This is a genomic window from Cerasicoccus arenae (assembly GCF_014651635.1).
GTDB lineage: Bacteria > Verrucomicrobiota > Verrucomicrobiia > Opitutales > Cerasicoccaceae > Cerasicoccus > Cerasicoccus arenae.
In genome coordinates, this window is sequence record NZ_BMXG01000012.1 from 57672 (window position 1) to 114732 (window position 57061).

Genomic DNA, 57061 nt, shown 5'->3' on the forward strand with positions numbered 1-57061 from the left:
ATCGGAAAGTTCTGAACCATAACCTTAATAAATTCCCGAAGGATTTTTTGGTCTTCTATAACAACTATACGTTTCATACAGGTTATAATGTAAACGAACAACTGTATGGATTCAATGTATAGTCATCCCTATTTGCCTGTTGAATGCCGTCTAATATTGGGGGGTTTTTAGCCTTAAGTTTTCAAGACTAGTGTGTATGATTGAGTTTGTTGATTGAGAACACACTATTTTCCGAAATTCTATACACTTTCAGTATAATGTGCACTGATTCAGTATTAATCCAAGTTTTTGAATGTCCAGACACGGGCTTAATGAAGCCTCTGGCATTGTCTTGAGCTTTAACTTCTCTTGTGACGTCGCCAGATGAATACTCCCAGTGTGGCAAAGCCAGCGAGGGCTATGTAGGTGGAAGGTTCGGGGATGGGCGCAGCCGAAGCCGTGATGATGGCGCTGTCGCCAGCCCAACTCACGTTAATGACTCCTGGGGTGATGCCCATGCTTGAGAGCGTGTAGCCGTTGAAGACCGCAATATTATTAATGCCGCTAGCAATCTGAGGAGAGCCGTTGGGGATTGAGATCACATTGTTGTCCAAGCTGACAAAGAACGGGTGACTAATGGAAAAAAAGTCAGGAGTAATTGCGCCCGTGATCCCAGCAAAGGTATTATCGAAGGTGATCGGATAGCCGTCAGCGTTGGGGCCAGGTGTTTTCCAGCCATAGGCACCGCCACCGCCCACAGGCATAACAACCGCGTTATTGCCTAAACCGACACCAGAACCGGGGCTAAGCGCACTGAAGTCATAGCTGCCCGTAGCGGTCATCGTGAGGTTAGTCCCATTATCCGTAATATTGATGACGAGGACTGCCATTGCGTTATTGGAGGTAATCGCGAAGGCGAGGAGTAGCAATTGTGAATACTTACGCATGAGAATGCTATGGGTGAAATGTCAATAGCGTGGCTTGTCAAATCCAATGCCGTTCGGCGTGCGTGATTACCGTTTACCTGCGAGTGACGGGTTCCAATGGTTTATGCCATTTGACGGGTCGTAGGTTTCGCTTGGTGCCACCCATTCGACGTGTCCATCGCAATAGGCGATGCCCGCCTGCTCGCCATTACGTGCGTCCAGGTCGTGTTCAGCGTCGGTACGACTTACCCAGTAGTGCGCCATGAAATGGTCACTGGTTTCCAGCTTATTGGTGGCAAAGATGACCGTGGATTCTGGGAATGGGACATTGAAATTTTTGTTCCAACGCGTTGGTTTTCCTTCGTAATCGTCATGTTCGCCCAGTTGCAGGTACACGTTGAATCCATAGCTGAAGCGGTTTGCATGCGTTCCGTCGTTTTGTTCGACGACATCCAGTGGATCGCGCAGCATCTGCTCATGATAGCGGGCAAAGGCTGGATTGGATGCACTGGTAATGGGCTCGTTCCATAGGTAAGGGGACAGCGCCAACCACCATTGGGGCGATTTGCGGTCATAGGCATGCGTACTGCGGGGCCATTCACCTTGATGGTCGGCAGTATGGAGGATGGCGGCTTGGCCGAGATTACGAAGCCGTGAGGTGGAGCTTGCCAGTTTGCCCTGTTGCCGGACATGCCCAACGACTGGAATCAGGATTGTCGCAAGTATGCCGATAATGGCGATTACCGTTAGCAGCTCAACCAGCGTGAAGGCCGCCCTGGAATTTTTCCGAGGGCGGCTCATTAAACAGGTGGGCTGAATCATCCGATTTTGCGCTTACGTTGACGAACAAACGCTATGCATGCGCCCGCGACGCCGGCCATTAAGGCATAGGTGGATGGCTCTGGCACCGCAGTAAAGTTCAGGGTGAAGGGAGCTGCGTCGTAGGTGATGTCCATGATCCCACTGGCGTCCCCAATATACACTGAGCCACTGATTGAGTAGTCCCCTGCAAGAGACGTGGCAAATACCGGGTGCGTCATCGAGTTGGGGAATTCCCACAAGGTACTTGAACCATCAGTTCCGAAAATCGGAGTGAAGGTCTCCGGTGTTTCGCGATAAAAATATGCTTCCAAGTTATCGCTGGTGGCATTGAGATCGATCCAGAAAAAACGGTCAACCGGGGCTGGATCAAGGGTGGATACAAACCCGAAACGCCGAGTCCATGCTTGGCCTTCCTGACTAGGATCAAGCGTGGTGTACCAAGGTGCGGTTGGGCTAAAGCTGTCTCCTGGAGAAAGAATGCTGAGAGGCGTCATCTGTGGCACGCCAGAATCCACATGAACGTCGAGCTCGCCGAGGAATTCGTTGTATTCGATATTGATGTGAACCATGGGCATGAACTGCCCGACGCTGGAAAGCTCTGCGGCACTTGCATTGGCAGCGCACAGAAGGAGAAATGTGCTGGTTTGAAGAAGAAACTTAGAGGTGTACATAGTTAGATTGGATTGTATTTTAATAGCAAACAGCAGTCACACGCCGATTGCGTGTGAAGCCAGATAGACAATTAACCAATCTAAACTTGGGGGGGGGGCGTTTCTGGAGTCCAGGCGCGTAGGCCGGGGATTGCTTCTTCTCGAGGGAGCGCTAGCAGCGTTTCTGTCGGAATGGGTAGGCCAGGGGCCTGACTCAGTAAAATCAGTTTGCCTTCGCTGTTACTGGGGAGGGCGGACCAGTCAGTGGGAAATTCGTCTGAGGTGGGCAATTCGCCACAGAATTCCACATCGCCCAGAGCGTGATCAAGCGCCTCGGTAAGTGTCATGAATTCGCTGTAACGCTGAAAGAGGTCCACGCTGCGCGCCGCCTGTTGGCTGACCAATGGCCACATGCCCGCCAGATTGACCAACAGGACGAGGAGGACAATCGCGGTAATACGGAGCCGGTTGGCGTTGCGGAGAAACATCGGCAGTGAGATCAATTATCAAGAGACTTATTGTCAATGTTGAACGAAACCCGGCTGAGGTTTGTCCAAATTGGGCAATCAACTAGCTATAACCCCCTATTTTTGGCACTCTCCTTTGAGCTAGCCTTACGTCGGATTATTCTATTACATCCACCGAAAATTTCAACACACGATGGATCAACTTCACGCCTATTGGCGCATGGCCTATATCGAAGCTCCCAAACCAGAAAATGGGGGCGGGAATCCGTTTACCCGTATTCCGGCGAGTGATGATGATCGTGCAAACCATCTGATCTGGCGTGGAGAGCACACATTCATTGTAATGAATAAATTTCCATACAATGCTGGGCATTTACTCGTGGCACCCTATCGAGAGGTCCCCACGTTGGCGGAGCTGACGGCGACTGAGCGCGCGGACTTGATGGAGACGATTGTCCTAGGGCAGCATATTTTAACCGATGCGATCCAACCGGATGGGTTCAATGTCGGCTTTAATTTTGGCGGCGCGGCTGGGGCGGGCATTCCGCAACACCTCCATTGCCACATTGTCCCTCGCTGGAACGGCGACACAAACTTCATGCCCGTTTTGGGCGAAACCAAAGTCCTGCCCGAGAGCATGGACACCATGTGGCAGCGTCTGCGTTCTTTTGCACCAGCGCACGCCTGATCTCTCGAGTACGCATTTCATGGCAACTGAAAAACTGCAATTCCCCAGCCCGCGTCACCTCAGCTCGCTTTATTGCGCTAAGAATGACAACCTGAGCTGGGCGGAGAAAGTATTCGACGTAAACATCGTCACCCGCGAGGCTTGGCTTGACTTGGAGGGCGCGGAGAAAAGCGTGGTGGCTGCTGTCGACTTCTTTAATACGCTGGACGCTGCGCGTAATCAGGGCATCAATCTGACCAACAACGACTTCTCGCACATATTGGAGGCATTTGAGCGAGGTGAGGGCCAAGATGTCATGGAGGTCTTTAACGACCCATTGGTCATCCGGCTGCGCAAGGCGAGCATCATCCCCAAGACGATCAACCAGAAGCGCTACCTGCAATTCATCCAAAAGAACGACGTCGTTTTCGGCATCGGTCCAGCAGGCACGGGTAAGACCTACTTGGCCATGGCGGCGGCGCTCTACGCACTGCAGGAGGGCGAGGTGAAGCGCATCATCATCACCCGACCAGCGGTGGAAGCCGGAGAAGCCTTGGGCTTTCTGCCAGGTGAGCTTGAACAGAAACTGGACCCCTATTTACGCCCGATTTATGACGCGATGTATGACATGATGGGCAAGGAGGACTCCGCTAAAATGCGTGAAAAGGGCCTCATTGAAATTGCTCCGCTTGCCTACATGCGTGGCCGTACGCTTTCCCATGCCTATGTGATTCTGGATGAAGCGCAGAACACCACCCATGAGCAAATGATGATGTTCCTGACGCGTCTGGGAGAAGGGTCGAAAATGATCGTTACGGGTGACATTACTCAGGTGGACCTTCCTCGCTCCAAGATGTCAGGCCTCAAACAGGCCGTGCAAATCCTCGCCAACATCAAGGGCATTAAGCTCTTTTACTTCGACGCAATGGACGTCGTCCGTCATCCGCTCGTGAGCCGAATCATCCAGGCCTACGAAAAATGCAACCTTGAGAAACAGAACGACCGGCGTTAAACTGCCAGCCTCTGCAGAAAGGAATACACATGCCCATTCTGCCCAAGAAAAAGTCGAAAAAACAGCAAACCGCGGATGCGCGCCGGAAACGGCGCGATGCGGAGCCGCAGAAAGCGGCGACCTTCTTTGAGACGAGTCAGGCAGTGTCATTTGGCATTTTCTTGCTGATGGCCTTCCTGATCATTGTCATTTGCTTTTTGGGGCAATCCCCCGCTGGTCCGCCAATTACACCTAAGCAGGTTGCCAAAGTGCGCATCGTGGCGGACTTCCCGTTTAGCTTCGAGAGTAAGCTGGAGACCGAGCGTGCACGCCAACAGCGCCGTCAACGCGTACTCCCGCGTTACCGCCTCGATCAAAAGCCTTTCCAAGAGTTTAGCACTGCGATTGACGGGCTAAACTCCGCTTTGGAAACCGAACTGATGCCGGAGTTGGCCAACCTGCCGCGCAATGAATGGCCTCCGGTCATTGACCAGTTCACCGCCACCTACGGAGCGGAAACCGGCCTAACGGTTAGTGCTGACGATCTTGCCATTTTGCTGGATAAAACAACGCCTGAGGAGCGTGCTTCTTTACTCCGAGAAGGCTCACTGGCCCTGCGTGACGTTATGCACGACGGTGTATTCGAGCAACCAGCCAGTGCTACGACTAGTATGGACGGTTCGCTGCTTGTTCCGATGGTGGTTATCGGTGGCCGAGGCGATAACATTCAGTCTGAAGAAGAGGCGGCCCGCCTGCTTAACATTAATTTGGCGGGTCTTGGGGACGACTTGAGCCTTTCCCGTGCGCTTTACCGGATATTCCAGAAAGGCCTCAAGCCCAACCTCGAATATGATGTGGAAACGACGGAGTCCATCAAGGAGCAGGCCGCCGCTGGCGTGGAGCCGGTTCATGTGGTTTTCCTGCAGGGGCAGGTCATCGTGGAACCGGGCAATATCGTATCATTGGAGCAAGTGGAAGCGGTCGCAGCCTACCGAGAACAGTTGACTAAAAGTGCGGAAATTGTCTGGGGCTTCAACGCCACGCTGGTGCACCGTTCAGTCATGACGATCGTGCTCATGCTGTGCGGAATCTTGTTCATGCAGACGGTCTTTTCGCTTAACGGGCGTTCGAACCGTCGCTTCGGGCTGATTGCGACAGTGCTGATCATCAATTTACTGCTCTTGCGAGTCATCCAGCAATTCGGTGAAACGTCGTTCTTTGGCGGTAATAGCAGTTTGTTGGCCATGTTGCCCTTTGCCGCGCCTGTGGCCTTGGGTGCCATCGTGATGGCGATCATGGTTGGCCCTCGTCCTGCGGCTTTGATTACGATTGCTGTCAGCGCGTTGCATTCGCTGATGTGGGGGGGGGCTATTGACAGTTTCCTCGTTTCCTTATTGGGCGGCATGGTGGCGATATATTTTGCGCGGGAAGTCCGTTTGCGGGGTAAGTTGATGCGTGCCAGCTTGGCTTCGGGCCTCGTCGTGGCCTTGGTCGCAGCCTTTCTGGGCTTTCTCAACGAACTCCCGCCGATAACGGTGGGCCAGCAGGTGTTAACTGCCATCGGTGCAGGCTTAGTCACCGGTGTGATTGTTATTGGTCTGTTGCCGATTATGGAGCACATCTTCAAATACACGACAGACATCACGCTACTGGAGTTGACGGATTTCAACCACCCGCTTCTACGCAAACTGCAGATGGATGCCCCCGGCACGTACCACCACTCGCTGATGGTCGCCAATTTGGCCGAACGTGCCGCGAACGAAGTTGGGGCTAATGCCTTGCTTTGCCGCGCAACCAGCCTCTATCACGATATTGGCAAGACGGTGAAGCCGGAGTATTTTACCGAGAATCAGCACGAGGGCTATAATCCGCACGATGAGCTAACGCCTGCGATGTCGGCGTTGATCATCAAAAGCCATGTTAAGGAAGGCGTTGACATGGCTAAACAGCATAAGCTCCCAGACATCTTCATTGACATTATCCGCCAGCATCATGGCACAACGCTGATCAAGTATTTTTACAGCAAGGCATGCAACCGCCAGCAGCAGACAGTCCTGCCGCTTCAGTCAGGTACCTCGAATCCGCCTTTTGAGCGCCCAGAAGACGTTGATGAAAGCACTTTTCGCTATGAAGGCCCCAAGCCGGAGTTTCTGGAAAGTGCGATCATCTTCTTTGCAGATGCCGTCGAAGCTGCTTCACGCAGCCTGAAGAAGGTCACCCCACAAAGCGTTGAGGAACTAGTCGATAGCATTTTCTCCGCGCGTCTGGATGATGGTCAATTGGACAATGCGCCGGTGACTGTGGCACAGATTCGAAAGGTCCGCGATAGCTTTTGCTTCACTCTGCTAAACATGCTGCACAGCCGCGTGCAGTATCCGAAGGATGACGTGGCGAAGAAGAAGCGGGGCCAATCCGCCTCGCCCGTTCCCATGCAGGAAACCCAGTCCGCCATTCATGCCCAGAATCCTTCAGGTAAACGCACAGCTGTATAGCCGTCTCGTCGTGGACGAGGCGCAACTGCGCCACTGCTTCACGCTACTAGATGGAATGGAGCACTATGGCGCGCCGACGGGAGAGCTCTCGCTCGTGTTTATGAGTGACACGGATTTGGCTCAATTGCACGCGGATTTCCTTGATGACCCAAGCCCGACGGACGTTATTACGTTCCCTGGCGACGAGGAAATGGATTTTGCCGGCGAAATCTGTGTGAGTGTGGATCGTGCTCGTGACGAGGCCCCCAAGCATGGCTTGAGCTTCTCGGAGGAACTGACGCTGTATCTCGTGCATGGTTGGTTGCATTTAGCTGGGTTGGACGACTTGGATGATGCTTCACGTGAGGAGATGCGATTTGCAGAAAGCCTTTGCGTCCAATTACTTCATGCGGAGAAGGCTATTCCGGAATTCGTGCTCCACTCATAATATGCGTGGTCTGAAAATGGCCATTACGATTGACTTAATAGGCCACTTATCGCGTAGTGGTGGGACTACTACGCTGCATGGGAAGGAAAATCCTCATAGTCGATGACGACACTGATTTTAATCAACTGCTGACAGATATCTTCAGCCAGGCGAGCTATGACGTCGACTCCTGTGAAGAGCCTGAACATGCGGTAACTCAGTTTCAGAATGAGAATTACGATTTAGTCGTTACGGACCAGAAAATGCCGGGCATGTCTGGCGAAGAACTCATCCGCACGCTCAAGAAGATCAAGCAGGACGTGCCGATTATCATGGTTTCCGGCTATTTGGACAACGACACAATCCGCAGCCTCATTCGAGAGGGGGTGGGTGGCGTTTTCCTTAAACCGCTCAATGTGTTTTCGTTGCTCAAGCGAACGGCGACGCTCATTGAAGAGCGTGAGGCTGGAATGCGACGAGAATCCGGGCAGGAGGACGGTGATGACGACGATGATAACTTCCACCATAACCTTCCGTTTAAGTTCGAAACCTTTCCGGCTAAGGATCGGCATTCACGCGAGTTTGCCCAAAAGCTTTACGGTCTGCGCGATTTTAAGACGAACCTTGTCATGGTTGCTCCGCGTGGCACGGATTTGGAGGCGATCACCGATGACCTGAGCCATTTCGATTCTGGATGCAAAGACCTCTATCTGCTGCTTGATCGTTCCCGCATTGACCGGGAATCCATGATGAAGATCATTGTGCAGTCGACACAGAAAGGTTGGGAGCGCGTTACTTTTGTCATTGCTGGGGCCGAAACCATTACTCGCGAGCAGTATTCACTGATTATGCGAATCGGACGCAAGAAGGACCCCTTTGACACGATTCCCTTCCCGATGCGGTTTATTTTTTGTGTCAGCCGTGACTTAGATTTACTCTACGATGAGCGCGTGGTCGACGATGCCGTTTATATGTTTATGGGCACTACGGAGATCGCCGTGCCACAGCTTTCAGACGTGCCGGATGATATTGGCGAACTGGGAAACCGTTATCTAGAAATAGAAGCCAAGGCGCACGGTTTGAGCAAAGTGCCCAAGCTAGAGCTAACCGCAAAGACTTATCTACGCGAACAGAAGTGGGCAGGCAATGCCGCAGAACTTCACCGCTTCATGCGCATGGCAGTACACTTGGATAAAGCCACTCTGAGCATGGAAGACTTGGAGCGGGTCGAGCAAAAACTGTCTTCTGCGGTGGGTGGAGCTCGTAGCCTGCTACAAGGCTTGCAACTCTACCGCGATGAATACGTGAAGGCGGTGACGATTCTGCTGGGGGATCAGTCTGCCGCCAGTCATGCATTGAAGGTTGACGAGGAATTTATGGAGCGGATTCTTAGTTAACGCTAATTTTAGCTTATTTAATCGTTGTCGATTATGGAAAAACTGACGCTGGAACCTACCCTACACATTCGTTTTACGAATGATTTTACAGCGGTTAAAATAGATGGAGATCTCGACGATCCCAGCAGCTTTGGCCTCACACTGATGACTGCGTTACGTTCCCTGAACTCGGGGGCAGAAGGGTTATCATTGGGCGAGGTCAAAAGCATCCGAGGCCACGATTCAAGTGAAGGCTTTCAGCTTACTTTGGATGATGCTGGCCATAATTTTAAAAAGTATGAGCAGGTTACCCAATGGGCTGATTTTGATGGGACGACGGCTGATGGCGTATGCTATTATCCAGTGATTCCTGCAGCGGCAGATCTCACATCTTGGCTAGACCAACTGCCTAACGTTCGTTGGCGGGGCTTGCGTATTCAGGCTGATGACGACTGGAAACATTATTTTAGGGAACAAGAAGCTGACGAATCCGTTATTTCCGCTTTTAGCCTGTCGTTTTTGCAATTGGATCTCTTGATTCGTTCGCTGAGTTTACCACGCCAGCAATTGCAGATAAATTTTGCTGAAAATACGCTCTGGATCGCCGTTAACGACGACAGTGATTTTCTTCTAGTGCTGAGTAGCTCAAACATAAGTCATGGCACGCGCGCCACTTTGGAGCGCTGCCTGAGCTTTTTTACCTGGCCTTTGTAAGTGAATCTACGCACCTGCCGTAGGGTTGATGGCTGGGGTCATGGTAAACCATGCTTGAAAGCTCGTTTCCGATGCCTCATAAGCATGTATCACTTTGGCTCATTAAGCGCACATTAATTTAGTAACTATGGCACAGCGAATTCTCGTTCTTGATGACGAAGAAAACTACGCCGACATGCTACGTGCATTGTTGGAACAACATTCTTTTCTGGTAGACTCTGTGACGGACCCCGCCCGGGCGTTAGAGAAACTCCATGGCACTGGTTACGAATTGGTTATCTCTGATTTCAAAATGCCGGGCATGGATGGCGCGGATTTCCTAAGCAAATCTCGGGAAATGAATCCCGACTTGCCAGTGATTCTGGTTTCCGGACTGATGAATACCCCAGACCTCGTCAAGGTTGCCAACATGGGTGTGACGCTGGTTCTGGAGAAGCCGATCGACATCCAACTGTTCATTAATCACGTCAAACGCTTTGTCCAGCCAGCAACCAAAGATGAGTTTCGGGTGCACCGCCAAGGCAAGAGCGGAGAGGTCGCTGGTGCCTTGGCTTTTAAGCAAACTTACCCACGCACACTGCATTATTTGTGCGACCGTTCCCACGTCTTCCGTTATTTTTTGGAGCATGTTTGGGGCGCTGCGAATGAGCAGGATCATATATTTATTTCGGCTCCCCGTGGGAGTGAGGCCGATTTATTGTTACGCGAAGTTTCTCTATGGCGGAAATTTAGCGCCACCCGAATTCATTGGCTCGATCTTCGCCACCCGGATTGTGTCCGTATGAGTGCGGCTCTGAAGGAGAAAGCGGTGGACAGTAAAACCAGTGAGCTTGTTGGCGTCATTGGTTTCGCTGATTCATCATTGGCGGCGCAGGAGCAAGTGGTGGATTGTATTCGCGAATCCCCGGAGAATCTTGCCTTCCTTTATTTCATCGAGAGTGACCTGATTGACTCCGATACGCGTGTGATTGATCCGGAATTGCGTGAATTATTGGAGCAAAGTCTGTGTGTGATGCCCCCGTTGAACGCTCGTTTGGCAGACCTTGCTGCTTATGTGAAACGTTACTTGCCGCTGATCGCCGAGTCGCTCAAACGGCCGGGCCGATCGGAACTCGACCCCCAAGGAATTGCTTTGTTGCTTTCCTACACATGGCCTGGGAACTTTCGAGAACTGATTGATGTATTGCGCGTCGCTGTTGCTTTGCAGACTGAAGGTCCGGTAATGCAGCAAGATCTGGCGACTGCCCTGCAACGTGTTTCCAATCACAATTCTTCCTCTCCCCACGAATTGTTGCCATTAAGTGCTGCGATTCAGGAGCGGCAGCACTACATCGTCAGCAACGCAATGCGGGAGTCAGGGCAGGATATTGTGTCCACTCTTAACACGCTTGGCGTTGGCCCACAGGCGATCAATCCCGATACGGGCGCAGACAATCTGCCCCTGATCTATCCAGAACTGATTAACTGAAATCGTTATGCCTCTCGCACGTATCCAAGCATCAATTGTCCGTAATCTCTGCCAGTTTAACCGTATTACCAACGAGCAGGCGGAGCACATCATCAATACCGATGCCGAACTTTCAGGAGAGGAGGTAGAGGCGCTGCTCGCTCAGGATTACGGCATTAGCGAATTTCAGCTGCTCGCCGCCAAGAGTAAGGCCTTCGGTATGGCACCGTTTAACGCGTTTCATTTCGAGCCTAATGATCGTACTTTCGAAAAGTTGGACAAAGAATTCTGCGAAGAGCATGTGGTTCTGCCAGTTGGTTTTGTAGGTAATACATTTGTGGTCGCGGTCCACAACCCCTTTGACCTGACCGTTCTCAATTTGGTTCATGAGCATACTCGCCGCAAGGTGTCGCCACTACTGGGCATCAAGCGCGAAATCTTGGCAAAACTCAAGATTGGGGGCGACGAGCAGCCCGTTGTCGCGGAAGGTTTTGGTGATGTTGTTGACGCACTCGACATGGAGTACGACATCGACGAGGAAAAGCTAGAAGAAGGCGATGCCGAAGATTCCGCACCTATCATTCAATTAGCCAACCGGATCATTGAAGATGCCTATTATTCTGGTGGAAGTGACATACACATTGAGCCTTTTGAAAAAGACTGTCGCATTCGGGTACGCGTGGATGGTGTGTTGCAGGAAAAACTTTCCGTTTCGGCGAAGGTCTCGGGTGCCCTAATGGCGCGCCTTAAGATCATGAGCAATCTCGATATCGCGGAGAAGCGGTTGCCGCAAGATGGTCGTATTATTTTTAAGCATTTTACTCGAAAGCCGATTAACATCGATTTACGTGTATCCACTGCGCCGCTCAACCATGGCGAAGGCATTGTCATGCGTATTCTCGACAAATCTAAGTCGACGCTACCGTTGCCAGCATTGGGCTTTGAGCCGGAGAACCTTGAGCGCTATCGCGAATGCATTACCCGACCTTACGGGATGATTCTCCACTGCGGTCCCACCGGTTCAGGTAAATCGATGACGCTCTATTCGGCGCTCAATGAAATTAACGATCCAGGCATATGCATCCGCACGGCAGAGGACCCGATTGAGTACACTTTGCCTGGCCTCTGTCAGATGCAGATGCACCGCAAAATCGGGTTAACCTTCGCCACTGCGCTACGCGCCTTCTTGCGACAAGATCCGGACGTCATTCTCGTCGGGGAAATTCGCGACTCGGAAACAGCGGGTATCGCTGTGGAAGCAGCACTTACTGGACACATGCTCTTCAGTACGTTGCACACCAATGATGCGCCGGGGACAGTTGCGCGTTTGACTGAAATGGGGGTCGAGCCGTTCATGATTTCAGCGTCGATCGTCGCGGTCTGTGCGCAGCGTCTGATGCGCCGTGTCTGTAAAAGCTGCCGTCAGTCTTACGAGCCTGAATCGCGCGAATTTGAAATTCTCCGCAAGGCAATTCAATTTGAAGGAGGCGGCATCTTCCGCGCCAACCGCATTGGCTGTCCTGCCTGCTCGGGTAAGGGCTACAAGGGGCGAGTGGGCATTCACGAAATGATGACTACAAGCGAGGCACTCATTGAAGGCATTAACCAAGAAATGGAATCCGCAGAACTTAAGAAAATTGCGATGTTCAGTGGTATGTCGACGCTGCACATGGATTCGATGAAGAAGGTTCGCTCTGGATTGACTACAATGGAGGAGGCGATTTCCACTATTCCACCAGACATGGAGGACCTTGAGGCTCTTGCTGAAGAATTCGAATTACAGGCCAAGCTCAAAACCCGAAAGGATAAGGAGCGGAAAAAGGAAATTGAGGAGCTTAAGGCGGAGTCGCTTGCGCTGGAGGCTGAGGAAGCAGAAGCACTCGAGGCAGCTAAAACGAAATAGCCAACAACTGCTAGCTTAGTAAATTGCAAATGCTCAGTGCGCTGAGCATTTTTGCCTCGATGCTTTGAACGATGCGATTATTCCTCGCGAAAGGTGATCGGAATAAATTGTCGTGGTGGGGGGCGTGTACCCCTTTGGGGAGCTCAGTCTAGGTATTCTCTTTCCAGACCGCACGCGGTGGATGATTCTGACATGGCGTACAACGCTCAGCGGAGAATTCACGATCACGGTCTTTCAAATAGTCTCCAAGTTGTTCACGGAACTTCGGGAGCAGATCGGCATGAGAGCCTGAGCAATCATGGAGATCATCGGGATCTTCAAGCGTATTGAAGAGCTGCTCCTCGTGGGTCTTGGCGAACCAAATGTATTTCCATGGGCCTTCGACGATGAAGTTATGCGTGGCCACGCCAGTGCATTCGCCAAAAAGACGTTCGCGGGTATGGCAGGATTCACCGCGCAGGGCAGGTGCCAGCGATCGGCTGTTGAGTTCGTTGTTGTACTGTTCAGGCATCTCAACGCCGCAGAGGTCGAACACCGTTGCGGCAACGTCTTCCAAAGACACTAGTCCGTCAAATGAACCTGGCTTGAGGTCCATATTGCGCCAAGAGACAAAGAATGGAATGTGCGCCGAGGCTTCGTAGGGCAGCGATTTTCTCCAGAGATGGTGGTCACCGAGCATTTCGCCATGATCAGAAGTGAAGATAATGATCGTCGGTTCTGAGGCGCGGGGAGAGCCATAACCAAAGGCACGGTTTAGCAAATAATCAATCCGATGGTCGACGTGAGTGATCAGGCCATAGTAGCCACGAATGGCGTCGAAAATTTCTTGTTCACGGAATGGCCCCGTCGCGTTGATATTACGGGTGCCGGGTCGCCATTCCTTGTCCTTTGGTGTCCAGTCGGAGAACACCGGCTGACCGCCATGGTTCGCATACATGTCCCAATATGCTTGCGGCGGGACAAGTGGTGGGTGTGGTGCCCAGTAGCTTAGGTGAAGGAAGAACGGGCAACTTGGGTCGCGATATTCCGTTACAAAATCTACCGCCCGGTCGGTCAACCAACTGGTGTGGTGGTATTGCTCCGCCAAGTCCCAAGGGCGTGCGTTGCGGCCGTTGCCGTCTATGCCGATGTTGTTTGGCTGATCAGTGATTCCACGATACTTCAAGTCCTCGGCCCAATCGTTGACGCTCTGTAATTCAGTGTCAGATCGATCATTTGGGCTCTCGGTGCGGATCATGTGATCGTAGCCGTAGCGCTTGCGCTGAGGATAGAGGTGCAGTTTGCCAATGAGCTGCGTCTGGTAGCCATGTCGGCCCAGCAGGTCGGGGGAGGAAATTGGGGCATCCCACTCCAAACCGTCCTTATAACCATAGAGGCCGTGGGCTTGAGGGTGCAAACCGGAGAGTAGGCTGCGTCGCGCAGGAATGCACACTGGGCAGGTTGTGTAGGCTCGCGTGCAGTTCATCCCATCGGCCGCGAGCGAATCCAATGTAGGAGTGCGTAGTGTTGTGGAAGGCCGATTGAGTGCAAGGGCATCCCAGCGCTGCTGGTCTGTGGTAATCAGGAGGATGTTTGGTTTCTCTGCGGTTGCGGGCATGTGATTATTGCATGGTTGTCAGTTTATGATCGGGGGGGGCAAAGGAACATGTGCATGGCATTGTCGATAACCTTGGCAGGTATTTCAACGGAATTCATTCAATCAGTTGATTGACTCTAGTTGTTTTGACGAAACGAGCCTTCGGTCGCTAGCCGTGGTTGGTCGCATGAATATGTATGATATAGGGATGCCGAAGTTCTGTTTATGAAAACCAGAGGACCTTTGAACGCCAAGGTCGATGTTTTGGTTTGTAGACAAAAAAAGCCCCACTTCTAGGAAGAGGGGCTTTTTTTAATATTTGAATGAGATCAGGACTGATTGTCCTTTTTGTCATCATCCGACATTTTTTGAAGGTCTTTTTCGGTGATTTTCCGGAATTTCCCGCCCTTAAATGGCTTTTGCAACGATTCCATGATCGCTTGTTCCTTGTCACCAGTGGAATAGCCAACGACGTGCAACGGTGGTAATTGGGTTTTGTGAACTTCGCGGTAGATTTCCTTCACGCGATCCCCGATCATCTTAACGAGCTCAGCGGTGCTCATGTAATGTGAAAAGCTTGGGCTCCAGCCGACATCTTTTGGGGGATTTGGGGCGGAGAATCCGCCGGGCCAGCCGCCTTCACGGATTTCTGGAGGAAGTCCACGGCGTCGACGGTCTGCTTGGTAATCGGCGACTTTCTTTTTAAATTCTTTATAATCCTCTTGGTATTGCCTGTATTCTTTAGAATCCTTGTTTTTAGCAAACGCCTTTTGGTAATCGTGGTGGCGTTTTTGGAAGTTTTTCAAATCCTTCTCAGTTACTGCACGTCGAAGATTTGGGGTGCCGTCGGTAATCATGAAGATCGCATCTGCTCCACGTTCCGTCGCTGCGAGGATGGCCAAGTCCATACGTGAACTGCCTGCACCGATCTTTTGTTGCTCAGGGGTACGTTCTTGGAGTTCGAAGACGGCGTCTGGGTCGTCTTTGTCTCCGGATACGCGGACGAGATTATGGCGTAATATGGGCAAATCGGTCAAGTCGGGGATGACAGAGAATCCCCTGGCCCCCTGATAGCTGAATCTGCCGTTTTCGTATTTCCAGAAGCGGTCAATCCAGCGTGCTGCTGCTTGACGATTAGCTTCGGTGGCGGCTACTGGATTTGCGCGGAAGGTTTCCAAGTTATCGTCAAAGGCGTAAATGTTAAACAATGTTCCGGGTTTGAGGTTGTTGATCATCTTGGTGATCTCTTCCTTAACACGGGCATAGCCTGCGACATCGCCGCGTTGCTTCTCGACCATGCTCTTTGCGGTATCGAGAATGAAGGCCACATTTTCGCCGTTGTCCTTGATGCCAAAAAAATCCACGGCCGATTTGGAGAAATCGACGCCACCTGCGCCAAAGCCACCGCGGCCACCGCCGACTCCACCGGTGCCGACTGAGACCATGGAATCAACCACGGGGATGTTCACATTGATGTCAGGCAGGTTGATTTGAGAAATATTCGTCACCGCAATGCGCGCCTTTGGGCGTGCGCTACTTTTTTGGGAGCTTTTCAGCGTCACTTGATGCTGGGGCGGGTCGGGGGGGGGGGGGGGGGGGGAGGACCGGGGCTTCCATTTCTGGTTTTTCCGGGCGCATGGTTGACCATATGGTAAAACCACCCAACAGAGCTAGGCCTGCAACGTGAACAATGAGACTGACGGCTACCACTTCTATGAGTGGCAGGTTAACTTTCCGTTTTCTGGGCATTTTAGGGGGGGGAAGGAGGGACGACTAAGGAAAATGGAGGCCGCTTTGGTTTTGCCACAACAGCCCTAGTAAAATAAGAATAGCCCTTTATAGTTTGTCAACGAGTATTCTATGCAATTGAGTGCCGCGATTATCCTAGTGCCTGTCAATACTGGGGTGATTGACGAATAGATTTTGCTGATAATGACCTCAACGCCGTTGCTATGAGCCGTATAATATTGGAATCAAGGCCATTGAGGGGAATCTGCCAAGTGATTTGAATCATAAGAATGGGTGCCAGTAGCATTCTCAACTGCGTCGTCGAAATCAAGATTCCAGTTGGCTTGGCTGAAAGCTCACTTGCCTTTGTGGGCTGGTGATGCTTTTATCAGGAGATATGACCGGGTGCCATTTCCCCGCCAGTATACCTCTCCGCCATTATTTAATCTCGATTTGCATGCTGGGCGCTGTGCTGTCGGCGCTGGTTGGTTGTGGCAGTGAGAAGGCGGACAGGCGCATCAAGCTTGATTACTGGGAGGTTTGGAGCGGTTTTGAGCGCGACGCCATGCAGACTCTGGTTGATGAGTTCAACGCCTCCCAAGATCGTATTTACGTTAACTTCCTCTCTGTCAGTCAGATGGAGCGTAAGCTATTGCTCGCCACTGCGGGCGGAAATCCGCCAGACATCGCGGGTATGCGTTCGACGGACATTGCGCTGTTTGCTGAGAATGGTGCCTTGACGCCGCTGGACTCTTATGCCGCGCAGTATGGCATCGAAGGCGAAAATTACCTGCCAGCCATCTGGGATTTGCTCAACCTCCATGGCCGGCTTTGGGCGCTGCCAACGACGCCCGGCAATAGCGCCCTCCATTGGAACAAACGCCTCTTCCGTGAAGCTGGTCTGGACCCCGAACGCCCGCCACGAACCATTGCCGAACTGGAGGCCTTTAACGATCAGATCACGCGCTTTAATGCGAAAGGAGAAATCGAGGTGCTTGGCCATTTGCCACAAGAACCCGGATGGTGGCAAGACATGTGGGTCTATTGGTTTGGTGGGGCGTTGTGGAACGGGGAAGACGCCATCACCGCAGATGACCCGAGAAACCGTGATGCGCTGGAGTGGATGGCAACCTATCCCGAGCGTTTTGGCCAAGATAAGCTGACTGCCTTCCGTGATTTGAGTGGCAACTTTGCCTCGCCGCAAAACCCGTTCTTTCGTGGTCGCATAGCGATGGTACTTCAAGGGACGTGGATGTATAATTTCATCCAAAACTTTGCCCCGGAAGATTTCGAGTGGGGCGTGGCTCCGTTTCCAAGTGTGAAGCTGGAGGACTACGGCGTGAATATCGTGGAAACCAACTTACTCGTCATCCCCAAGGGTGCGCAGCATCCCACGGAGGCCTTTGAGTTTATTGCGTGGATGCAGCAGCCAAAGAATCTGGAGAAGTTGAATCTCCTTCAGCGAAAGTTCAGCCCGTTAGTGGAGGTCAGCACGGGATTTTACCAAAAGCATCCCAACCCCCATATTCGCATTTATCGAGACTTGGCTGCTGCGCCCAAAGCGATTTCGCGACCACCGCTCACGACTTTCGTTGAATATCAGGCCGACATGATCAACGCCTACGATGCCGTGATCAGACAAAACGCGACACCGGAAGAAGCGTTGGACGCCGTGCAAAAACGTCAGGAACGGCTCTTTGAGCGCATGTATAACCGCTGGCAAAAAGTGAAGGATACTCGGCAGGAAGAATGGGCAAAAGTAGATGCGGAGGTTGCTCAATGACGGGTCAGGAAAAATATAATCTGCGGATGGGCCTTCTCTTCATTAGCCCGTGGCTTTGCGGCTTTATACTCACGGCGCTTTATCCGCTGGTCAGCTCCTTGGGATTATCGTTCACGGACTACTCTGTGTTATCAAAGCCAGTCTTTGTGGGCACGGATAATTACCGTGATTTGGCGACTGATGAGCTGTTTTGGCAATCGCTGTGGAATACCTTTTATTTCGCCGCAATCTCGATCCCGTTAAACCTCGGGTTGGCGTTGGCATTGGCCATCATGCTCAACCTTAATCTGCCGGGCAAAAAATATTTCCGCACGATTTATTTCCTGCCTTCGCTGGTGCCAATGGTCTGCCTAGCGGTTCTCTGGCAGTGGATGCTCAATGGGCGCTTGGGGCTGATCAACGCGATGTTACGCCCGATTACCGATGTGCTGAGCGCGGTGCTGGAGGTCAGCATTAGTCCGCCAAATTGGTTGGTCGATCCGGCCTATGCCAAGTTGGGCCTAGTCCTTGCGGGTATGTGGGGTGTGGGCAACGCGGTCGTTATTTTCATGGCGGGTTTGCAGGACGTGCCACGTGCGCTCTATGATGCGGCGGACCTCGACGGCTGCAATTTTTGGCAGAAAACGCGCCACGTCACGCTGCCGATCATTTCGCCGGTTATTTATTTTAATGGTATTATGGGGCTGATTGGTTCGTTTCAAGTGTTCGCTGTGCCTTACGTGATGACAGATGGCGGGGAAGGCCCCGCCCGCTCTCTACTGTTTGCAGCGACCTACATTTTTAATAAGACCTTCCGCAGTTTGAGCATGGGCTATGCCTGTGCGATTTCGCTGATTCTGTTTCTGATCATTCTGGCACTCACACTGGTCGCGACAAAGCTCACCAAGCGCCACATTCACTACGAAGGCAAATGACAAGCCAAACCGCACAACGAGTTCAGAAGCTCTGCCTCTACCTCTTGCTGGTAGTTGGGGCGATTGCCTTTCTGGCACCGTTTGCCTGGATGGTCTCCACTTCGCTCAAGCCATTAGAAGAAACTATGACCATGCCGCCGCGCTGGATTCCCAAGGAAATCCTCTGGAGCAATTATCCTGAAGCTGTTGCAGAAATGCGCTACTTCTGGCGTTACACGGCGAACACGCTTTTCCTCTGTTTTATGACGGTCACCGGGACGGTCTTGAGCAGCGCAATCGCGGCCTATGGATTTTCCCGCATTGAGTGGGTGGGGCGAGACAAGGTATTCCTCCTCGTTTTAGCCACGATGATGATTCCCTTTCCGGTGGTGATGGTGCCAATGTACACACTGTTTAAATTGATCGGCTGGACGGGGACTTTCAAGCCACTCTGGGTTCCGAGTTTTCTGGCGGCTGCCTTCAATGTTTTCCTGCTGCGTCAGTTTTTTCTCACCTTGCCCAAGGACATCTCGGAGGCGGCACGCATCGATGGTTGCAGCGAGTGGCAAATCTTTTGGCGCGTGATTTTGCCCCTGGCCAAGCCCGCGCTGATCGTAGTGGCGTTGTTTCAATTTATGGCAACTTGGAACGATTTTATCGGGCCGCTGATCTATCTGAGTGAGCAACAAGACATGACGCTTGCGCTCGGCTTACAAGCTTACGAAAGCAAGGGCGGCGGCACGAACTGGAACTATCTCATGGCTGCCTCTACGTTGATCGTGTTGCCGGTGGTCGGGCTGTTTTTCATTAGCCAACGTTACTTCATTGAGGGCATTGCCACAACCGGCGGTAAGGGCTGACGAGTTAAGCGGAATGACGGGTGACAGTCGCAGAAAAAATGTATTGATGCTTTCATTCGTTGTCGAAGGCATCATAGAGTTGTGCTCATCACACTATGGATTCCTACGATGTCATCGTCATCGGGGGAGGGCCTACGGGTTTCCCCGCCGCCATTCAAGCTGCTCGCATGGGTGCCAAAACTCTCTTGGTTGAAAAGAGCGGCCAGCTAGGCGGCTCGACCACGCTCAATCGGGTCGCATTTCCAGGCATCTTTCATGCTTGGGGCCGGCAAGTTATCGCTGGCATCGGTTGGGATGTTGTTTGCCGAACAGTCGAAGTGGATGGTGGTGAGTTGCCCGATTTTTCAGATATTCATGCCCGCCATTGGCAGCATCAAGTGCGGCTTTGCCCGACCATTATGACGGCACTCATCGACGAGGATATCCAGCAGTCCGGCTGTGAGCTGCTCTTGCACACGATCCCGGCCTCCGTTACGCGTGAAGACGAGCAATGGCAGGTCCAACTGTGTGGTAAGGAAGGCTTATTTACCGTTTCGACAAAGTGGTTGATCGACGCTAGCGGAGACGCCAATGCGGCGAGGATGGCAGGTTGCCCAATCCAACCGCGGAACGAGGAACTGCAGCCCGGAACGCTTGTTTTCTGTTTGGAAGGCTACGATTCGAAGGATATTGACATCGACACTCTTGATCTAGCGGCGCAGCGTGCATTGGCTGAGGGCAAGCTTGAGCGCGGCGATTTCGGTTGGGGTGGTCATTCATTTGGGCAACTGGTCCGCTCACGCGGCAAGAACGCAATCCACACGCCAGAAATCGATGCTGTGGACAGCGCGGGCAAGACTCACGCCGAGTTGAAAAGCCGTGCTGCGCTGCTGCGAGTCTTTCGTTTCCTCAAGAAGTATCCTGGTTTTGAGGGGCTGCACATTGCTTGGTGCGCGCCCGAATGTGGCATTCGTGAGACGCGCTGCATCGTCGGCGAGAGCCAAATTACCTACGACGATTATATCTCTGGTAAACGCTGGCCGGATGCGGTCTGCTACAGCTTTTACCCGATCGACCTGCACACGCACGATGGCCTGAAATACGAAAAACTGGCTGAAGGCGTCGTGCCAACAATTCCTCTGTCTGCGATGATTCCTGTCGGGACCACGCAATTTCTGGCCGCCGGTCGCTGTACTTCGGGTGACCAACTGGCGCATTCGGCCTACCGGGTGCAAGCCAGTTGCATGGCAATGGGGCAGGCTGCGGGCGCTGTCGCTGCGCTTTGTGCGCAGCAGGGCCAAGCCAATGCAGCCCAAGTGGATTTTGCCGAATTGAAATCTGCTCTTGAGGCGCAGGGTGCAGTTTTCCCCGATTAGAAAACTGCGTAGATGTGGTGGATGCTAAGAAGCCTTTAGACCGGCAACATCAGAGACCCGCCATCAGCCATGAGGGTGCGCAGTTTGGTGGGGCTGACTGCAGCGGCGGATTGCTCGTTCTTGAGGGCAAGGTAGGCGGCGACGCCCGCGGCTTCACCAGTTTGGTTCATGTTGACCATGACTCGGATTGCGCCGTGAGCCACGGAATCTGCGTCGATGAAGCGACCGGCAGCCAGCACGTTGTCAAAGGGCCCTTGCGGAATTAGGCTGCGGTAGGGAATTTGGTAATAGGTTGGACTATCTGGAGTTTCCGGGCGCCAGCGACCAATCTCATGGGGATAACCTGGCCGGGCACGAATTTCGCGTCCGTCGAGGTAACGAAAAGTCAGGCCGGGCTTGTCATCGTGATGAATGTCCACCCGGTAGGAGCCGTAGGCGATGGCGTCGTCAAAGTGATGGCCGTGGAGCACTTCATCACCCGTGATTTGGTGATGACAACGCACATGACGCGTTTCGCGAATGCCGATGCGGGCGGGCAGAGATTGCAGGATAAGCTTTGAGTTTGGGGCGTGCTGTCGCATGATGTCGTGGATTGCGCGGACTTGGCGGCGACCTTCTATCTCGGCGCGAGTGAAGCCCTCCGCCGTCGAGCAGTCATCGTAAACGCGGGTGCCTGCCAGCATGAAAATATCGGAGCCGGGAATTTTCCCGCCCCAAGCGAAGCCTTGTGGCAGATTGAATGCTTCGCCGTGCTCGCGGATTAATTCGCCCCAATTAACACCTTCTAATGTTTCCCATCCACTAAAGGCGGCGCAGGCGGTGGAGGGTTGGCGATGGGCGGCGATATAGGTTTCCAGACCGAGGCGCTCGCACAGGTCGCCGTCGCCAGTGGCGTCGATGAAGAAACGCGCTTTGATCGCTTGGCGCCCGCTTTTGTTTTCGACAGCGATTGCCTTCAGTTGACCGTCTTGGACTATTGGTGCGACGAATGACGTGTGAAGCCAGGGGCGGACACCGTGCTCCAGAACAAGCTCGTCCAGTTCGATTTGCATTTCGGCCGAATTAAAGCGCCAGCCAACGTTGGGATTGGCCAGATCTTCGTTGACGGCGTCGCGGCGTTTGAGTCGGTCAATAAGCTCCTGACTCAGGCCCGCGAAGATACGTTTCTTAAAGGCTTCATCCAGCGGTGTATGCCAGACGTTGACCGAGGAGATTGTTGCGACGCCGCCGAAGCTGCCCATCTTTTCGATAAGGGCTACGGATAGGCCGAGGCGGGCGGCTCGAATCGCCGCAAAAACTCCGGTGCAGGAACCGCCAAGCACACATAAATCAAATTCACCAGTGACGGGCAACTCCCGCGCAGGCTCGTGGAGGGTATCACATGACATGTGTGTGAAGTCTGGGATTTTTTTTTCACAGAGCCAGCCGTTTCTAATATTGGTGTTAAGGTATGCTCTAGAGATCAGTCCGTTTGCCCATTAGCTTTGACAGAATGCATGCCTGGATATTCTTTATTAAAGTGTTAACAAATGGCCTCTCTAAAAGAAATTGCTTCTGACGTTGGCGTCTCCCACGCCTTAGTCTCCCGAGTGTTGAGTAACCGTATGGGCACCACGCGTGTCAGTGCCAAGACTCGACAGGCAATCGTGGATCGGGCAAAGGAACTCAACTACATTCCTAATCCACTTGCGGTGGCGCTCAAGCGTGGTCGCAAAGGCGCGGTGGGTGTCTTCGTGCATGGTGTTGGTATTGAAGGCAGTGAGCTGAGTTTGGCTTTCATCAAAGCAGCGGGTAAGCAGCTTACAGAGCGTGGCTACAATCTGTGGATGCAGTTTTTTAAGGATAAGGACGAGTTCCTGAGTGCCTGTAATGAGCAGTTGATGAGCAAGGTGGACGGGCTGATCCTAGCGGGCATAACCCACGATGAGTTGGTCGAGAATGTTCGTGAAATCGAGCAGCGTGGCTTGCCGGTTGTGTTCTCTTGTCATGGCGATATTGAGAAGCATGGAGTAACGAATTTCCAAGTGGACTCCGAAGCGCAATGCTATCTGACGACCAAGCATTTGCTGGAGCAAGGATGCCGTCGAATTGCCCATACCTTTTGCTTGCCCTTGCGCCATCGTGGCTATGTGCGTGCCCACGAAGAACTCGGGCTCTCTCCGGAGGATAATTTAACTGTATCTACTCCAGACTTCACCCGCAAAACGGGTTTTGATGCGGTGGATCAGCTTATGAAGGCTGGCCTGAAGTTTGATGCAGTCTGCTGTCAGTCAGATGGGCAGGCGGCGGGTGTTTATCAATACTATGCGCTCAAGGGGATTCCGCGCGCCGAGTGGCCGCTGGTTACTGGTATCGACGATTCGCCGATTGCGCGTGATTTCTCGATTGTGCCGCTGACCTCTAGTACTGCTGAAATGGATACGTGCGCCGGGTTGGCCGTGAATGCTATTCATAAAAAAATTGAGAACGAACCTTTTGAAGCCATTACCGCCGTGCCGCCACGTTTGATCATTCGTGAGTCGACGACTCGCGTGAGTTAAGCTGTTCTGCGTGGTTACTGAACGCTTCCAGTCATTCATCGTCGCCTTCACGCTGATCTGTTTCTTTTGGTGCAATGATCGGGGTGAGAAACTGCTCGCCGAAGGCTGCTAAATGGCCAACGAATAACCGACATGCTGAAATTCTACGAATACGCCTCGTGTTCGACGTGTCGGAAGGCGCGTCAATGGTTGGATGCTCAAGGGGTTGCCTATGAACGGTTGCCAATCCGTGAAACACCGCCTTCGCCCGATGAACTCCAGACCATGCTCGACGCCCACGGTGGAGAGATTAAGCGCCTCGTCAATACGTCCAGCGCGGACTATCGCACAACGGGTCTCAAGGATGACCTGCCGGGGCTTTCGTCCAAGGAGGTTTTTAACCGTTTGCAAGAAACGGGGAACCTCGTGAAGCGGCCCTTCCTGATCGGCGACGGCGTTGCACTGGTCGGCTTCAAAGAAGACGATTGGGCTGCCGCGTTTAAGACTTAATCCAGTTTATAACTGGTAGCGCTGGTGCTTCCTCGCGCCGCAGTTTCATCCGATAACGCTTTTCAGGCACAAAAAAAGCCATTGCCAGTGTATGAGACACTGGCAATGGCCTGAAATTGGCGTAGGCCTAATTTAGCGAAGTTCCTTGCCGGTTTCAGCATCAAGGATGCGGAAGTTTTCGACGTGGTAGGCAGGATCGGCTCGGAAGGAGAGCTGGACGTTGTAGGCCTGTTCGATGTCGATCAGGTGTTGGGCGTCCTCCCGGCGTAGGCGCTCTAGATTGGTCGGATGGATGAGCACACGCATGTTGAGCTCGCGTCCGACGTTTGTATCGTTGGCGCGGGCGTGGCGGATGATACTTACCAGGCGACGCTGGATTTCCACGCTCATACTGCGGGGGCTCTTTACGATACCTTTGCCGGTGCAATAAGGGCAGCCTTCGTAAATACCAGAGGAGTGACTTTCCGAATGACGCTGGCGCGTCATCTGCATAATGCCGAGCGGGCTGATAGGCAGGATGTGGTTCTTGGCCTTGTCCTGCGCCATTTCCCGACGCATACGAGAAAGCACAGCATTGCGATCCTTCTTGGACTTCATGTCGATGAAGTCCATGATGATCAGACCACCAATATTGCGCAGACGAACCTGCCGGGCGATCTCGGATGCTGCTTCCAAGTTGACGTTGACGATGTAATTCTTGCCGTCCTTGTCCTTACCTCGGTGTCCGCCGGTGTTAACGTCTATCGCCACGAGTGCTTCTGTTTCTTCGATCACGATTTCCCCGCCACCAGGCAGAGGCACGCGACGCTGAAAGGTCTGCTCGATCTGGCGTTCAATGTTGAAGCGCTCGAAGATCGGGATGTCATCGGTGAATTGAGCAATCTTCCGGCGCGAGCGTGGTGAAATCTCATTGACCGATTCGATCATTGCGCGGTGGCGCTGATCACTGTCGACCAAGACGCGGTCAATCGACTCGGTCAGGAAATCACGGACGGTGCGCTCGATGATATCAGGCTCTTGATAGAGGAGGGTAGGGCCTTTTTCATTCTGAAGCCGATGCTGAATGTCCTCCCACTTTTTGAGCAACATGTGCAAGTCGCGGACGAAGAAGCGGTGCTTTTTACCTTCACCTGCTGTGCGGATGATGACGCCCATGCCCTCGGGGATTTGCAGGCCGCGAAGGATGCCTTTGAGGCGGTCACGTTCTTCACGCTGCTCGATTTTGCGCGAGACACCGCACTGGCCGCTGAACGGCATGAGGACGAGGAACCGGCCGGGTAGGGCGAGGTTGGTTGTGGTGCGTGGGCCTTTGCTGCCGATCTGTCCCTTGGTGATCTGGAGAATGATCTCTGTGCCAATTGGGAAGAGCTTCGGGATGTCCTTCAGGTTAGGCTTTTCAACCTTGGTGGTTTTGCTTGCCTCGGAACGTGTGTCGCGAACGATTTCAATGGTGCTGTCTTCCTGTGCGCCAGGGATGATATCCCAGTAGTGTAGGAAGGCATTCTTGGGCTGACCAATATCCACAAAAGCGGCTTTGAGGCCGTTTTCCAGATTCTGGATTTTTCCTTTGAAAATCGCACCGACCATGCGTTGTTCGCCAGAGCGTTCCACTTCGAACTTGTCCAGCACGCCGTCGACCAGCAGGGCGACACGTGTTTCCAGCGGTTCGGCGTTGATGATCAGTTCACGGTAAGGTTCGTGCTTTTGAGAGGACAATGCGCGTGCAATTTTTTGAAGAATCGGTTGCTTTTTCGCGCGTTGGCGCGATTCGTTTTTGAGCTTTTCCGCGGGAATATGCTCAATCACTTCCTCCTTGGGTGGATGTTGAAGATCTTCGTGGAGGTTGGCGTCGACTGATTCTTTAGTGTTGGGTGATGGATTCATGTTGGGCTTGGCCTTAATGGTTTAAGTTCGGCCAGTGGCTCCGGTGTTAAAAACAGCTACGTCCCGGGATGCAATTTACTCCCGGGGTGAAAAAACGGTCCCGATTAGGAAAAATCCCTTCGATAGCGATAAACGCTCTGAATGAGACCTTGCAGGATGCAGCAGCTAAGAACAAAGGAACCACCGTAACTGAGGAACGGCAGAGGCAGCCCAGTAATGGGCATCAGGCCGATCGTCATACCGATGTTTATGAAGACGTGGATCATTAATATAACGGAGACTCCGACGGCCAATAAGGCGCCGAAGCGGTCGCGCGCCATCCCGGCGATTCGGATGCCGTTTGCGACCAATATAAAAAAAAGAGTGATTACAATTAAACCGCCGACGTACCCGGACTCTTCAGCCAGGACCGCGAAAATGAAGTCATTAGTCGCCACCGTAGGTGGGAGATAACCAAGTTTTGCCTGGGTGCCTTCACCCAAGCCTTTCCCGGTTAATCCGCCTCCGGCAACGGCGTAAAGTGATTGGTTGAGGTTCCAAGCCACGCCAGTGCCCCTTGGGTCAACGACCGAGGGAGCGGCAAAGGCGAGGATCCGGTTGCGCTGGTAGTCCTTGAGTGGCAACAGGGAATGCTGTTCGTATCGGCCTGCATCGCGCAACGGCTCATAACCGTTGTCACGCATGAAGTCCTGATAGCGGTACACATCCATGCTCACCCAAAGAACCGCCAGGAGGAATAAACCGAATACCGTGGCAAAGAACTTCTCGGAAAGCTTGGAAACGTAAAGCAGGCTGAAAACCATTGGCGGAAAAACCAGCGAAGACCCTAAATCGGGTTGCAAGAAAATCAAGAACACTGGGATTGAAGATGCTATGCCGACTTTGATCAAGACCTTAATCGAGTCCCGAAACGTCCCCACCTCTGAACGGGCGAGCAGGCTTGCAACCATCATCAATGTGCCAATTTTCGCGATTTCGGCGGGCTGAATGGAGATTGGGCCGAAGTCCAGCCATCGTGTAGAGCCCCAGCGCGTTTCAACGAGTGGAATACTGAAGTTCATCCCCTTAGCCGCTAAAATGGGATGGATGAGGGCTTGGAGCGCCAAGGGCACTAAAAGCGCCACGCAGAACCAGTAGAAAATATGGGCGTTTTCGAGGTAGAATTTGTAATTAACCAGCGAAACGACGGTGTAGGTGAAGCCTCCGATGACCAGCCAGACAATCTGCATTTTCCAAGCCCCACCGCCCAGGTATTTTTGCGCTGAGTAGATGAAAAATACGCCCATTACACCCAGGATTGCCATACACAGCGGGCTAATCCAGTCACTGCGATGCTCTTCCCCAAACTGCATGAATCGGCGCAGGGGGAATCGTCGGAGGTATTCGGTGAGTGTGTAAACCAACGGGGGCACAATTAAGATAAGGAAACATTCATGTCGCAAAGCAAGCACGCGGCCAGATTTTCTTGCGAATAGGTGACTTTTGGCAGGTCATTCGGGCGAGTTACTTGAGTAACTGGGTGTTTTTGCCTCTTCAGGTGTTTTGCTCGCACTTTCCAAACAGACTCAGGCTGGGTAGTCCCCTCCTCGTTCTTTGGTGGAATGAACCGTAGGCCTTGTTTGGCAGGATTGTTTTACCGTGGTCATTATTTCTGCTGGGCGCGGTGGTCAGAAATCTATTAATTCATGTCATGCACGATATTAACGCACCGACCGTATTGCACTTTGTGGGTGCCGGACGAGATGTAGGGGGTACGCTCTCCTACGTGCGTTCGCTCACACGTCAGAATGGCGCACGGAATGTCCTCATTGTGCAGAAGGGCTTCACTCAAACGCGGGAGCCCTACATGCGTTTATTAAAAATTAAAGAGGGCGATTACGGCTCGCTGGTTTCACCGATGGCGGCTTTGGACAGCCTGAAGCAGATTTTTTGGCTCCGGCGCAAACTTGGGCGTCATCCTCGTAGGATTTTTCACGGTCATTCACGCGGTGGGGTGCTCATTGGAATCGTCTTGGCCCTTTTAGGCTACAAAAATGTGGTCGTCACGATCCACATCAATGGCAGCCAACGGTGGTTTTATCAGTTGGGGCATCGGATACTGAAAGATCGGATGATCTTCCTCTGCCCTGCGATGAAGCGCTATTACGGCCTGTCGGCAGATAATTGGCGGGATTGTATTCCCGGCAGTGTAACGCCAAAAATGCGTCGCCCCGGTAAAACCAATCCGCCGTTTTTTGGCCCGCAGAGCGAACAAAAGCTCACCCTTGGTGGCTGTGGTATTGTGGTGGCTTGGAAACGCTGGGAGATCATTCTGGAGGCATTGGGGATGCTTTCGCGGGACCTGCGTAGCCGCGTGCGATTCGTCCATGTGGGAGATCCGTTGGACGAGGCCATTTCCAAGGAATACGCTCAGAGGCTTCGCAATCTGGTGACGCAGCATCAGTTAGAGGACATCGTCGAGTGGCGGGGGCACCAGAATGACCTCAACGACTTTTATTCCGAGATCGATTTACTCGTGCATCCGGCTGAAAACGAGCCATTCGGCTTGTCAGTGGTGGAGGCTCTTTTTGCCGGGACGCCTGTGCTGGCCAGTGATAGCGTTGGAGCGGCGGACTTACTGAAAAAAGAGAACGGCCTGACCTTCCCCACGAATGACGCCCGAGCACTGGCGTCCGTAATTGCCAGCATTCTCAGTGGTGAGACGCCTTTCCCGCGGGTCAATCGCCAGAGCCTTCGCCCACTGGAGCCTGATTACCTGGGGGCGCGTTGGGCCGAAATCTACGCCCGCCTTATGGATCGCACATTGGCCTAAACGTGCAGCTTTGGTAACACACGTCGGATGGATCAAATCGGCGGTTTCTTAAGCGCAGGCTTTGCATGGGGGGCTTAGACGCTTGCTTCCTGCAGTGAGATAGCAAAAACTGTCTGCATTACCCGTAATGCCAAGTAAGGCTCCAACCCTGCAAACTATTGCTGATCGCGCTGGCGTGTCCAAAAACACCGTGTCATGCGCGTTGCGTGCGGACCCGCGTATTCCAAAGAAGACGCAGGAGCGCATCCGGCAAATTGCCAACGAGGTAGGCTACCGCCCCAACCCGATGGTCGCCGCTTTAATGCAGAGCTTACGACAGGCACACCCAGTTGCCAAGTCGGCAAATTTGGGCTTCGTCCACTGTTTGGATGGTCCGGATGAATGGCGGAGCCGCAGTTATTACCTGCAACTTTTTCAGGAGGCAGAAGCACGTGCCAACGAGCAGGGCTATAACCTGACTCCGATCTGGGCAGGAGACCCCGAAATGACTCCTGAGCGCTTTACTGGGGTGCTGCGTAGTCGCGGGGTTCTGGGGTTGGTGATTGGGCCAGTTTCGACCTACAAACGGCTACCTGTCGAGTGGCAGCACTTTGCTTCCGCGGCTTTGGGTGTCTCGCTCAAGGAGCCTTTGCTGCACCGCGCTGCGACTTTTTTTGCTCACACGATTCCCCGGGCCTGGTCCGAGTTGCGCACTCTGGGCTATCGCCATATTGGGGTCATCTTTTCTAGTAGGGACAATTTGCGGGTCGATTACGCGCTGGAAGCGGGTTGTGCCATTCAGCGGTCACAATTGCCTAAGGGAGAAATTCTACCGATTTTGCGGCGAGAATCACTGACCCAGGAAGAACTCAATGACTGGTTACTGGAGAATCAGGTCGATGCGATCATCTCCGCCTATGCCCACCACATCGTTTCTCTACTAGAAAACTCGGGCCGACGTGTTCCCGAGGACATCGGGCTCGTTGCCTTACTCAGTGAGTGGGAAGAACTGCCCGGTGCCTTTATCCGACGGGATTGGGCCGCGATTGGCTCCGCCACGGTGGACCTCGTGATCGGTCAACTCTTGCGCAACGAACGCGGCATTCCCAAGAAACCCAAAACGGTGCTCATTGAGGGTGAATGGGACCCCGGCAACCTCGTTCCCTTGGAAACTGCAAGTAGCCAGGGTAATTCAGCACCCTAGGAAATTCGGACTTGGATGGCACCCCGAACGGTTTGCCGGCCTTTTTAGAATGATAATGCCTTACTGATAAACGGCGGGCAGGGCCTTGCCTGCCTTGGCGCTTTGGCCTGCGAGGTCAAGGATGTGGATTGGGCGGCGTGACCACTCGGGCGTGATGATCAAGTCAGCTTTCCCGGTCAGATACTCCGCCACGTTTTGGTAATAAAGCTCCTGTTGGGTCTCCTCCTGCTTGCCTTCGATGGTGGTCTTGCTTGGGCCATCCTTCTGGACGAGACGGTAGCTTTCGTGGGGGTCAAGGAAGGTGACGGAGCCTTTGGTGCCAACGACGCGCATCATGCCAGCTGCGGGGTCACTGTCCAAGTTGGTGATAGTCAATTCGACACGGGCACCACTGGCAAAACGGACAATTGCGGTGGCCTCGTCTTCATTGGCGTCATCACCCCAACGGGTTTGATCGGCCCAGAAGCCATCGAATGCAAAACCGGACACTTCGACAATCTCGCTCTTGATAAGCTGGAGCGAATACTCAAGCAGGTGCACGCCCCAGTCATAGAGTTGGCCGCCGGAAATCGTACGGCTGGTGCGCCACCAGTCACCGGGCTTAACGCGGGTGCCCATGCGACAGTGGATCTTGTAAATTTCGCCCAATTTATCCTCGGACAGTAGCTTGATCGCGGTCAGCGGGATGCCATCCCAGTGACGGTTGTGGTATGTCGAAAGCATGACGCCGGATGCGTCAGCAGCAGCGATCATCGCGTCGCATTCAGCCGTGGTGATGGCCAACGGCTTTTCGCAGACCACATGGCGGCCAGCCTTGAGCGCCTTGAGGGCCAGCTCAGCATGGGTATTGTGTGGCGTAATGAGCACAATCAGGTCGACATCAGAGCCAGCCAACATTTCGTCGATGGAGGCGAACTTTGCAATGCCGGGGAAGTCGGTCGTCGCGGCTTCGAGTCGGGTAGGGTCCATCTCAGCAACGGCAACCGGGACCATGCCCTGGGCCTTGAGCTCATTGAGATGTTTTTTTCCCATGTTGAAGGCACCGCCGTAACCGACAACGCCCACTTTGATGTCACTTGTTTTGGAGTAGGATTTCATGCTTAATCGAAAAGGTCTTTTTGTTCGTCTGTTGGTTCTGGATCAAATTTTTTCTGCTCGGGTGGGTGCTGATGCCGGGGCGGCTTTTTCACCCGTAGGGCCAGGGCGGCTTCGCTTTCGGCTACAAGGCGTTCGCAAATGCGGCGGACTTGCATCTTGAGCCAGCGCGTTGTCTGGGAATTTGCGGTGTAGTCGGCCGGGCCGTAGCTGTCCACTCGGCCATCCTGCAGGAGTTGGTCATTTTGCAGGAACTCGTTTTCGCGGGCGGGATCGTAAACCGCGTAGGTCTTGCCGCCATTGCCTCGAACCACGGAAAACACGGGCACATCACTGGGGCCGTCGGCGATGTAGATCATGTTTTCGATCGGTACGCGGCGGTCTTCCGGCAGCATTTTCGAGTTTACGTCGATATCCGCGTTTTTGTTGGAGCCCTTGTTGATCTCGAAGATGTAGCGGGTTTTGATGGTGTTGTCGACCATGACGCCGATTTGGCTGATCTCAAAGTCCATTGGGATCTCTAACTCGTTCTGATTGAGGTAGAAAGGAGGAAGTGGGGATTCAATGAACTCGCATCCAAAGACACCATCGACCTCGGGAGCGATTTTGCAGCCACGAATCATCTCGGCCAGACCCGTGCTGACGATGTAGTGCTCCAGTACAATATCATGTTGGCGAAAAGCAGCCTCAGATTGAGTGACCGTGCGCAGCTCATGGAAGCACTCAGGCAAGCCGGGATAAAGCAAAAGCTCAGCGCCTAAATCGCGCAACATGCTGTTACGCAATCCTTTAAGTGGCCCGTTTTTGATGTAGCTGAGGAGGTGATTCAGATAAACCGTGTCTGGCGATACATGGACCCCTCGTTCGCTGTAAATTTTGGGCAACTCGTTGACTTCCCGCCAGAAAATTTTTTCGTCGATATTGTATCGGCGGAAGAGTGGTTCCTGCATGTAGCCGGGGATAAGTGTCTTATCAAAATCCCAGATACAGGCGACAATGCGGCGACGGTTCAGGCTATGGGCTGCGGACATGGTGAATGTGGTCGCCAAATACTGGCCCAGCTGTCCGTCACAGGGCGAGTCTCAAAACGCGTCGGGGCACTTTTCCTCATCGGACATGCTTACAAATCTACCTGCAATCTTAGGTTGAAAAACCCATGCGCTGTGTGTTGGATAGGGGAACTATGGACCACCGTTTCCCTCCTGGTCCGCCGCCCCCCCCCCCTGGCGGTGGTCAGAGGCCCCCTTTTTCAAGAGGAATGGGTCCGCCATCAGGCCCCCCCCCTCACGGGCCACCGCCAGGCCCTCCTCCGCCGATGCGGCCTCCACGGAAGAAACCTGGAGAAGAGGACCCAGACGCCCCCATTCGCAAGGGCCGATGCCTGATTCGCGAAGATGACAGCTATACGCCCAAGCCTGCCTTGGCTAACGTTGACAAGCCCAAGGCGAAGCCAGAGCCAACGCGGACTCAAAAATCATCCGATTATCGGCTGATTAACGACATTCGCGTCAGTAAGAATTTTTTCTGGGTAACGGCTTCAGCACTCGGGCTGATCCTGATCGCGTCGATCGGTGTCCCCGTTTTTCAAGTGCTCCGCGATGCACCAGACCGGATGAAAACTGCGGAAGCTGAAACCGAACCGAGTGATTCAACCTCAGTGACGACCGAGCCGGGAATACAAGCATCTCCATTGCGCGATTCCTATCAGGAATTAAAATCCGCCGCCCTCCGCCGGATTGATGAGCCAAAGTCGAAATTGGAAGAAATCCTGATCGCCAATGCGGAAATCACCGGTATGGCCAATGCACGGACTTGTTCGGCTGAAGGGACTGCGATAGCCAACGGTCGCCAATACGACCTGAATTTCTTCGCGAAAGCACCGAATCTGTTGCGCCAAGTCCTGACCTTGGATGACCTTAAAATCACAAGTGTCTACAATGGCACCGCTGGTAAATTGGAGGCGATGGATTACACGAAAAAACGCTCAGTCGAACGAGACATGACGCAGTTGCAGGATCTTACAATACTGATGTCGTCGCTCCCCAATTTGCCGATTTGGCAGTATGAAGCGGATTCGACGAAGATTAGCGATGGCGGGCAGCAGATATACGAAGGCGAGCTTTATTATGTGGTGGTTAACCGAGGTATTCACCTCTTTGAGATCATGCACTACTTCGACATCGAAACCAGTTTGGAGCGTGTGCGCCGAGCTACGGTCATTTCCGATGATCAGGAATTAAGCATTACCGTCAAATTTTCGGAGTATCAACAGATCGGTCAATTTTACACCCCGATGGAAATCAACGTGTTGGAGGAATCTGCGGTACAAGTAGTTAGTAAGATACTCGTCGAGAAATGGAGCTTTAACCAAGGACTTTTGCCGAGTCTGTTCAGCCTCGACAATTCTTAGCCCCCCCCTTCGGCGCATATATCGCTAGAGTAGTTCGCGATCCAGAAAGGATGTCGCGCTGTCCGAGGTGGCGATAATGTGGTCGAGTAATTGAACGCCGACGGCCTTGCATGCTGCTTGGATGGCCTCGGTCAAGCGCAGGTCTTGCGGCGAAGGCTCCAATTCGCCAGTTGGGTGGTTGTGCGCAATGACAACATACACCGCATGGCGTTGAAGGGCGGCCCGAGCTACTTTTTGCGGGTAAACACTCGCACGATTAGGCAACCCGACCTCCAACCGTTCGATGCCGTTTTTCATGAGCTGGTAGGCATGGTCGAGGTAGGCAACTTCGAAGACTTCGTTATTCAATTCGCCGAGACGTGCGCGCCATAGGTCGATGAGAGAATCCACGCTGTCGAGCATTGGCCGTTCCTCGGCTTGCTGACGCAGGTAAAGGATCATCGTTTCCTTGATGATGCGTAGTGCGACTGGCGTCACTTGGCCAATACCGTCTTGGGCTTGTAATTCGTCCAAAGGTGCATCGAGAATGCCCTTGAGCGACCCAAATTTTGCGAGCAGGGCCTTGGCTAATGGCTTGGTGTCCCGACGGGGGATGCAGAGCGTGAGTAGCAGTTCGATGGCTTCATGGTCGGCAAAATGGTCCAACCCCCCCCGCATAAATCGCTCGCGGAGGCGCGCCCGGTGGCCGAGATGGTGCGGCGTATCCTCGCTCATGGCGGCGGACTTTCAACGAGTGGTGCCCAGGCCTCAAGCGTCAATATCGAAGATTGCAATTTTCCTAAAAATCAGTAGGGTATGAACATGCGATTGTTAGCCTACATTGTTCTGGCCCTACTTGGCGGGGTGACAGCTCATGCCATTGAGGTTGGGGACACCCGCACTGCAGTCATTGCGGAGTTGGGATCGCCAATTGGAGAGCTGGACCTTGGTGATCGCGAACGTCTGATGTTTGCTGCGGGCAATGTCACGCTAGTCAACGGAGTTGTGCAGAGCTTTGACATTAAGTCTGCGGCTCAGCTCGAGCGACAGGAGGTCATTGCCCAACAGATCGCTGCTCAGTGGGCTGAACGCAATGCTGCTGAGTTGGCAGAAAGTATCGACAAAGGCCGTGCTCAATTGGATTACTTCAAGCTCTCCTCCACGAAGTTGACCGATCAAGACATCAAATCCCTCATGGCGCATTGGATAAAAATCCGCAATGAGTCCCCCGAGGCCGATATTACCGCAGAGTATGACGCCACTCTTGCACTGGCAGAGGCACGGGCCGACGAGATTGCCCGTAATCGCGAGGAGCAGCGCATTACAGAGCTTGAGCGCCGAGTTGCGAATGCCGAACAGCGCGCCGCTGCCGCCCAACAGCAGGGATCCTATTCGCAGCAAGTTTCTTACACCTATCCTGCGTGGTACTATCCCCCAGCCCCACGATCGGTGGTAGTCGTTACTGGCAGCGGGGTTATCACTGGCGGTGGTGGTAATTGCTATCCACAGCGTCCCGTGCGCCAACCTGGACTTTCGGCGAGCTACACCAGTGATAATTTCAGCGTAAGCTATAGCAGCGGTTACGGCAGTGGCTATAATCGCATTGGCTCGCGCTTCGTCCCGCAATCTCGCCCAATTACCATCACGCAGACGGGCCAGTAGCGCCTGCGATAGGTACCGTATTAATTGAGCAGCTATTTGGCTGAATTATCGGTTCAAAGTCTGATGGAAGCTGCTTCCCTTTGCTTGGGAAGTTGCTAGGATTTCTTCAATGCCCGATTCCCAGCCGCAAAAAGCCGCCGTTGAGTTGCCTGGCCTGCGGGTGTTGGTCGATAAAGTGATCTACCAACAGATCGAAGATCCGAGCGACGAGCGTGCGTACGCATTTATCTATTTCATTACGATTGAAAATCTGTCGGACCGCACCGTTACGCTGCTAGGGCGCAAATGGATCATTGATCACGAGGATGGCAGTAAGCTGGTGGTCGAGGGGGATAAAATTATCCAGCAAACACCTCGCCTCGAACCCGGTGAGAGCTTTTCTTACAACAGCTACCACGTGAGCAGCCAGGACGCGACGGCGGAAGGTGCTTTCCACGGTCTGGACGAGCAGGGTGGGGCAATTTTTACACGTATTCCGCGTTTTACCATGAACATTCCACACGAAGAAAATTGAAATCAGCTCAAGACACTCTGCCATCGACTCCGCCTGAGAAGGATCCACACTCATCGATTATGAAACTCACGGATTTAGGGCGTCAAAGGCGCATCGGTGCGAATAGCCTGTTGGCGGAAATTGGGCCATTTCGAGTTCTCATCGACGCCGGGCTCGATCCCAAGTCAGTGGGGCGGGATTCCACACCTAATTTTGACTTGTTGGGTGCGGGACCGCTGGATTTGGTTGTGTTAACGCATTGCCATCTCGACCATTTGGGTTCGTTGCCAATTGTCTGCCGCGAGCACCCGGAAGCGCTTTATGTGTCGAGCCGTGCTTCGCAGATGCTTGCCCAGCGTATGCTCCGCAATTCGGTCAATGTGATGAAGCGTCAACGCGACGAGTTACACAACAGTGACCTACCGCTCTATACTTTTAATGAAGTTGACCAAGTGGACCGCGCTTTACTCGGGATGGCCTTTGGCCAGTCACGTAAGATTGAGCGCGACGGCGAGGAGTTGGTCTTTACACTGCATCGTGCCGGGCACATTGCCGGGGCCGTTGGTGTGAGCTTCGTTTACAAGCACCGCCGCATATTTTTTACGGGTGATGTAATGTTTGGGCCGCAAGCGACGCTCGATGGCGCAGACTTTCCGCTGGAACAAACGGATACCCTCGTGATGGAAACTACGCGCGGCGCTAAAGGCCGTGTGCCTGACCGGTCCAGAGAAAGCGAAGTCGAGCGGCTAATATCCACCATTGCGCACACTGTTTCGCGTGGTGGTTGCGTGCTCATCCCAGTTTTTGCACTTGGGCGTATGCAAGAGCTATTGCACCTGCTTCAGGAGGCACGTCAGCGGGGCCAATTGCCGGAATGTCCGGTCTTCTGCACAGGACTAGGGATGGATATCGTTGATTATTTTGACGCTATCACGCGCAAGATTGGTGGACTACATTTCCGTCGAACGGTGCTCAAGGCGCTTAAAGTTCAGCCGCCACCGCCGTTCAAGCCTGGCCGCAGCCCTGGTCAAGGTGGCATCTATCTACTCTCCAGCGGAATGATGGTCGAGCACACGCCTTCTTATCATGCTGCTGCCGCGATGCTGGACGACCACGCCAATTCGATTTGTTTTGTCGGCTACTGTGATCCGGAGACGCCGGGGGGAGAGCTGCTGGCTACTGCCCATGGAGATAGCTTTTTGTTTCGAGTGATTGACCACGCGACTTCTGTCCGTGCTCAAATTGAGCAATTTGATCTCAGTGGGCATGCTGACCGAGATGAGCTGCTGCAGTTCGCACGCACGCTCGACCCGCGCACAGTGGCCCTGACGCACGGTGATCCCGAGGCCCGTGAATGGTTCTTTGACCAACTGATGGACTCCAACCCGAAGCTCCAAATTCACGATCTGCTGCCCAATGAAGTTGTCAGCATGTGAAATTAATCCAAAATATTGATTTGAACCGAGTAATAGACTCTATAAGATTTGTTCTCAGGTCATGGGAAGCAAAACTTTGTCAGTCGTTTGGTGGCGTATTTTAGTGTTAGTCGGAATGATGTTCGCATTGGGTACGGTGGGCGCGGTTAATCTGCCCTTGGCCTTTTTCTTCGATGATCCAGAAGATGATCGCGAGGAAGCAATTGAAGATGCGGGCGAATGGTCTGAGTCAGATTTGGTGACGGTTAATCGGCCTGGCTTTACATTGCAGTATCCTAAGGATTGGCGCCTTGCCACGAATCAGGCTGATTATAAGCCAGATAGCCTTTTCACTATCGAAACACCGGGTTCCTCCCACATTGTTATTGAGATTTTCGACGCTGCGCCGGGCATGGATGTCAGCGGTGCGATGGATGATGTCTTACAGGCCCTCGACGGGCCTGCGGTTGAGACCTATTCCTACGGCAGCTTTGAAACATGGGGTAATTATAAGGGTGTCGGCAAGCACCTGAAGGGCAAAATTATGAGTATGATTCCCGGTGGTTGCCGTGTGTTCGCCGCGGTTGTCCCTGGCACCAACAAGGGTATTCTGATTACGGAATTTTATATGTCCGAGGACCTGCCAGTCGCCTTGCCCGGTTATGACCTGATCAGCCGGACTTTGGTGTTTAAGTGAGCAAATCGTTAAGGAAAGAGTGATGTAGGGTTAGGCCCCACCGTTTTCCCCAATGCTTCAAATATCCAGCTTAGCCGCGGCTTCAACGAAGGCCAAGGAACCAGCGGCAAAACGTAGCTTAGGCTGATCGACATGGAATGAGCGAAGTGGGAACACCGGTTCAGTGTACCAGTGGAATTCACCACCAGCACCCTTGATTAGGGCGTAAGCTGCGGCTATATCCCAGACCTTGACACGACAGTCCAAGCTGCCGTCCAACTTACCCAATGCCGCGTAGGTCAAAGCGAGCGTGCTGCTGCCAAACGAGCGCACGCGATAGGTTTCTAGCCAAGGCTGGAGCGTATCTGCCTCTCCGGCACCCAGAGGGAAGTGCAGTGAAATGATGCTGTGCCTGTCCAGCGGAGTCGACTTTACGGTGACTTTCGTATTGCCGTCGAGTACTCCAAAATCCGGTCCACCTTCAGTCAGGACGCCACGGGCCAGATCATAAACAAAGCCGTAGATCGGCTCGCCGTTGCGTAATAGTGCTAGCGAAATCGCGCACAGAGGGATACCGAAGAAGTAGTTGTTGGTGCCGTCGATGGGATCAAGTACCCAGCAAAATTCAGCTTCGAGCGACATCAGTTCGTCTTCCGGACTGGATTCCTCGCTGCAAAAATCGTCCTTTGGGAACGAACCCCGCAATTCAGCGAAAAGCTTTTCCGAGATGGCGAAGTCTGCAAAGGTGACACGAGTGTCATCGGCCTTCCAATCACTCGCGACAGAGCCGAATTGACGATGAAAGAAATCCACCTGCTGCTGGACTGCTACGCGCCCGGCATTAATCCGGTGCCGGACGCTGGTTGCCGGATCGCGGCGTAGTTTGGTGGCAAGTTTACCCATTATACTTCATCAACTTCGTTTTGCAGGATCTGTTCCAATGTCTGTCGACGTCGGATCAGCCGCAAGGTTCCATCCTTTTCCAGCAGTGCTTCAGCGGCCTCGGGGAAACTATTGTAATTCTTTGCGCTCATCGATGAGCAATACGCGCCAGCACCTTCGATAACACACAGGTCTCCTATTGCAGCCTTGGTGAGTGTGCGTGGCTGGAGGGATTCCGGATCATCCGCGCCCACCGTCAACACGTCGCCTGATTCGCAACAGTGGCCAACGACGAGATAATCCGCAGTTCCTTCGGTTGGTTCGTTGGGCGAAATGATGATCGGGTGCTGTGCAGCGTAGAGGGAAGGGCGGAGAATTTCCGTCATCCCGCCATCGAGCTTGAGGAACTGGCGTCCATCGAGCCCGCCAGTAGCCACGATATCCTGCACGGTCGTGAGCAGGGAGCAGGCATTGGCGAGCAGGAAGGTGCCAGGCTCGATTTCCAAGTGGATCTTTCGGCCGGTTTCTTCGGCGAGGGCTACAAAGGCCTCCTTGACCGGTTCGCCGACGACTTGGAGGTCCGTCGACTTTTCAAAATCCATGCGGCCGACCTTGAATCCGCCGCCCAGATTGAGCGTCTTGACGTCCGTGAATCGGCGTACGAGAGCCAGACTCAGGTGGGAGACGCGCTCCCAGACGGCTGGATCGCTGCCGGAGCCAATGTGTGTGTGGATGCGCTCGATGGTTAGATTGTTGGCTTGGGCGATTGCCTCGACTTCGTCTGCCCATTCATGCCAAATGCCAAAGCTGGAGTGCGGGCCGCCGACGTTGGTTTTGCCGGTGCCACCTGAGCCAAGGCCTGGGTTAAAGCGGACGCCACATAATTGGCCGGGGAAGAGTTGGCCGAAACGCTTGAGCTGTGCAAGGGAACAGGCGTTGAAGCGGATGCCCGCCGCATGCAGTTCACCAAAGTCTTCCGGCATTTGTTGAGTGCTGAGTGAGATGTTGCCCGCAGGAACGCCTGCCTTGAGGGCGCGGCGGACTTCCCAGCCCGAGGAGGCGTCAATGTGCAGGCCGAGAGAGGTGAAGCGCTTAAGAATAGCTGCATTGGGGGAAGCCTTCATTGCGTAGCGGACGGTCAAGCCGAAGGCATTGGGGAAGGCTAGCGTCCGTCGCGCCTGTGTTTCGAGGGCGTCGGCGGAATACAGATAGAGTGGCGTGCCGTAGGCCTCGCGCGCGTTTTGGCTCTGCTGGGTGGTTATGTTACGCAGTGTTTCCATACTGAAAAAACGTTGAGGAAGGACTACTTTCGCTGCCTTTGCCAGACTGTTTTCTGAGTGAGAAGGGGGGGAGGGGGACTTCCTGAGCGGAAAATTGCATGCTAATAAGCAGGTTTTTCCGTTGATTTCTGCCGTGGTTTTCAGCTGGAAATAGGGTTCAATTTAAGGCTATGAGAGGGTGTTTAGATGTTTTTACGATATTTTATCACAGTTACAAAATGCTGCTAATGAATCTTTTGCACGTTTATCGGGAGTGATAGATGGGATGGGTAAGGGCCATGTCGGCTTATGTCTTGAGGGCCTAGCCAAACAACATTAGGTTGAGGACTCTATATCATACCAACGTTATACCGCCCTATTTGGGCCATGAATATCATCAACAATAATCCATCATGTGTATCATTACTCGGGCGAGCGCACGGCGCGGCGACTCTCCCTCAATACCTACTCGCGCGTCATCGGATACTGACAACCATTCTGCGTTGTTAGTGCCCAAGCGGCATCGTGGTTTCACTCTCGTGGAAATCATGGTTGTCGTAGTGATCATCGGTCTGTTAGCGGCAATCGCCTTACCGGCCTTCCAGAGAGCACGTCAACGCTCGCAAAATACCCGTTTGGCCAATGATTTGCGGCAGTTCAGTGGCGCTTTCGAGACATATAGTCTGGAGAACGGAGTTTGGCCACCCGACGTCAATCAAGGTATCCTGCCTCCTGAAATGGTTGGTTACATTGTCATCGATAAGTTTGAGTCAGGAACGATCTACGGTGGTAATTACGACTGGGAAGGACCAGGTGCCTTCAGCTTTATAGCTGGAGTCAGCATTCGTAGTTCAAATCTAGAAGACGAACAAGCGATTGGCATTGATGAAATTCTCGATGACGGTGATTTGAGCACTGGGAAGTTCCGAAACATTAGCGGTGCCTATGTATATATACTAGAGGAATGACCCTCTGTTACAGTGATTTCAGTAGCAACGCGGACGATGGATTTCGTCCGCGTTTTTTATGCATTTATTACTCATTTAAACAATTAGTTATCAAATGGTTATGGTTTGAACAGATGGTAAAAAAACGAGATATCCGGCTTGCTCGAAACTAACGGCTTGAGGGTGTTTACTTCAGGTCCTACGTATGAATGCTCATTCGATAGGCCATTATAACTAAAATTATCATCCAATGAAAAACCAACTCCCAAGCAATGCTCCGCGCAACGAACTTGCCCAACAGCGAGCTAATGCGCATCACTGTCCCGCTCAATCGGCACATTCGGCTCACTATTTGGGTTTCACCCTCGTCGAAGTCATGGTTGTTGTGGTAATCATCGGATTGCTGGCGATCATGGCGATGCCTGCCTTTCAGAAAGCGCGTCTGGGGACGCAAAACTCTCGAATGGCCAATGACTTGCGTATATTTAAACAAGGATTTGAGAACTATAATCTTGATCGCGGCGTTTGGCCGCAGGAAGTAGCCGCTGGCGTACTACCGACTGAAATGGCCGGTTTTCTGGCTGCCACTGTTTTTGAGGCCCGCACAGTAGTGGGCGGTCGCTACGACTGGAATTTCCAGAACGGGACTTATCAGGCGGGCATCGCAATTGCGGGATCGTTTATGGACGACGAACAGGCCACCAATATCGATTCCATGCTCGATGATGGTAACCTCAGCACAGGCGGCTTTCAAGGTGACGGTGGCGACTACGTGCTCATTTTAATGCCGTGATACGCCTTCTCGGGCGCGTAATTGGGGAAAACATGCCCCGAATCTAACGATGCAAAGGCGGTGCCTTGATCGTTAATGGGATGCGCTTGCCGCGAATGTCTACCGTAAGGTCTGCGAGGTCTGCGTCTGCGGCAATGAGTGCACTGCCGATTGGACAATTGAGGATAGGTGACTGCGTGCCGGACACCACAACGCCGACTTGCGTGTCTCCTGTGAAAACAGGTGTCTCCGCCCGAGCGATGCGGCGGTCATTCATCGTGAAAAAAATGAGCTGGCGCTTGGGGCCGTTGGCTTGCTCGTTGACCAACGCCTGCTTGCCAATGAAGTCGCCCGGTTTGTTCAGCTTAACAGTCCAGCCCACGCCGCCTTCGGTGGGGGTAATGTCGTCACCTAGCTCATGGCCATAGAGTGGCAGCCCAGCCTCTAGGCGTAGGCTATCCCGCGAACCTAGACCGCAAAGCGCGAGGCCAAGAGGTTGGCCAGCTTCGAGAATAGTATCGGCGAGTTGTCGCGCATGGCCCTGATGACAGTAGATTTCTACGCCGCCTTCACCCGTGTAACCAGTGCCGCAGATCAAACAAGGGATGCCAGCCAGCTCCGTTTCCAGGACTCGGAAGCGTTTGACCGCCAAGGTCTTGCCTGTTGGGGGTTCCGCGACGAGATTCAGGATTTCTATGGCCTTGGGGCCTTGGAGCGCGAGTTGGGCATAGGCCGCTGAAACGTCTTCAATGGTGCAGTCATAGCTGCCCTTATGGGCGTTTATCCAGTCGAGGTCCTTTTTTGTATTCGAAGCATTGAGGCAGAGGAGAAACTCGGTTTCACGCAGGCGGTAAACAATGAGATCGTCGACGACGCCACCGCTCGGGTGGCACATCGGAGAATACACGCCTTTGCCGATCGGAGTTCCCGCGATTTTATTAGGCAAAAGGTAATCCAAGAACGTCTCTGCGTCGGGGCCGGTGACGAGTGCTTCGCCCATGTGGCTGACATCGAACAGGCCAGCGCGCTCACGCACGGCCACGTGTTCTTCGAGAATGCTGACGTATTGGACGGGCATTTCCCAGCCGGCAAAGGGAACCAGGCGTGCGCCGTGGTCAAGGTGAAATCCGTAAAGGGGCGTGTGCTGAAGCTCGCTCATGAGTCGGATTGTCTAACAATCTGTCGCGGGGCCAAGGAAAAACCCGGCGATTACGAAAATCAGCCGGGTTGGTGGGAAGGATGAGGCCGTTTAGTTGGCGTAGAAACCGACAATCTGGTCGACGATGTATTTGTGCTCGACGGGGCCGATTTGGCCGGATTCGCGTCGGGCGTCAACTTCGGTAATGATGGCTGCCATTTCGCTGTAGGCGTCTGGGCCACGACTATTGGGCAGCACTTCGGTGACGAGCTGCGCTTTGATTGGTCGTGGGGATAGGTCGTAGTAGAGACCGGTATCTTCCATGACGCCAAAGCGCACTAAGCTTTCACCAGCATCATTGCGCGTTGGCATAACGCTTTCGTTCATTGTCTTGTAGCCCGTTTTTTCCAGAGTGATCTGGTGTGCTTTCAAACGACCTAGCTCAACTGTGGCTGGAGTTTTGCCATAGCTTTCGCCATTAATGGTGACATCGGCACCGGTCGGAAAAGAATAAATGGTAACTGGTTGCTCAAATCCTTCTTCGAAAAGCTCACAGCCGGAAAAAGTTATGGAGGCGGCCAGAGCCAAGGAAGCAACGAGAATTCTTGGAGTATGCATAACGTAAGGAGTTGTCTGGGAATGAAATCAAACGCCGTTTTTCAGAACCGGTCAAGGGAGAAAGCGAGCCCAATGAGGTAAATCTTTTATTCAATCTATCACCTTATGTATGCTTATGCAAAGTGTAACATGAAGGTGGCATTTGTAGGCGCGAGATATGCTTGCTTTTCAGGTTACCAACCTTTGACATATTAGATTATTTCCCAATGGAATCAGAAGACATAGAACCTTTCCCTAGCGCCGCGGGCCCTCGGTCCGCCCTCTTGCGATGACTGAATACATACCATTCGCCATTGCAGTAGTCTTTACACTTACGGTGTCCGCGTTCTGTTCGCTGCTGGAGGCAATGATTCTTAGCACGACCACTGCCGAAATCGAAGCTCTTAAGCAGAAGGCCCTACATCGAGGTGAACTGCTGGAGCGTTTTAAGGCCGATATCGAAGAAACATCGTCTGCGATCTTAAGCCTGAACACCGTTGCGAATACCTTGGGTGCTACGGTCACTGGTGTGTTGGCAGTACAGGTCTTCAGCGATTCGCCCTCATACATCGCTAAATACGTTGTGCCGGGCTCGATGACGGTGGGTATCTTGATCCTATCGGAAGTGATCCCGAAGAATTTGGGCATCCTCTACCGTCCGTCGTTACAGCCATACATGGTTTATCCGCTGCATGGCGTTCGCATGATCATGCTGCCCATCTCGTGGCTCTGCAAGACGCTGGTCCAGTTCATCGCCGGTAAGCGATATGTTGAGGAATCGGGCGAAGAAGAGATTATTCTGCTGGCTGAGAAGAGCGCCAAAGAAGGCACGCTGACTGCCGACGAAAGCTTGATCATCTCCAATGCACTGAGTCTGGACGACGTTAAGATTGGTGAAATTATGACTCCGCGCACCGTGGTGTCGGCCTTTGAATGCAGTGAGACGATTGGCTCCGTTTTTGCGCGCCTGCCCAACATCCCCTTTGCCCGTCTCCCGGTTTACGAGGAGAACATTGACAACATTATCGGTGTGGTGCGCCGCCGGGACTTGCTCAAGGCGAAAGCAGAAGACCGCGATAGCCTGACCATCAAGCGTTTGGTGCAGGAGGTTATTTACCTCCCTGACACCGCCAACGCCGCCCACGCGCTCCAGCAATTCCTCAAGCACCACCAGCAACTAGCGGTCGTGGTGGACGAGTTTGGCTCCGTTACTGGTGTGGTTACCATGGAAGACGTCATGGAGCATATTCTGGGTCAGGAAATCTTTGAAAAGGACGACATTGCTGTGGACATGCGTGAGCTGGCCCGCCGCAAACAGATGTCTGAGGCGCGTCGTGAAGCCCGGAATGATTCCGACGCCGAGGCCGCACGTGAGGCCAAAGAAGCAGCAGGATAGGCCTTACGGGGCTAATTGACGAGCTTGCTTGAGCCACCAAATTGGTAATTGTGCATTGACGGCGAGGCAAAGTTGATTTTTGTTATTTGATTCTGCGTACGGGATTTGCTGTAGGCGGATACAGGGGCAATGTTAGTCGATATTCTCAAGAGCAAGATTCTTCGAGCCGAAGTCACCCAAGCAGAGGTGGACTATGAGGGCTCGTTAGCCATTGATTCCGAGTTGATGGAGCGCATCGGCCTGCTCCCCTACGAGAAAATCCTCGTGGGGAACATCACTAATGGTGAGCGACTTGAAACCTACGCCATTGCGGCTCCCGCGGGTTCCCGTGAGTTTGCTCTCAATGGTGCTGCTGCCCATCGCGGCAAGCCAGGCGATCTGCTGGTCATCATGTCCTTTGCGCGTATGACGCCTGAGGAAGCCGCTAAGTGGTCTCCTCGTGTAGTCGTGCTAGCGGATAGTAACCGGACAATCATCAAAGAGCGTTTGCCAGACGAAACCGCGGCAGAATTTCGCGTTGTTTAGCCTAAAGGCGTAAGCCACCGGCCAACTGCCCCCCCCTCTGAGGCCTTACGGCGTGTAGGGACCGACTGCGTTGAAATACCAGCGCCCGATGCCAGTCATGCCTTCGGCGCGGAATTCACGTCCGTTAATACGCACGGCGATGTTTTCAATGTTTGAGGCAACGATCATGATCGGGCCTTCACGCATGAAGCTGATTTCGTCACCCGCTGCGATGGAGCCTGAGGCTTGGCGGATGCGTTCTTTAAATTCCTGATTTCCGTCGAGTGAGTTGACGACTACGCTGGTGTTGCCCAAGCCGATAATCGTTACTTCCGTTGGAGTGGCCGGGATGGCCGGATCGGCGGCGACCACAGTGTCGCTCTCTTGAATAGTTGTGTCCGGCTCGCTGGAGAAAATGGACTGCACCAGTAGTGTCAGCAGACTGATGATGATGAATACGCCGACGAAGATGCCGCCAATTTTCCAGTAGAGTGCAGTGTCTGACTGTTGCTCCATGGGCTCAGACGGCTGGCTGTCTGGGTTGGCCCGTCGAGGTTCTTCGTGTTGGCCAAAGGGGGGGGTGGATTCGCTGCTGCCGAGCGGCGTAGTGCGCTCAGGCAGATCCATGCGGCCAAAGAATTCCCGGGCATCACTACGTTTGACTTTGCTGCGGCCCATCATGGCGGCGTCGAAGTCGATCATCAGCTTATCGGTGTCGAGCTTCAGAAAGCGGGCATAGAGTTTGAGGAAACCACGCTTGTAAACGTCAGGCAGATCAAAATCGAAATTATTGTTCTCTAACGACAGCAACAAGTCGCCTCGAATTTTGGTGGCTTCGGAGGCCTCCCGTATCGAAATCCCTTGTCGCTTTCGCGCTTCTTCCAATCTGTCCCCGATATTCGGCATTAAACCTTAACGTTGTTGGGAAATATCGGCGGGGCGCAAGACGGAATTAATCATGCTCATGATTAACAAGGATTTAATCTGCTCAAATTGGTCAATTCAGCCCAGAAATCTGGAGTGATTTCTATTCGGCACCTTCGAGGATTTCGCGTGGGCTGGAGCCGTTGTCGGGGCCGACGATGCCCTCGTCTTCAAGGATTTCAATGATGCGCGCGGCGCGATTGTAACCAATTTTCAACTTTCGCTGGAGAAATGAAGTGGAGGCGCGTTGGTGGGTGCGAATAATTTCGATAGCTTGTGGCACGAGCTCGTCGTCAAACTCGCCTTCTACGCCTCCGCCATCGCTGTCACCTGCCTCGATCTGCTGTTGGACTTCTTCCGCATACTCAGGTTCACCGTTCTTGTCCTTGAGATATTCGACGATGTTGTTGATTTCGTCGTCGGACACAAATGCCCCCTGAGCGCGAACCAGGTTGGAGGTGCCGGGGGGGATGTAAAGCATGTCTCCCTTGCCGATGAGGGCGTCCGCTCCTTGTTGGTCAAGGATCGTGCGGCTGTCGACTTTGGAGGCCACCTTGAAGGAAATGCGGGTCGGCAAGTTGGCCTTGATGACGCCAGTGATGACATTTACTGATGGGCGTTGTGTGGCCAGGATCAGGTGAATGCCAGCTGCTCGGGCTAACTGAGCGAGGCGGGCGACGCCGGTTTCGATGTCTTGTGGCGCGACCATCATGAGGTCGGCAAGCTCGTCAATGATACAGACGATGTAAGGTAGCTTCTTTTTGGGAATCTCATAAGCGTCGTCATCGCGGGGGACTTCGAGTCCGGCAACACGTTCCTCGGGGGACATGCTAGCACCCTGTTCGCGTTCGAGCTGAGCGAGTTTTTCCTGCTCTTCCTTGTCGGTGGCCAGTTTCTTGTTGAAACCCGCAATGTTGCGCACGCCGACTTTGGCAAAAATCTGGTAGCGTCGCTCCATCTCGTTGATCAAATACTTCAGCGCGCCGGGGACCTTTTTGGGGTCGGTAACGACTGGGATCAGCATATGCGGCAGGTCATTGTAAACCTGCATTTCGACGACTTTCGGGTCGACCATGATGAAGCGCAAGTCTTCGGGCCCTGCGTAATAGAGCAGCGATGCGATGACGGCGTTGATGCAGACCGTTTTACCTGAGCCAGTGGACCCCGCAATCAGCATGTGAGGCATCTTGGTGAGGTCTTCAACGATGGCTTTGCCAGTCACGTCCTTGCCGAGTACGACGGGAATCTCGGCCTTGGACTCCGCCCAGGCCCTTGATTCGACGATTTCTTTCATGCAGACGGGCTTCGGGTGTCGATTGGGCACTTCCACGCCAACAGTGCCCTTGCCGGGCACTGGTGCGATGATACGTACGGCATCTGCCTTCAGGCCGAGAGCGATATTCTTATCGAGATTGAGGATTTTTTCTACGCGGACACCGGGGGCGGGGGTCACCTCATAGCGGGTGATGACGGGGCCGGTGAGGACTTCGGCGGGTGCCACTTTGACGTTAAACTCTTCCAGTGTCTGGATGAGCTGTGCGGCCATTTCCTCGTAGTTTTGGTGGTCATTGTCGTTGCTGTGCGGTGGATCAGCGAGGAGGCTGAGTGGAGGGAAAATGTAATCGCCACGGCGATCGGGGCGGTTGGAATCCGCTTTTTCCGTCTTCTCACTTTCAACAATGGTAATGCCGCCGACACGTCTGGTAACGCTTCCAGTGTCTTCGTCAGGCTCTGAGACCTGCTTAAAGGGTGGCGTTGTCTTGGCCTTGAAGGGGCCTGCCGTGCCTTTGGGCTTAAAGGGGGGGAGGGAAAGGCTTTCTTTTTTGGGTTTGGCTTCGGGGGGGGAGGGGGGGGGGAGGAAGCTCTCGTGGCCCTCGTCTTCAGCCTCCGCATTTTGTTCGATTTCAAATTCTTCGGCCTCAGGGATATAGTTATCCACTGCAGGTTCGGGATTACCGAGGATTGATTCGCCGGAGGTCAATGGCTTGCGAGCCACTTTCGGGCCGTCTTCCGCTAGAATCGCTTTTTTTGTTGAAGGTGGTTTCTTGGGGACGTCTTTTCGTTTCTCTGCGAGGTCGTTGGCGCGTTTGGCCTCGATTTCGTCCCGTGCGCGCTGTTTTTCATCGGCTAGCTGTTGTTTTGCGCGCAGTTCTGCACGTTGCTCGGCGAGTTCTGCCCGGCGGCGGAAGTAGGCGCGAATGTTATCAGTAAAGAGGAACAGTCCGCTGAAGAAGACCAAGGCACCCAGCAGGATGGCGTTGCCGAGCTCACCCAAATATAGTCGGGTGTAGTCGTTGCAAAGGATTTGGCCGAAACCACCGCCTGGCCCTTGGGGAAAGGGGCTGGAGTCTGGCGCTTCGGCTACTTTCTCGACCTGCACAGCGTCAACCGGCTGTGGTTCGGTCCCCCATTTATCAAAAAGCGTCGCGAGTCCGGTCAGAGCCAGAATAAAGACGAGCATTGATAGGTATAGGCGCATGCGCACACGGTGAGCGCGCTTGAAGAAGAGTAGGTAGGCCACCCAAAGGAACGCGAAGGGGATGAGCCAAGAGACGGCACCAAACATGCGCAGCAGCAGGGTGGCGGTATTGGCACCAAGCACACCAATTTTGTTCGTGGTCGTCTCTGCTTCAGCGCCAACGGCAAACTGGCTGGACTGTAGGCGCTCGAAGTCGAACATGGCCACCAGAAGCAGCACACCAATGAGTAGTATGACTATACCCCAAAGCGGTCGTGATTGCTCACGAGGGGCAAACGATTTCTTTTGAGGTGCGGATTGCGTTTTTTTGCCGGATGCGGCCATAATAAAGAGGAATCAAAAATACCAAGCGGAGGTGTTAAAACAAGCCATAAGGAGAAAGCTGGACGCTTCAAGGCAACCTTAGTGTTTTAATTGAGTCTACTATCAATAACATTTGCGCCAGTTCTAGGCCTATTGATTCATCATGCCGATGGTGGAGCGACTACTAAAGTGCCTTATTGACCAATAAGCTAGAGTGAGTAAGTTTAATTCAATGCGTTTTATCTCTTTCAAGCCAATTTATCAACAACGTGTTTGGGGTGGCCGTGGCCTCGAAGCCAAACTGGGTCGCTCGTTGCCAGATGACCAGCCTTACGGGGAATCCTGGGAAATCGTCGACCGTCCCGAGGCCCAAAGCGTACTGCATGGTGCGGAGTTGAGCGGGCTGACGCTGCGTGCGGCTCTGGAAAAACATGCGACTGAGCTGATGGGGCCGGATTGGAACTCCCAGACGCCGTTTCCTATCCTCGTCAAGTGGCTTGATTGTCAGGAGCGCCTCAGCCTGCAAGTGCACCCACCGGCAGACATTGCGCCGAGCCTCGGTGGTGAGCCGAAGACGGAAAACTGGTATGTTGCCGATTCCGAGCCCAGTGCGGGTCTGATCGTCGGCCTGAAAAAAGGTGCCACGCGCGAAGAATTTGAGCGCCGTCTGGCGGATGGCTCACTTGAAGAATGCGTGCACCGCATGAAGGTAAGTCCAGGCGAATCAATGTTTGTCCGCAGCGGCCGCATCCATGCCATCGACGGCGGGAACCTTATCTTGGAAATCCAGCAAAACTCGGACACTACGTATCGCGTCTACGATTGGGGGCGTGTCGGTCTGGACGGCCAGCCGCGCCAGCTTCATGTGGAGGAATCGCTCCAGTGCATTAACTTCGAGGACTTTGAGCCGGAGACGATTAAGCCAGCACCCGGGGAGCAGACGCTGGTTGAAAGCGAAATCTTTAATCTGACCAAGCGTGAGCTTCGGGCGGGTGAACGTTTGGAATTCTCTGCGAACGAGCAGCCCCGCCTGCTCAGCGTTGTCCAAGGCAGTGTGCGTGATCTGGAAGACGGTGCCAAAGTCCCCACCGGCGCAAACGTCCTTCTGCCTTACGAATCGGCTTTCACTTTCGTCGCGGCCAAGGACAGCGTCGTACTCATCACGGATGGTTTTGCGCACGGTTAAATTCGCGGCGAAAACCGCAGTTTTATTTTGTCTGCTGGCCGTTTCTGGGCTGCAAGGGCAGTCTACCGGGGCCTCGCCTGCGCATACGGTTTCGCCCGAGCTCTCGGACGAAGATGTCTGGAGCTTTATTGGCTATCTTTATGGCTACGATGAAGAGGAGGAGGCCAAACTTGCGCGTTTGACGCCCGAGCAAAAGGCTAACTACATCCAGAATGTTCGCCAGATGGCGCAGGATATGAACGTGAAGAACCCCAATGAATTCACCCATGAAGAGGTGGTGTATTTCTCCACGATGCGGGAAACCTTCCGCCGTTCCAAGATGGACCTGCGTTTTGCCTTGGAATACGGAAGGACAATGACGGAGGCCGACGCGATCCGAATTGGTCAACTGGCCGCCGTCATGATTCGAGATTATCAGAAGGAACCGAATCTTGCGGATTTGGTCTATGACCGCTACAGCCCGGAGTATCCGATTCCCACCGAGCTGGGTTTTCTCAATCCATTACGCGTCCGCGTGGCGAAAAATGCGGTTGAAATGCAGCTCTACACCAACGTCTATAAACCCAACGGGCCGCAGGTACGCATTTATGTGCTGGCCGATGAGGAAAATGATGCCTATCAGGTTTTTTACGAAAATAATTTGGAGAAACGAAAAATCTGGCGAGTTGCTACGCCACGGACACAGATAAAATCATCGTATGGGCCTGTTCAAAATCGTCACTAAGCCAATTGGCTGCCTGCTGACTCTCGTCGGCGCTCTGGTGGTGGGCATTGTCCTGCTCGCGGTCGGATTTATCTGGGCGGTGGATGAGCTGTCACCCGAGATCGCCGAGCGCGCCATTACTGAGGCGACCGGTTTCCCGACTACGGTTGAGGATGGTAGCGTTAGCTTTAAGAACCAGACGCTTACGCTGACAAATATCGAGATCGACAGCCCGAATGACTTTCCTGATCGCGAGTTCCTGCACATTGCGGAGTTTACAGTTGGCTTGGACCGTCAGAACTGGAATGCCGAAAAAATGGCCCTCAGCGAGGTAACACTGATTATCGACGAGCTGTCCTTTGTTCAAGGCAACACCGCTGTCTCCAATCTGGAAGCCTTTATTGAGTCTGCCGAGGAAAACTGGGCCAAGGCCATCCTGCAGATTCAGGAGCAGGCTGCCGAAAAAGATCAGACCGTTCCGGGTAAGCTAGTCATTGCCGAGCTTAATCTGGAACTGCGCCGCGTGAAGCTAGCCAATGTATCCGGCCCGGAGACCATTTACCGCGTGTTGGATGTCAACTACGCCAAGACGTTTCAGAATGTGGAGGAAATCCGCCCCATCATTGAAAGCATCGCGGCAGATCTACAGGCTAATGGTCTGGAGAATATTGCCCAAACCCTTCAGCAAAAAGATCAGGAGATGGACGAGCAAACCGTCATCAAAATGCTTGAAGAGCAGATGCGTAACAACCTCGCCAATCCGCAATAGTGCGGAAAATACGCTTGCCGCGCAAAAAATTCCTTTGTTTTAGGGCTTTTTCGGTTAAGTTAGGCAGCTTTTCTTAATTCAAGTCATGAGCAGCGATACCCAAAAACCAATCGACGAAGAGCCGCAGCCCAATCCAGGGGCAGCCGACGCCGACGCGGCAGAAACCGGTGCGGAGGACGGCGTGAGCGCCTTGTTGGCGCAGATCAACCAGCTACAGGAGGATTTGGCGGCCCAAAAAGACCGCACCCTGCGCGCCGTAGCCGACCTAGATAACTATCGTCGCCGCGTCTCCCGCGAAAAAGATGATTTGCGCAAAAACGTGGAGTCAGGCGTCATCGAAGACCTTTTGCCAGCCTTGGATAATTTCCAGATGGGCCTCGATCACGCCGCCAAGGCGTCCAGCGCCGCAGATGTCGCGAAGGGGTTCGAATTCATCGTTTCACAGATTTCGCAAATCCTTGAGCAGCGTGGCCTTGTCCAGGTGATGCCGAAGATTGGTGACGAATTTGACCATCACCAGCATGACGCCGTGGGCCACGAGGCTAGCGACGAGACGCCCGATCATCATATTCTCAAGGTGATGCGTGTGGGCTACCAACTCCACGACCGCCTGTTGCGGCCCGCCTCTGTGGTGGTGTCCTCTGGCCCAGCTAAGGCTGGCGAAACTGCGCCTGAATCTTGAACACGATGCCACACGATTACTACGAGCTACTGGAGGTTGCGCGGGAAGCCACTCAGGACGAGATTAAGAAGGCCTACCGCAAGATGGCCATCAAGTATCACCCGGACAAAAACCCAGACAATCCTGAGGCTGAAGAAAAGTTTAAGGAAATTTCCGAAGCCTACGAAGCGCTCAAAGACCCCGACAAGCGGGCAGCTTATGATCGCTACGGCCATGCCGCCTTCCAAGGTGCAGGCGGCGGCGGCGGCGGTTTCCATGACCCCTTTGACGTCTTCCGCGACTTCTTTGGTCAAGGTGGCGGCGGCGGCCAAGGCGGCGGTGGCGGCATCTTTGAAGAGTTTTTCGGTGGCGGCGGTGGCGGCCAACGTGGCGGCCCGACCCAGGGTGAGAATCTCGGCGAAGACCTAGAGATTTCCTTGGAAGAAGCAGCCGAAGGCGTGACGAAAGAAATTGCCTACCGTCGACACGAAACCTGTGACTCTTGTGATGGATCTGGCGCAGAATCCGGCAGCTCCCGCGTTAAATGCGGGACTTGTGGTGGCGTTGGCCAAGTCATCTCGTCGCGTGGATTTTTCCAGGTACGCCAAGCTTGCCCGACTTGCCAAGGGCAGGGCACAACGGTTGAGAAGCCGTGCGGCAGCTGCCGCGGACACGGCGTCCAAGTTAATACACACAAGGTCAAGCTGAACATCCCGGCGGGCGTTGACACCGGTTCGCGCCTGCGATCACGTGGTAATGGGAACGCTGGCCAGCAGGGCGGCCCCTACGGCGATCTTTACGTCACCTTGCACATTGCGCCGCACGAGATATTTGAGCGCCACGGTGACGACCTGTATTGCCTGATCCCAATTAAGTTTACGCTGGCAGCCCTCGGCGGGATGATTGAAGTGCCGACGCTCACCGGGCGCGCTTCGCTCAAGATTCCTTCGGGCACGCAAGGGGGCACTAAGTTCCGTTTACGTGGCAAAGGCATGCCTGCTTTGCGTGGCAACCACATCGGCGATGAAATTGTCCGCGTGGAAATTGAAGTGCCTAAGAAGCTTGGGGGCGAAGAACGCGCGGCCTTGGAAAATTTCGCTGAAGTCTGTGGCGACGCCGACGAGCCCGTTGAAAAAGGATTTTTCGATAAGGCGAAAAAGTGGTTTGAATGACGATGACGGATTTGCCTAATCCTCGCTTGCTCAGTCTTCGCGATGCGGTAGCCCGCCGCGATAAGCTGCGCACGGAGGGGAAGCAGGTTGTCCTGACAAACGGCTGCTTTGATCTGCTGCATACAGGGCACGTTTATTTCCTAAGTGAAGCAGCCAAGTTGGGTACTGCGCTGTTCATCGCCCTGAACGGAGATGCCAGCGTGCAAGCGCTCAAGGGGTCAACTCGCCCGGTTCAGAATGCTACCGAGCGTGCTTATTTGCTTGGTCAGCTGAACTTTGTCGATACGCTGATCACTTTCGGCACGCCCCGCCTCACGGCGGAAATTAAGGCCCTCAAACCCGATGTTTATGCCAAGGCGGGGGATTACACTCTGGAGACACTGAACCTCGAAGAACGCTCGGCATTGGAAGCCGCTGGAGCGCAAATTCGCTTCCTACCTTACCTTGAAGGCTACAGCACCACGTCTTTGATTGCCAAGATCAACGCCGCCGCCCAAACTTTTTAACTATGTATCGCGTTGCCATTTTAGGTTCTGGTCGAGGCAGCAATGCCGAGGCGATTCTTCGCGCTCAGGAAGAGGGTCGCCTGGGTCCCACACATGTGCTCGGCATTTTTTCCGACCAGCCCCACGCCCGCATTCTCAAGCTTGGGCCACAGTTTGACACGCCCAGTGTCTATCTCGACCCCGGCCCTTACAAAACGAAATTTACGCCCGACGCCGAGGCCCACTGGGCGCACGCTATCGAAAGCGTTTCGCCTGATCTTGTCGTTTTGGCGGGCTTTATGCGCGTGCTTAAGGCACCGTTGCTCAAGGCATTTGCTGGGCGGATCATTAATCTGCACCCCAGTCTTTTACCGGATTTTCCGGGGCTCAACTCGATCAAAGCGGCTCATGAAGCAGGGGTAAAGGAAACCGGATGTACCGTTCACTGGGTGAACTCCGAAGTCGATGGCGGGGAAATTATTTCCCAAGCCAAGGTGCCGATCTATGCTGAGGATTCACTGGCCGATCTCGAGGCGCGTGTGCACATGGCTGAACACGCTTTGCTGCCCGCAGTGATCCGCAAGCTTTCCGAGGCCGCTGCCTTTAATTAATACTGACCTGCTGCGCGACTTAACGCTGCGTCGCAAAGCAACTCATACATCGCAAAGCTATGCACGAAGTCTCCTGCATTATTTCTAATGAACTTGCCGAATCGCTCGAAGACTACTTCTGCGAATACGTGCGCTCATCTTGGTGTTTGCTTCGTATTCGCGATGAAGACCCGATCACGCTCCAGGGCTTTTTCCAGGAACGTGTCGAGGCTGAGCGTGAGTACGCCGAGATGCGCGAGCAGTTCACTGAGCTGCCTGCTGCTCCCAACTGGCGTGAGTTTGACGACAAGGAATGGCAGGATGCTTACAAGGCTTTCATCGATCCGTGGTCCTATGGCGACCTGCATTGGGTGCCTGTTTGGCGGCGTGATGATTACGTCGTTCCCGCTGGTGAAACCGCTGTTTACCTCGACGCAGGCATGGCCTTTGGCACTGGAGCGCACGAGACTACACGCCTGATGGCTAAGCGTCTGTTGGACTTTCGAAACGCCTACACCGGCTTTGCCACCAAGCGCGTGATCGACGCCGGTTGTGGTAGCGGCATTCTCGCAATGTCGGCTGCTAAGCTCGGTTTTAACGAAGTTTACGCCTTTGATCGTGATCCTGAGGCTGTTCGCGTCAGCATCGAAAATCGCGCCTTCAATGATCTACCCGACGCAAGTGTGGCCTTTGTCGAAGCGGGCCTGGAAGATGGACTTATCAATCGCAAGGCCGACCTCATCCTCGCGAACATTCAGGCCGATGTTTTAAAAATCCATGCTGAGTCTTTGGTCGCCGCTACAGCACCCGGGGGCGTTTTGGCCCTGAGCGGTATCCTTGCCGAAGAAGTCGACAGCGTACGCGCAGTCTTTGCTCCATTGGTTGAGGCCAAGTTCGGTGAGGTGAAAATCGATTCGCGCGTTGACGGCGAATGGTGCGACCTGACGGTTTTCGCGAGCTGAGTTCGGAATTAGCGAAAACGAGTTCAACAATCAGACTGCAAGGACGATTCAGGAAACTAAGCGTATTGCCGCCTTCTCATTAGTTAGCGTCGATATTGTCCTTGTCCTAGTGGGTCGTTTCGGGTGACAGTGAGTAAACGCTTCAGACACATGCTATGGAACTGAGTGACTACAAGCACTACTTGATCAAGAAGGACCAAAACGACAACTTGTCGAAGGTCTCACCTGACCCTTGGAAAGACCTTCCGGAATGCAAGAAGGAGGCACGGGAGGAGCTGAGTGATCTCCACATCCGTCTCGCCGAGTTACAGCAGCGATTCTTTGTCGATAAGAGTAAAAAGCTGCTTTTTGTGCTGCAAGGCATGGATACCAGCGGAAAGAATGGCACGATCAAGCATGTCTTCCGAGGGGTAAATCCACAGGGCGTCCACGTATCGAGCTTTGACAAGCCAACGAGCCACGAGCTGGCGCATGATTATCTGTGGCGTGTGCACCGCAGCACGCCAGCAAACGGTGAGATTGTGATTTTTGACCGTAGCCATTACGAAGATGTGCTCGCGGTGCGGGTGAATGAATTGCGTCCTAAGGCTATCTGGAAAAAGCGCTTTCGCCACATTAATGATTTTGAGCAAATGCTGATCGACGAAGGCACGATCATCCTCAAGTTCTTTCTTCACATTGATCGCGCTACGCAAAAGGAGCGTCTGCAAGAGCGACTGGATCGGCCCGAAAAAAATTGGAAATTCGATCCATCGGACCTCGTAGCCCGCAGTCGATGGGAACAATATGTGGAGGCCTACGAGGAAGTCTTCGACAAGACGAGCCACCTAGATGCACCGTGGTATGTCATTCCGGCCAATAAGAAATGGGCGCGGAACTTATTGGTCGCTCGTATCGTCGTAGCTTGTCTGGATGATCTCCAATTGAGTTACCCCAAAGTCACATACGATCCGAGCAGCATCCAAATCGATTAGCGTGCAAGCAGCGGCGCGGGTCCGAGCATCGCTGGCGTCAAATTAGTTGGAAAATGTCACTCGAAAAACCGCGCTTTCATTGGGAGGGCTAATCAACTCTACGTCGCCACCCTGAGCGACCATTAATTCTTTCACCAATGCCAAGCCTAGGCCGAATGACGCTTCGCCCGCAGTGGGGTGTGCAGATAGTCGTTCAAAGCGACGATAAAGTCGGGCGTAGTCTTCGGGCTTAAAACCGGGTCCCTCGTCACTTACCAGTAATTGTGGTCGTCCAGTGCTGTCACTAAGGGCTTGGATCGTGACTGTTTTGTCTTTGGGTGAATATTTTACTGCGTTACTGACGAGGTTGTCCACTACCTCGGTCAACAAGGATCGATCTGCATGGACAATCGGAGAGTTCCCGGGATCGAAGTTCAGAGTGATATGTTTTTTGAGAGATTGACCGGTATTGCGAATGCCGACAGTCTCGAAAACTGCTGATAGGGGGAATTCAGAAAACTCGGGCTCAAAATGGCCAGTGTGGCTGATCTTTGCGTTTAGGAGTTCACTAAGCGTATAGAGCGTCTTGTCTGCGCTTGCCGCCATAGCGCGTAGTAGCTTGAAGTTGGATTCGGGAAAATCTCCCGAATGCTGCTCTGGGTAGTCTTCTAACAAGACGTCAATAAGGGCACGGATGGAGGCAATG

At 53.4% G+C, this 57061-nt stretch carries 56 protein-coding genes (2 of these 56 only partly in view); 34 read left to right on the top strand and 22 right to left on the bottom strand.

Going from position 1 to position 57061, the window contains the following annotated elements; genetic code table 11:
• The 5 genes from IE065_RS10765 to IE065_RS10785 all read right to left on the bottom strand — a co-directional run.
• On the bottom strand, positions 1-77 hold the 5' end (the start) of the coding sequence (locus IE065_RS10765) for a response regulator (protein ID WP_189514873.1). The gene continues 562 nt to the left of window position 1, outside the view; the window shows 77 of its 639 coding nt (coding positions 1-77); the start codon lies at positions 75-77; its stop codon lies off the left edge, out of view.
• 261 nt (positions 78-338) lie between these two features.
• Entirely contained in the window at positions 339-926 is a 588-nt protein-coding gene (locus tag IE065_RS10770; RefSeq protein ID WP_189514875.1) for a PEP-CTERM sorting domain-containing protein, read from the bottom strand.
• Between the two features lie 66 nt (positions 927-992).
• Complete coding sequence (locus IE065_RS10775) at positions 993-1706, bottom strand: type II secretion system protein (RefSeq protein ID WP_200163347.1); 714 nt, start codon at positions 1704-1706, stop codon at positions 993-995.
• Between the two features lie 17 nt (positions 1707-1723).
• Positions 1724-2398: a PEP-CTERM sorting domain-containing protein gene (locus IE065_RS10780; RefSeq protein WP_189514879.1), complete on the bottom strand. Its 675-nt coding sequence runs from the start codon at positions 2396-2398 to the stop codon at positions 1724-1726.
• 80 nt (positions 2399-2478) lie between these two features.
• On the bottom strand, positions 2479-2865 hold the full coding sequence (locus IE065_RS10785; protein ID WP_189514881.1) for a hypothetical protein: 387 nt from the start codon (positions 2863-2865) through the stop codon (positions 2479-2481).
• A gap of 172 nt (positions 2866-3037) precedes the next feature.
• On the opposite strand from IE065_RS10785, the gene IE065_RS10790 reads away from it, so the two are divergent.
• The 8 genes from IE065_RS10790 to IE065_RS10825 all read left to right on the top strand — a co-directional run bounded on the left by IE065_RS10790 (position 3038) and on the right by IE065_RS10825 (position 12840).
• Positions 3038-3532: an HIT family protein gene (locus IE065_RS10790; protein ID WP_189514883.1), complete on the top strand. Its 495-nt coding sequence runs from the start codon at positions 3038-3040 to the stop codon at positions 3530-3532.
• Positions 3533-3551: 19 nt separating this feature from the next.
• Positions 3552-4523 (top strand): PhoH family protein, encoded by a 972-nt coding sequence (locus IE065_RS10795; protein WP_189514885.1) that lies wholly within the window; start codon positions 3552-3554, stop codon positions 4521-4523.
• A 29-nt stretch (positions 4524-4552) separates the two neighbouring features.
• Positions 4553-6994 (top strand): HD family phosphohydrolase, encoded by a 2442-nt coding sequence (locus tag IE065_RS10800; protein WP_189514887.1) that lies wholly within the window; start codon positions 4553-4555, stop codon positions 6992-6994.
• Entirely contained in the window at positions 6957-7421 is a 465-nt protein-coding gene (gene ybeY / locus IE065_RS10805; protein WP_189514888.1) for an rRNA maturation RNase YbeY, read from the top strand. Before IE065_RS10800 ends, ybeY begins: the two co-directional genes overlap by 38 nt.
• Before the next feature lie 77 nt (positions 7422-7498).
• A complete protein-coding gene (locus IE065_RS10810; protein ID WP_189514890.1) occupies positions 7499-8797 on the top strand; it encodes a response regulator in 1299 nt (432 codons plus the stop codon).
• Positions 8798-8830: 33 nt separating this feature from the next.
• Complete coding sequence (locus tag IE065_RS10815; RefSeq protein ID WP_189514892.1) at positions 8831-9490, top strand: hypothetical protein; 660 nt, start codon at positions 8831-8833, stop codon at positions 9488-9490.
• Positions 9491-9617: 127 nt separating this feature from the next.
• Positions 9618-10958, top strand: coding sequence for a response regulator (locus IE065_RS10820; RefSeq protein WP_189514895.1), 1341 nt, complete (start codon positions 9618-9620; stop codon positions 10956-10958).
• Positions 10959-10965: 7 nt separating this feature from the next.
• Positions 10966-12840 carry a GspE/PulE family protein gene (locus IE065_RS10825; protein WP_189514897.1) on the top strand — a complete coding sequence of 625 codons (1875 nt, stop codon included), beginning with the start codon at positions 10966-10968 and terminating at the stop codon, positions 12838-12840.
• 148 nt (positions 12841-12988) lie between these two features.
• On the opposite strand, the gene IE065_RS10830 is transcribed toward IE065_RS10825, so the two are convergent.
• The 3 genes from IE065_RS10830 to IE065_RS10840 form a co-directional block, all read right to left on the bottom strand.
• Positions 12989-14437 (bottom strand): sulfatase-like hydrolase/transferase, encoded by a 1449-nt coding sequence (locus IE065_RS10830; RefSeq protein WP_189514899.1) that lies wholly within the window; start codon positions 14435-14437, stop codon positions 12989-12991.
• Positions 14438-14745: 308 nt separating this feature from the next.
• Positions 14746-15924 carry a vWA domain-containing protein gene (locus IE065_RS10835; protein ID WP_189514901.1) on the bottom strand — a complete coding sequence of 393 codons (1179 nt, stop codon included), beginning with the start codon at positions 15922-15924 and terminating at the stop codon, positions 14746-14748.
• Positions 15925-15949: 25 nt separating this feature from the next.
• Positions 15950-16165 (bottom strand): hypothetical protein, encoded by a 216-nt coding sequence (locus IE065_RS10840; protein ID WP_189514902.1) that lies wholly within the window; start codon positions 16163-16165, stop codon positions 15950-15952.
• Positions 16166-16601: 436 nt separating this feature from the next.
• Between IE065_RS10840 and IE065_RS10845 the strand changes: the two genes are divergently transcribed.
• The 4 genes from IE065_RS10845 to IE065_RS10860 all read left to right on the top strand — a co-directional run bounded on the left by IE065_RS10845 (position 16602) and on the right by IE065_RS10860 (position 21035).
• Positions 16602-17927 carry an ABC transporter substrate-binding protein gene (locus IE065_RS10845; protein WP_189514904.1) on the top strand — a complete coding sequence of 442 codons (1326 nt, stop codon included), beginning with the start codon at positions 16602-16604 and terminating at the stop codon, positions 17925-17927.
• Entirely contained in the window at positions 17924-18841 is a 918-nt protein-coding gene (locus IE065_RS10850; protein ID WP_189514906.1) for a carbohydrate ABC transporter permease, read from the top strand. Before IE065_RS10845 ends, IE065_RS10850 begins: the two co-directional genes overlap by 4 nt.
• Positions 18838-19680 carry a carbohydrate ABC transporter permease gene (locus tag IE065_RS10855; protein WP_189514908.1) on the top strand — a complete coding sequence of 281 codons (843 nt, stop codon included), beginning with the start codon at positions 18838-18840 and terminating at the stop codon, positions 19678-19680. The genes IE065_RS10850 and IE065_RS10855 overlap by 4 nt, the downstream gene beginning before the upstream one ends.
• A gap of 95 nt (positions 19681-19775) precedes the next feature.
• Positions 19776-21035, top strand: a complete 1260-nt coding sequence (locus tag IE065_RS10860; RefSeq protein ID WP_189514910.1) for an FAD-dependent oxidoreductase — start codon at positions 19776-19778, stop codon at positions 21033-21035.
• Between the two features lie 35 nt (positions 21036-21070).
• Here the strand turns inward: IE065_RS10860 and IE065_RS10865 are convergent, their stop codons facing one another.
• Positions 21071-22423, bottom strand: a complete 1353-nt coding sequence (locus IE065_RS10865; protein ID WP_189514912.1) for an FAD-dependent oxidoreductase — start codon at positions 22421-22423, stop codon at positions 21071-21073.
• 141 nt (positions 22424-22564) lie between these two features.
• On the opposite strand from IE065_RS10865, the gene IE065_RS10870 reads away from it, so the two are divergent.
• Together IE065_RS10870 and IE065_RS10875 are read left to right on the top strand one after the other, a co-directional pair.
• Positions 22565-23575, top strand: coding sequence for a LacI family DNA-binding transcriptional regulator (locus IE065_RS10870; protein ID WP_189514914.1), 1011 nt, complete (start codon positions 22565-22567; stop codon positions 23573-23575).
• Between the two features lie 132 nt (positions 23576-23707).
• Positions 23708-24064: a Spx/MgsR family RNA polymerase-binding regulatory protein gene (locus tag IE065_RS10875; RefSeq protein WP_189514916.1), complete on the top strand. Its 357-nt coding sequence runs from the start codon at positions 23708-23710 to the stop codon at positions 24062-24064.
• Between the two features lie 132 nt (positions 24065-24196).
• On the opposite strand, the gene IE065_RS10880 is transcribed toward IE065_RS10875, so the two are convergent.
• Both IE065_RS10880 and IE065_RS10885 read right to left on the bottom strand, forming a co-directional pair.
• Positions 24197-25948, bottom strand: coding sequence for an Rne/Rng family ribonuclease (locus IE065_RS10880; protein ID WP_189514918.1), 1752 nt, complete (start codon positions 25946-25948; stop codon positions 24197-24199).
• Positions 25949-26052: 104 nt separating this feature from the next.
• Positions 26053-27360 (bottom strand): FtsW/RodA/SpoVE family cell cycle protein, encoded by a 1308-nt coding sequence (locus IE065_RS10885; protein ID WP_229792098.1) that lies wholly within the window; start codon positions 27358-27360, stop codon positions 26053-26055.
• A 278-nt stretch (positions 27361-27638) separates the two neighbouring features.
• Between IE065_RS10885 and IE065_RS10890 the strand changes: the two genes are divergently transcribed.
• Both IE065_RS10890 and IE065_RS10895 read left to right on the top strand, forming a co-directional pair.
• Positions 27639-28760, top strand: a complete 1122-nt coding sequence (locus IE065_RS10890) for a glycosyltransferase family 4 protein (RefSeq protein ID WP_189514920.1) — start codon at positions 27639-27641, stop codon at positions 28758-28760.
• 127 nt (positions 28761-28887) lie between these two features.
• Positions 28888-29943, top strand: a complete 1056-nt coding sequence (locus IE065_RS10895; RefSeq protein WP_189514922.1) for a LacI family DNA-binding transcriptional regulator — start codon at positions 28888-28890, stop codon at positions 29941-29943.
• A gap of 60 nt (positions 29944-30003) precedes the next feature.
• Here IE065_RS10895 and IE065_RS10900 read toward each other — a convergent pair whose 3' ends face one another.
• From IE065_RS10900 to IE065_RS10910, 3 genes are all read right to left on the bottom strand, one after another.
• Positions 30004-31041, bottom strand: coding sequence for a Gfo/Idh/MocA family protein (locus tag IE065_RS10900; RefSeq protein ID WP_189514924.1), 1038 nt, complete (start codon positions 31039-31041; stop codon positions 30004-30006).
• 2 nt (positions 31042-31043) lie between these two features.
• Entirely contained in the window at positions 31044-32069 is a 1026-nt protein-coding gene (locus IE065_RS10905; RefSeq protein ID WP_189514927.1) for an HAD family hydrolase, read from the bottom strand.
• A gap of 150 nt (positions 32070-32219) precedes the next feature.
• On the bottom strand, positions 32220-32366 hold the full coding sequence (locus IE065_RS10910) for a hypothetical protein (RefSeq protein ID WP_189514928.1): 147 nt from the start codon (positions 32364-32366) through the stop codon (positions 32220-32222).
• Between IE065_RS10910 and IE065_RS10915 the strand changes: the two genes are divergently transcribed.
• Positions 32354-33448, top strand: coding sequence for a hypothetical protein (locus IE065_RS10915; protein WP_189514930.1), 1095 nt, complete (start codon positions 32354-32356; stop codon positions 33446-33448). The two genes, IE065_RS10910 and IE065_RS10915, sit on opposite strands and share 13 nt — an antisense overlap.
• A gap of 24 nt (positions 33449-33472) precedes the next feature.
• Here the strand turns inward: IE065_RS10915 and IE065_RS10920 are convergent, their stop codons facing one another.
• On the bottom strand, positions 33473-34162 hold the full coding sequence (locus tag IE065_RS10920; RefSeq protein WP_189514932.1) for a JAB domain-containing protein: 690 nt from the start codon (positions 34160-34162) through the stop codon (positions 33473-33475).
• Positions 34163-34243: 81 nt separating this feature from the next.
• On the opposite strand from IE065_RS10920, the gene IE065_RS10925 reads away from it, so the two are divergent.
• The 4 genes from IE065_RS10925 to IE065_RS10940 all read left to right on the top strand — a co-directional run bounded on the left by IE065_RS10925 (position 34244) and on the right by IE065_RS10940 (position 37694).
• A complete protein-coding gene (locus IE065_RS10925; protein ID WP_194500028.1) occupies positions 34244-35089 on the top strand; it encodes a hypothetical protein in 846 nt (281 codons plus the stop codon).
• Between the two features lie 109 nt (positions 35090-35198).
• On the top strand, positions 35199-35603 hold the full coding sequence (locus tag IE065_RS10930; RefSeq protein WP_189514936.1) for a Co(2+)/Mg(2+) efflux protein ApaG: 405 nt from the start codon (positions 35199-35201) through the stop codon (positions 35601-35603).
• A gap of 59 nt (positions 35604-35662) precedes the next feature.
• Positions 35663-37018 carry an MBL fold metallo-hydrolase gene (locus IE065_RS10935; RefSeq protein ID WP_189514938.1) on the top strand — a complete coding sequence of 452 codons (1356 nt, stop codon included), beginning with the start codon at positions 35663-35665 and terminating at the stop codon, positions 37016-37018.
• 61 nt (positions 37019-37079) lie between these two features.
• Positions 37080-37694 (top strand): hypothetical protein, encoded by a 615-nt coding sequence (locus IE065_RS10940; protein WP_200163333.1) that lies wholly within the window; start codon positions 37080-37082, stop codon positions 37692-37694.
• 57 nt (positions 37695-37751) lie between these two features.
• Here IE065_RS10940 and IE065_RS10945 read toward each other — a convergent pair whose 3' ends face one another.
• Positions 37752-38576: an inositol monophosphatase family protein gene (locus IE065_RS10945; protein WP_189514943.1), complete on the bottom strand. Its 825-nt coding sequence runs from the start codon at positions 38574-38576 to the stop codon at positions 37752-37754.
• A complete protein-coding gene (locus IE065_RS10950) occupies positions 38576-39835 on the bottom strand; it encodes a diaminopimelate decarboxylase (protein WP_189514945.1) in 1260 nt (419 codons plus the stop codon). The genes IE065_RS10945 and IE065_RS10950 overlap by 1 nt, the downstream gene beginning before the upstream one ends.
• A gap of 392 nt (positions 39836-40227) precedes the next feature.
• Between IE065_RS10950 and IE065_RS18275 the strand changes: the two genes are divergently transcribed.
• The gene (locus IE065_RS18275; protein ID WP_189514947.1) at positions 40228-40782 is read left to right on the top strand and encodes a type II secretion system protein; all 555 of its coding nucleotides are present in this window, start codon (positions 40228-40230) and stop codon (positions 40780-40782) included.
• Between the two features lie 229 nt (positions 40783-41011).
• Positions 41012-41554: a type II secretion system protein gene (locus IE065_RS10960; RefSeq protein ID WP_189514949.1), complete on the top strand. Its 543-nt coding sequence runs from the start codon at positions 41012-41014 to the stop codon at positions 41552-41554.
• Between the two features lie 43 nt (positions 41555-41597).
• On the opposite strand, the gene gcvT is transcribed toward IE065_RS10960, so the two are convergent.
• Positions 41598-42692 carry a glycine cleavage system aminomethyltransferase GcvT gene (gcvT, locus tag IE065_RS10965; protein ID WP_189514951.1) on the bottom strand — a complete coding sequence of 365 codons (1095 nt, stop codon included), beginning with the start codon at positions 42690-42692 and terminating at the stop codon, positions 41598-41600.
• Positions 42693-42782: 90 nt separating this feature from the next.
• The gene (locus IE065_RS10970) at positions 42783-43289 is read right to left on the bottom strand and encodes a PEGA domain-containing protein (protein WP_189514953.1); all 507 of its coding nucleotides are present in this window, start codon (positions 43287-43289) and stop codon (positions 42783-42785) included.
• A 268-nt stretch (positions 43290-43557) separates the two neighbouring features.
• On the opposite strand from IE065_RS10970, the gene IE065_RS10975 reads away from it, so the two are divergent.
• On the top strand, positions 43558-44664 hold the full coding sequence (locus IE065_RS10975; RefSeq protein WP_189514955.1) for a CNNM domain-containing protein: 1107 nt from the start codon (positions 43558-43560) through the stop codon (positions 44662-44664).
• A 129-nt stretch (positions 44665-44793) separates the two neighbouring features.
• On the top strand, positions 44794-45189 hold the full coding sequence (panD, locus tag IE065_RS10980; RefSeq protein WP_189514961.1) for an aspartate 1-decarboxylase: 396 nt from the start codon (positions 44794-44796) through the stop codon (positions 45187-45189).
• A 45-nt stretch (positions 45190-45234) separates the two neighbouring features.
• Here the strand turns inward: panD and IE065_RS10985 are convergent, their stop codons facing one another.
• Together IE065_RS10985 and IE065_RS10990 are read right to left on the bottom strand one after the other, a co-directional pair.
• Positions 45235-46074 carry a helix-turn-helix domain-containing protein gene (locus tag IE065_RS10985; protein ID WP_189514963.1) on the bottom strand — a complete coding sequence of 280 codons (840 nt, stop codon included), beginning with the start codon at positions 46072-46074 and terminating at the stop codon, positions 45235-45237.
• A gap of 121 nt (positions 46075-46195) precedes the next feature.
• A complete protein-coding gene (locus IE065_RS10990) occupies positions 46196-48895 on the bottom strand; it encodes an FtsK/SpoIIIE family DNA translocase (RefSeq protein WP_189514965.1) in 2700 nt (899 codons plus the stop codon).
• Between the two features lie 211 nt (positions 48896-49106).
• Here IE065_RS10990 and IE065_RS10995 point away from each other — a divergent pair, with 211 nt between their 5' ends.
• The 9 genes from IE065_RS10995 (at position 49107) to IE065_RS11035 (ending at position 56376) form a co-directional block, all read left to right on the top strand.
• Positions 49107-50060, top strand: coding sequence for a type I phosphomannose isomerase catalytic subunit (locus tag IE065_RS10995; protein WP_189514967.1), 954 nt, complete (start codon positions 49107-49109; stop codon positions 50058-50060).
• On the top strand, positions 50041-50784 hold the full coding sequence (locus tag IE065_RS11000) for a hypothetical protein (protein ID WP_189514969.1): 744 nt from the start codon (positions 50041-50043) through the stop codon (positions 50782-50784). Before IE065_RS10995 ends, IE065_RS11000 begins: the two co-directional genes overlap by 20 nt.
• On the top strand, positions 50759-51532 hold the full coding sequence (locus IE065_RS11005; protein ID WP_189514971.1) for an AsmA family protein: 774 nt from the start codon (positions 50759-50761) through the stop codon (positions 51530-51532). Before IE065_RS11000 ends, IE065_RS11005 begins: the two co-directional genes overlap by 26 nt.
• 85 nt (positions 51533-51617) lie before the next feature.
• On the top strand, positions 51618-52214 hold the full coding sequence (locus IE065_RS11010) for a nucleotide exchange factor GrpE (RefSeq protein ID WP_189514973.1): 597 nt from the start codon (positions 51618-51620) through the stop codon (positions 52212-52214).
• Positions 52215-52219: 5 nt separating this feature from the next.
• Positions 52220-53365, top strand: coding sequence for a molecular chaperone DnaJ (dnaJ, locus tag IE065_RS11015; RefSeq protein ID WP_189514975.1), 1146 nt, complete (start codon positions 52220-52222; stop codon positions 53363-53365).
• A 2-nt stretch (positions 53366-53367) separates the two neighbouring features.
• The gene (locus IE065_RS11020; RefSeq protein WP_200163332.1) at positions 53368-53871 is read left to right on the top strand and encodes an adenylyltransferase/cytidyltransferase family protein; all 504 of its coding nucleotides are present in this window, start codon (positions 53368-53370) and stop codon (positions 53869-53871) included.
• Positions 53872-53873: 2 nt separating this feature from the next.
• Complete coding sequence (gene purN / locus IE065_RS11025; protein ID WP_189514978.1) at positions 53874-54461, top strand: phosphoribosylglycinamide formyltransferase; 588 nt, start codon at positions 53874-53876, stop codon at positions 54459-54461.
• A 59-nt stretch (positions 54462-54520) separates the two neighbouring features.
• Positions 54521-55402, top strand: coding sequence for a 50S ribosomal protein L11 methyltransferase (locus IE065_RS11030; RefSeq protein WP_189514980.1), 882 nt, complete (start codon positions 54521-54523; stop codon positions 55400-55402).
• A 155-nt stretch (positions 55403-55557) separates the two neighbouring features.
• A complete protein-coding gene (locus IE065_RS11035; RefSeq protein WP_189514982.1) occupies positions 55558-56376 on the top strand; it encodes a PPK2 family polyphosphate kinase in 819 nt (272 codons plus the stop codon).
• 42 nt (positions 56377-56418) lie between these two features.
• Here IE065_RS11035 and IE065_RS11040 read toward each other — a convergent pair whose 3' ends face one another.
• Positions 56419-57061, bottom strand: partial view of an ATP-binding response regulator gene (locus IE065_RS11040; RefSeq protein ID WP_189514984.1) — the 3' portion only. Its footprint extends 479 nt past the window's final position; the window shows 643 of its 1122 coding nt (coding positions 480-1122); the start codon falls outside the window, past its right edge — the gene reads right to left on this strand; the stop codon is at positions 56419-56421.

Bases quoted from the DNA above. Each gene is read 5' to 3' on its own strand.
- IE065_RS10850 (WP_189514906.1), top strand. From the start codon at position 17,924: ATGACGGGTCAGGAAAAATATAATCTGCGGATGGGCCTTCTCTTCATT.
- IE065_RS10865 (WP_189514912.1), bottom strand. From the start codon at position 22,423: ATGTCATGTGATACCCTCCACGAGCCTGCGCGGGAGTTGCCCGTCACT.
- IE065_RS11005 (WP_189514971.1), top strand. From the start codon at position 50,759: ATGGGCCTGTTCAAAATCGTCACTAAGCCAATTGGCTGCCTGCTGACT.
- IE065_RS10820 (WP_189514895.1), top strand. From the start codon at position 9,618: ATGGCACAGCGAATTCTCGTTCTTGATGACGAAGAAAACTACGCCGAC.
- IE065_RS10900 (WP_189514924.1), bottom strand. From the start codon at position 31,041: ATGAAATCCTACTCCAAAACAAGTGACATCAAAGTGGGCGTTGTCGGT.
- IE065_RS10825 (WP_189514897.1), top strand. From the start codon at position 10,966: ATGCCTCTCGCACGTATCCAAGCATCAATTGTCCGTAATCTCTGCCAG.
- IE065_RS10845 (WP_189514904.1), top strand. From the start codon at position 16,602: ATGCTGGGCGCTGTGCTGTCGGCGCTGGTTGGTTGTGGCAGTGAGAAG.
- IE065_RS10945 (WP_189514943.1), bottom strand. From the start codon at position 38,576: ATGGGTAAACTTGCCACCAAACTACGCCGCGATCCGGCAACCAGCGTC.
- IE065_RS10775 (WP_200163347.1), bottom strand. From the start codon at position 1,706: ATGAGCCGCCCTCGGAAAAATTCCAGGGCGGCCTTCACGCTGGTTGAG.
- IE065_RS11010 (WP_189514973.1), top strand. From the start codon at position 51,618: ATGAGCAGCGATACCCAAAAACCAATCGACGAAGAGCCGCAGCCCAAT.
- IE065_RS10810 (WP_189514890.1), top strand. From the start codon at position 7,499: ATGGGAAGGAAAATCCTCATAGTCGATGACGACACTGATTTTAATCAA.
- IE065_RS10785 (WP_189514881.1), bottom strand. From the start codon at position 2,865: ATGTTTCTCCGCAACGCCAACCGGCTCCGTATTACCGCGATTGTCCTC.
- IE065_RS10935 (WP_189514938.1), top strand. From the start codon at position 35,663: ATGAAACTCACGGATTTAGGGCGTCAAAGGCGCATCGGTGCGAATAGC.
- IE065_RS11035 (WP_189514982.1), top strand. From the start codon at position 55,558: ATGGAACTGAGTGACTACAAGCACTACTTGATCAAGAAGGACCAAAAC.
- purN (WP_189514978.1), top strand. From the start codon at position 53,874: ATGTATCGCGTTGCCATTTTAGGTTCTGGTCGAGGCAGCAATGCCGAG.
- IE065_RS10870 (WP_189514914.1), top strand. From the start codon at position 22,565: ATGGCCTCTCTAAAAGAAATTGCTTCTGACGTTGGCGTCTCCCACGCC.
- IE065_RS11030 (WP_189514980.1), top strand. From the start codon at position 54,521: ATGCACGAAGTCTCCTGCATTATTTCTAATGAACTTGCCGAATCGCTC.
- IE065_RS10770 (WP_189514875.1), bottom strand. From the start codon at position 926: ATGCGTAAGTATTCACAATTGCTACTCCTCGCCTTCGCGATTACCTCC.
- IE065_RS10925 (WP_194500028.1), top strand. From the start codon at position 34,244: ATGAACATGCGATTGTTAGCCTACATTGTTCTGGCCCTACTTGGCGGG.
- IE065_RS10930 (WP_189514936.1), top strand. From the start codon at position 35,199: ATGCCCGATTCCCAGCCGCAAAAAGCCGCCGTTGAGTTGCCTGGCCTG.
- IE065_RS10880 (WP_189514918.1), bottom strand. From the start codon at position 25,948: ATGAATCCATCACCCAACACTAAAGAATCAGTCGACGCCAACCTCCAC.
- IE065_RS10940 (WP_200163333.1), top strand. From the start codon at position 37,080: ATGGGAAGCAAAACTTTGTCAGTCGTTTGGTGGCGTATTTTAGTGTTA.
- IE065_RS10915 (WP_189514930.1), top strand. From the start codon at position 32,354: ATGCGGCCTCCACGGAAGAAACCTGGAGAAGAGGACCCAGACGCCCCC.
- IE065_RS10895 (WP_189514922.1), top strand. From the start codon at position 28,888: ATGCCAAGTAAGGCTCCAACCCTGCAAACTATTGCTGATCGCGCTGGC.
- IE065_RS10790 (WP_189514883.1), top strand. From the start codon at position 3,038: ATGGATCAACTTCACGCCTATTGGCGCATGGCCTATATCGAAGCTCCC.
- IE065_RS10975 (WP_189514955.1), top strand. From the start codon at position 43,558: ATGACTGAATACATACCATTCGCCATTGCAGTAGTCTTTACACTTACG.
- IE065_RS10800 (WP_189514887.1), top strand. From the start codon at position 4,553: ATGCCCATTCTGCCCAAGAAAAAGTCGAAAAAACAGCAAACCGCGGAT.
- dnaJ (WP_189514975.1), top strand. From the start codon at position 52,220: ATGCCACACGATTACTACGAGCTACTGGAGGTTGCGCGGGAAGCCACT.
- IE065_RS10920 (WP_189514932.1), bottom strand. From the start codon at position 34,162: ATGAGCGAGGATACGCCGCACCATCTCGGCCACCGGGCGCGCCTCCGC.
- IE065_RS10970 (WP_189514953.1), bottom strand. From the start codon at position 43,289: ATGCATACTCCAAGAATTCTCGTTGCTTCCTTGGCTCTGGCCGCCTCC.
- gcvT (WP_189514951.1), bottom strand. From the start codon at position 42,692: ATGAGCGAGCTTCAGCACACGCCCCTTTACGGATTTCACCTTGACCAC.
- IE065_RS10795 (WP_189514885.1), top strand. From the start codon at position 3,552: ATGGCAACTGAAAAACTGCAATTCCCCAGCCCGCGTCACCTCAGCTCG.
- IE065_RS10890 (WP_189514920.1), top strand. From the start codon at position 27,639: ATGCACGATATTAACGCACCGACCGTATTGCACTTTGTGGGTGCCGGA.
- IE065_RS10830 (WP_189514899.1), bottom strand. From the start codon at position 14,437: ATGCCCGCAACCGCAGAGAAACCAAACATCCTCCTGATTACCACAGAC.
- IE065_RS10985 (WP_189514963.1), bottom strand. From the start codon at position 46,074: ATGCCGAATATCGGGGACAGATTGGAAGAAGCGCGAAAGCGACAAGGG.
- IE065_RS10905 (WP_189514927.1), bottom strand. From the start codon at position 32,069: ATGTCCGCAGCCCATAGCCTGAACCGTCGCCGCATTGTCGCCTGTATC.
- IE065_RS10815 (WP_189514892.1), top strand. From the start codon at position 8,831: ATGGAAAAACTGACGCTGGAACCTACCCTACACATTCGTTTTACGAAT.
- IE065_RS10990 (WP_189514965.1), bottom strand. From the start codon at position 48,895: ATGGCCGCATCCGGCAAAAAAACGCAATCCGCACCTCAAAAGAAATCG.
- IE065_RS10860 (WP_189514910.1), top strand. From the start codon at position 19,776: ATGGATTCCTACGATGTCATCGTCATCGGGGGAGGGCCTACGGGTTTC.
- IE065_RS11000 (WP_189514969.1), top strand. From the start codon at position 50,041: ATGGTTTTGCGCACGGTTAAATTCGCGGCGAAAACCGCAGTTTTATTT.
- IE065_RS10950 (WP_189514945.1), bottom strand. From the start codon at position 39,835: ATGGAAACACTGCGTAACATAACCACCCAGCAGAGCCAAAACGCGCGC.
- panD (WP_189514961.1), top strand. From the start codon at position 44,794: ATGTTAGTCGATATTCTCAAGAGCAAGATTCTTCGAGCCGAAGTCACC.
- IE065_RS10780 (WP_189514879.1), bottom strand. From the start codon at position 2,398: ATGTACACCTCTAAGTTTCTTCTTCAAACCAGCACATTTCTCCTTCTG.
- ybeY (WP_189514888.1), top strand. From the start codon at position 6,957: ATGCCCAGAATCCTTCAGGTAAACGCACAGCTGTATAGCCGTCTCGTC.
- IE065_RS10995 (WP_189514967.1), top strand. From the start codon at position 49,107: ATGCGTTTTATCTCTTTCAAGCCAATTTATCAACAACGTGTTTGGGGT.
- IE065_RS18275 (WP_189514947.1), top strand. From the start codon at position 40,228: ATGTGTATCATTACTCGGGCGAGCGCACGGCGCGGCGACTCTCCCTCA.
- IE065_RS11020 (WP_200163332.1), top strand. From the start codon at position 53,368: ATGACGGATTTGCCTAATCCTCGCTTGCTCAGTCTTCGCGATGCGGTA.
- IE065_RS10960 (WP_189514949.1), top strand. From the start codon at position 41,012: ATGAAAAACCAACTCCCAAGCAATGCTCCGCGCAACGAACTTGCCCAA.
- IE065_RS10840 (WP_189514902.1), bottom strand. From the start codon at position 16,165: ATGCCCAGAAAACGGAAAGTTAACCTGCCACTCATAGAAGTGGTAGCC.
- IE065_RS10855 (WP_189514908.1), top strand. From the start codon at position 18,838: ATGACAAGCCAAACCGCACAACGAGTTCAGAAGCTCTGCCTCTACCTC.
- IE065_RS10875 (WP_189514916.1), top strand. From the start codon at position 23,708: ATGCTGAAATTCTACGAATACGCCTCGTGTTCGACGTGTCGGAAGGCG.